The organism is Actinomycetota bacterium, from assembly GCA_018334075.1.
Classification (GTDB): domain Bacteria; phylum Actinomycetota; class Coriobacteriia; order Anaerosomatales; family UBA912; genus JAGXSC01.
The window spans coordinates 1-48,624 of the sequence record JAGXSC010000055.1 but is presented as its reverse complement, the minus strand read 5'-3'; the positions used below and the strand labels follow the sequence as shown (position 1 = coordinate 48,624).

At 58.7% G+C, this 48,624-nt stretch carries 52 protein-coding genes and 1 tRNA gene; 9 read left to right on the top strand and 44 right to left on the bottom strand.

Annotated elements, in window-relative coordinates; genetic code table 11:
* The 9 genes from KGZ89_07665 to KGZ89_07625 all read right to left on the bottom strand — a co-directional run.
* Positions 1–662 (bottom strand): phosphoribosylformylglycinamidine synthase II (locus KGZ89_07665; protein MBS3974724.1); only part of this gene is annotated, 662 nt, incomplete at its 3' end.
* A 47-nt stretch (positions 663–709) separates the two neighbouring features.
* Positions 710–1,414 (bottom strand): phosphoribosylformylglycinamidine synthase subunit PurQ, encoded by a 705-nt coding sequence (gene purQ / locus KGZ89_07660; GenBank protein ID MBS3974723.1) that lies wholly within the window; start codon positions 1,412–1,414, stop codon positions 710–712.
* 3 nt (positions 1,415–1,417) lie between these two features.
* Positions 1,418–1,651, bottom strand: coding sequence for a phosphoribosylformylglycinamidine synthase subunit PurS (gene purS, locus KGZ89_07655; GenBank protein ID MBS3974722.1), 234 nt, complete (start codon positions 1,649–1,651; stop codon positions 1,418–1,420).
* A 2-nt stretch (positions 1,652–1,653) separates the two neighbouring features.
* Positions 1,654–2,070, bottom strand: a complete 417-nt coding sequence (locus KGZ89_07650; protein MBS3974721.1) for a hypothetical protein — start codon at positions 2,068–2,070, stop codon at positions 1,654–1,656.
* A 5-nt stretch (positions 2,071–2,075) separates the two neighbouring features.
* Complete coding sequence (locus KGZ89_07645) at positions 2,076–2,969, bottom strand: phosphoribosylaminoimidazolesuccinocarboxamide synthase (protein ID MBS3974720.1); 894 nt, start codon at positions 2,967–2,969, stop codon at positions 2,076–2,078.
* 31 nt (positions 2,970–3,000) lie between these two features.
* Entirely contained in the window at positions 3,001–3,210 is a 210-nt protein-coding gene (locus KGZ89_07640) for a hypothetical protein (GenBank protein ID MBS3974719.1), read from the bottom strand.
* A gap of 68 nt (positions 3,211–3,278) precedes the next feature.
* Positions 3,279–4,691: a HAMP domain-containing histidine kinase gene (locus KGZ89_07635; protein MBS3974718.1), complete on the bottom strand. Its 1,413-nt coding sequence runs from the start codon at positions 4,689–4,691 to the stop codon at positions 3,279–3,281.
* A gap of 4 nt (positions 4,692–4,695) precedes the next feature.
* Positions 4,696–5,403 (bottom strand): response regulator transcription factor, encoded by a 708-nt coding sequence (locus KGZ89_07630; protein ID MBS3974717.1) that lies wholly within the window; start codon positions 5,401–5,403, stop codon positions 4,696–4,698.
* Positions 5,404–5,525: 122 nt separating this feature from the next.
* Positions 5,526–6,098, bottom strand: coding sequence for a rubrerythrin family protein (locus KGZ89_07625; GenBank protein MBS3974716.1), 573 nt, complete (start codon positions 6,096–6,098; stop codon positions 5,526–5,528).
* 177 nt (positions 6,099–6,275) lie between these two features.
* On the opposite strand from KGZ89_07625, the gene KGZ89_07620 reads away from it, so the two are divergent.
* Positions 6,276–6,788, top strand: coding sequence for a transcriptional regulator (locus KGZ89_07620; protein ID MBS3974715.1), 513 nt, complete (start codon positions 6,276–6,278; stop codon positions 6,786–6,788).
* A gap of 6 nt (positions 6,789–6,794) precedes the next feature.
* On the opposite strand, the gene hisF is transcribed toward KGZ89_07620, so the two are convergent.
* Entirely contained in the window at positions 6,795–7,574 is a 780-nt protein-coding gene (gene hisF, locus KGZ89_07615) for an imidazole glycerol phosphate synthase subunit HisF (GenBank protein MBS3974714.1), read from the bottom strand.
* A 37-nt stretch (positions 7,575–7,611) separates the two neighbouring features.
* A complete protein-coding gene (locus KGZ89_07610) occupies positions 7,612–8,955 on the bottom strand; it encodes an adenylosuccinate lyase (protein MBS3974713.1) in 1,344 nt (447 codons plus the stop codon).
* 165 nt (positions 8,956–9,120) lie between these two features.
* Between KGZ89_07610 and nikR the strand changes: the two genes are divergently transcribed.
* The 3 genes from nikR to KGZ89_07595 all read left to right on the top strand — a co-directional run bounded on the left by nikR (position 9,121) and on the right by KGZ89_07595 (position 11,318).
* Entirely contained in the window at positions 9,121–9,540 is a 420-nt protein-coding gene (gene nikR / locus KGZ89_07605) for a nickel-responsive transcriptional regulator NikR (protein MBS3974712.1), read from the top strand.
* Between the two features lie 99 nt (positions 9,541–9,639).
* A complete protein-coding gene (locus tag KGZ89_07600; GenBank protein ID MBS3974711.1) occupies positions 9,640–10,623 on the top strand; it encodes a 4Fe-4S dicluster domain-containing protein in 984 nt (327 codons plus the stop codon).
* A gap of 56 nt (positions 10,624–10,679) precedes the next feature.
* Positions 10,680–11,318 (top strand): cytochrome b/b6 domain-containing protein, encoded by a 639-nt coding sequence (locus KGZ89_07595; protein ID MBS3974710.1) that lies wholly within the window; start codon positions 10,680–10,682, stop codon positions 11,316–11,318.
* Between the two features lie 66 nt (positions 11,319–11,384).
* Here the strand turns inward: KGZ89_07595 and gdhA are convergent, their stop codons facing one another.
* Positions 11,385–12,746, bottom strand: coding sequence for an NADP-specific glutamate dehydrogenase (gdhA, locus tag KGZ89_07590; protein MBS3974709.1), 1,362 nt, complete (start codon positions 12,744–12,746; stop codon positions 11,385–11,387).
* Positions 12,747–12,924: 178 nt separating this feature from the next.
* Here gdhA and KGZ89_07585 point away from each other — a divergent pair.
* A tRNA-Arg gene (locus KGZ89_07585) sits at positions 12,925–12,999 on the top strand.
* A 56-nt stretch (positions 13,000–13,055) separates the two neighbouring features.
* On the opposite strand, the gene KGZ89_07580 is transcribed toward KGZ89_07585, so the two are convergent.
* Positions 13,056–13,682 (bottom strand): phosphoribosyltransferase, encoded by a 627-nt coding sequence (locus KGZ89_07580; GenBank protein ID MBS3974708.1) that lies wholly within the window; start codon positions 13,680–13,682, stop codon positions 13,056–13,058.
* A gap of 51 nt (positions 13,683–13,733) precedes the next feature.
* Positions 13,734–14,342, bottom strand: a complete 609-nt coding sequence (locus KGZ89_07575) for a GNAT family N-acetyltransferase (protein MBS3974707.1) — start codon at positions 14,340–14,342, stop codon at positions 13,734–13,736.
* 103 nt (positions 14,343–14,445) lie between these two features.
* Between KGZ89_07575 and KGZ89_07570 the strand changes: the two genes are divergently transcribed.
* Both KGZ89_07570 and KGZ89_07565 read left to right on the top strand, forming a co-directional pair.
* Positions 14,446–15,378: an HAD hydrolase family protein gene (locus KGZ89_07570; GenBank protein MBS3974706.1), complete on the top strand. Its 933-nt coding sequence runs from the start codon at positions 14,446–14,448 to the stop codon at positions 15,376–15,378.
* Positions 15,371–15,952: a 5-formyltetrahydrofolate cyclo-ligase gene (locus tag KGZ89_07565; GenBank protein ID MBS3974705.1), complete on the top strand. Its 582-nt coding sequence runs from the start codon at positions 15,371–15,373 to the stop codon at positions 15,950–15,952. Before KGZ89_07570 ends, KGZ89_07565 begins: the two co-directional genes overlap by 8 nt.
* A 140-nt stretch (positions 15,953–16,092) precedes the next feature.
* On the opposite strand, the gene KGZ89_07560 is transcribed toward KGZ89_07565, so the two are convergent.
* The 20 genes from KGZ89_07560 to uvrA form a co-directional block, all read right to left on the bottom strand.
* Positions 16,093–16,593 carry a YbaK/EbsC family protein gene (locus KGZ89_07560; protein MBS3974704.1) on the bottom strand — a complete coding sequence of 167 codons (501 nt, stop codon included), beginning with the start codon at positions 16,591–16,593 and terminating at the stop codon, positions 16,093–16,095.
* Positions 16,590–17,243 (bottom strand): GNAT family N-acetyltransferase, encoded by a 654-nt coding sequence (locus tag KGZ89_07555; protein MBS3974703.1) that lies wholly within the window; start codon positions 17,241–17,243, stop codon positions 16,590–16,592. Before KGZ89_07555 ends, KGZ89_07560 begins: the two co-directional genes overlap by 4 nt.
* A 6-nt stretch (positions 17,244–17,249) precedes the next feature.
* Positions 17,250–17,966: a PRC-barrel domain-containing protein gene (locus KGZ89_07550; protein ID MBS3974702.1), complete on the bottom strand. Its 717-nt coding sequence runs from the start codon at positions 17,964–17,966 to the stop codon at positions 17,250–17,252.
* Positions 17,967–17,996: 30 nt separating this feature from the next.
* Entirely contained in the window at positions 17,997–18,494 is a 498-nt protein-coding gene (locus KGZ89_07545) for a YtxH domain-containing protein (protein ID MBS3974701.1), read from the bottom strand.
* 104 nt (positions 18,495–18,598) lie between these two features.
* Positions 18,599–19,564: a D-alanine--D-alanine ligase gene (locus KGZ89_07540; protein ID MBS3974700.1), complete on the bottom strand. Its 966-nt coding sequence runs from the start codon at positions 19,562–19,564 to the stop codon at positions 18,599–18,601.
* Positions 19,561–20,829: a PLP-dependent aminotransferase family protein gene (locus KGZ89_07535; protein ID MBS3974699.1), complete on the bottom strand. Its 1,269-nt coding sequence runs from the start codon at positions 20,827–20,829 to the stop codon at positions 19,561–19,563. The genes KGZ89_07540 and KGZ89_07535 overlap by 4 nt, the downstream gene beginning before the upstream one ends.
* A gap of 134 nt (positions 20,830–20,963) precedes the next feature.
* Positions 20,964–21,416, bottom strand: a complete 453-nt coding sequence (locus tag KGZ89_07530; GenBank protein ID MBS3974698.1) for a hypothetical protein — start codon at positions 21,414–21,416, stop codon at positions 20,964–20,966.
* Complete coding sequence (locus KGZ89_07525) at positions 21,413–21,751, bottom strand: hypothetical protein (protein MBS3974697.1); 339 nt, start codon at positions 21,749–21,751, stop codon at positions 21,413–21,415. The genes KGZ89_07530 and KGZ89_07525 overlap by 4 nt, the downstream gene beginning before the upstream one ends.
* Before the next feature lie 54 nt (positions 21,752–21,805).
* On the bottom strand, positions 21,806–22,453 hold the full coding sequence (locus tag KGZ89_07520; GenBank protein ID MBS3974696.1) for a hypothetical protein: 648 nt from the start codon (positions 22,451–22,453) through the stop codon (positions 21,806–21,808).
* A gap of 344 nt (positions 22,454–22,797) precedes the next feature.
* Complete coding sequence (secG, locus tag KGZ89_07515) at positions 22,798–23,043, bottom strand: preprotein translocase subunit SecG (protein ID MBS3974695.1); 246 nt, start codon at positions 23,041–23,043, stop codon at positions 22,798–22,800.
* A 58-nt stretch (positions 23,044–23,101) separates the two neighbouring features.
* Positions 23,102–24,640: a 2,3-bisphosphoglycerate-independent phosphoglycerate mutase gene (gpmI, locus tag KGZ89_07510; protein ID MBS3974694.1), complete on the bottom strand. Its 1,539-nt coding sequence runs from the start codon at positions 24,638–24,640 to the stop codon at positions 23,102–23,104.
* On the bottom strand, positions 24,637–25,413 hold the full coding sequence (gene tpiA / locus KGZ89_07505) for a triose-phosphate isomerase (protein ID MBS3974693.1): 777 nt from the start codon (positions 25,411–25,413) through the stop codon (positions 24,637–24,639). The genes gpmI and tpiA overlap by 4 nt, the downstream gene beginning before the upstream one ends.
* 27 nt (positions 25,414–25,440) lie before the next feature.
* The gene (locus tag KGZ89_07500; GenBank protein MBS3974692.1) at positions 25,441–26,634 is read right to left on the bottom strand and encodes a phosphoglycerate kinase; all 1,194 of its coding nucleotides are present in this window, start codon (positions 26,632–26,634) and stop codon (positions 25,441–25,443) included.
* A gap of 15 nt (positions 26,635–26,649) precedes the next feature.
* Positions 26,650–27,654, bottom strand: coding sequence for a type I glyceraldehyde-3-phosphate dehydrogenase (gap, locus tag KGZ89_07495; GenBank protein ID MBS3974691.1), 1,005 nt, complete (start codon positions 27,652–27,654; stop codon positions 26,650–26,652).
* Positions 27,655–27,734: 80 nt separating this feature from the next.
* A complete protein-coding gene (gene whiA, locus KGZ89_07490) occupies positions 27,735–28,676 on the bottom strand; it encodes a DNA-binding protein WhiA (GenBank protein MBS3974690.1) in 942 nt (313 codons plus the stop codon).
* Positions 28,677–29,630 (bottom strand): YvcK family protein, encoded by a 954-nt coding sequence (locus KGZ89_07485; GenBank protein ID MBS3974689.1) that lies wholly within the window; start codon positions 29,628–29,630, stop codon positions 28,677–28,679.
* A gap of 16 nt (positions 29,631–29,646) precedes the next feature.
* Positions 29,647–30,579: an RNase adapter RapZ gene (gene rapZ / locus KGZ89_07480; protein MBS3974688.1), complete on the bottom strand. Its 933-nt coding sequence runs from the start codon at positions 30,577–30,579 to the stop codon at positions 29,647–29,649.
* 102 nt (positions 30,580–30,681) lie between these two features.
* Entirely contained in the window at positions 30,682–32,562 is a 1,881-nt protein-coding gene (gene uvrC / locus KGZ89_07475) for an excinuclease ABC subunit UvrC (GenBank protein MBS3974687.1), read from the bottom strand.
* 2 nt (positions 32,563–32,564) lie between these two features.
* Positions 32,565–33,989: a hypothetical protein gene (locus tag KGZ89_07470; GenBank protein MBS3974686.1), complete on the bottom strand. Its 1,425-nt coding sequence runs from the start codon at positions 33,987–33,989 to the stop codon at positions 32,565–32,567.
* Entirely contained in the window at positions 33,986–36,820 is a 2,835-nt protein-coding gene (gene uvrA, locus KGZ89_07465; GenBank protein MBS3974685.1) for an excinuclease ABC subunit UvrA, read from the bottom strand. Before uvrA ends, KGZ89_07470 begins: the two co-directional genes overlap by 4 nt.
* Positions 36,821–36,908: 88 nt before the next feature.
* On the opposite strand from uvrA, the gene KGZ89_07460 reads away from it, so the two are divergent.
* Both KGZ89_07460 and larE read left to right on the top strand, forming a co-directional pair.
* Positions 36,909–37,463, top strand: a complete 555-nt coding sequence (locus tag KGZ89_07460) for a cob(I)yrinic acid a,c-diamide adenosyltransferase (protein ID MBS3974684.1) — start codon at positions 36,909–36,911, stop codon at positions 37,461–37,463.
* A gap of 119 nt (positions 37,464–37,582) precedes the next feature.
* Positions 37,583–38,473: an ATP-dependent sacrificial sulfur transferase LarE gene (gene larE / locus KGZ89_07455; GenBank protein MBS3974683.1), complete on the top strand. Its 891-nt coding sequence runs from the start codon at positions 37,583–37,585 to the stop codon at positions 38,471–38,473.
* On the opposite strand, the gene KGZ89_07450 is transcribed toward larE, so the two are convergent.
* From KGZ89_07450 to KGZ89_07405, 10 genes are all read right to left on the bottom strand, one after another.
* Entirely contained in the window at positions 38,417–39,745 is a 1,329-nt protein-coding gene (locus KGZ89_07450) for a glutamine synthetase (GenBank protein ID MBS3974682.1), read from the bottom strand. The genes larE and KGZ89_07450 overlap by 57 nt on opposite strands.
* Positions 39,746–39,869: 124 nt before the next feature.
* The gene (locus KGZ89_07445) at positions 39,870–41,228 is read right to left on the bottom strand and encodes an AarF/ABC1/UbiB kinase family protein (protein MBS3974681.1); all 1,359 of its coding nucleotides are present in this window, start codon (positions 41,226–41,228) and stop codon (positions 39,870–39,872) included.
* 6 nt (positions 41,229–41,234) lie between these two features.
* Positions 41,235–41,588, bottom strand: a complete 354-nt coding sequence (locus KGZ89_07440; protein ID MBS3974680.1) for a hypothetical protein — start codon at positions 41,586–41,588, stop codon at positions 41,235–41,237.
* A gap of 49 nt (positions 41,589–41,637) precedes the next feature.
* Positions 41,638–42,435 (bottom strand): ABC transporter permease subunit, encoded by a 798-nt coding sequence (locus KGZ89_07435; GenBank protein ID MBS3974679.1) that lies wholly within the window; start codon positions 42,433–42,435, stop codon positions 41,638–41,640.
* Entirely contained in the window at positions 42,432–43,385 is a 954-nt protein-coding gene (locus KGZ89_07430) for an ABC transporter ATP-binding protein (GenBank protein ID MBS3974678.1), read from the bottom strand. Before KGZ89_07430 ends, KGZ89_07435 begins: the two co-directional genes overlap by 4 nt.
* Positions 43,386–43,397: 12 nt before the next feature.
* The gene (gene uvrB / locus KGZ89_07425; protein MBS3974677.1) at positions 43,398–45,458 is read right to left on the bottom strand and encodes an excinuclease ABC subunit UvrB; all 2,061 of its coding nucleotides are present in this window, start codon (positions 45,456–45,458) and stop codon (positions 43,398–43,400) included.
* 90 nt (positions 45,459–45,548) lie between these two features.
* Entirely contained in the window at positions 45,549–46,136 is a 588-nt protein-coding gene (locus KGZ89_07420) for a lytic transglycosylase domain-containing protein (GenBank protein MBS3974676.1), read from the bottom strand.
* The gene (gene coaE, locus KGZ89_07415) at positions 46,126–46,734 is read right to left on the bottom strand and encodes a dephospho-CoA kinase (protein MBS3974675.1); all 609 of its coding nucleotides are present in this window, start codon (positions 46,732–46,734) and stop codon (positions 46,126–46,128) included. The genes KGZ89_07420 and coaE overlap by 11 nt, the downstream gene beginning before the upstream one ends.
* Before the next feature lie 85 nt (positions 46,735–46,819).
* Entirely contained in the window at positions 46,820–48,136 is a 1,317-nt protein-coding gene (rpsA, locus tag KGZ89_07410; protein MBS3974674.1) for a 30S ribosomal protein S1, read from the bottom strand.
* A gap of 210 nt (positions 48,137–48,346) precedes the next feature.
* Positions 48,347–48,624 (bottom strand): DNA polymerase I (locus KGZ89_07405; GenBank protein ID MBS3974673.1); only part of this gene is annotated, 278 nt, incomplete at its 5' end.

The following is a 48,624-nucleotide window of genomic DNA, read 5'->3' as shown; positions in this document are numbered from 1 at the left end:
CCGCCGATCCCGTCTCGGCCGGTCGTCGAGCCGATAAGCAGCAGCAGGTTACCCGCTCCCGCCGCTGCCGCCCGCGTCAGCCGCTCCTCGCGCATCAGGCCGATGCCCATCGCGTTGATCAGGCAGTTACCCTCATACGCCTCCTCGAAGTAGACCTCTCCACCCACTGTAGGCACTCCGAGGCAGTTCCCGTAACCGCCGATACCCGCGACCGCTCCCTCAAAAAGATAGCGCTGCCTGGGTTTATCCAGCGTGCCGAATCGCAAGGAGTTCAAGATGGCGATCGGCCGCGCGCCCATCGTGAAGATGTCGCGGATGATGCCTCCGACTCCCGTGGCCGCTCCCTGGTAGGGCTCGATGGCGCTGGGGTGATTGTGTGATTCCATCTTGAAGGCGACAGCCCAGCCGTCACCAACGCTGATGACTCCGGCGTTTTCGCCGGGTCCCTGCAGCACATGCGGCCCCTGCGAAGAGAACATCCTGAGCGCGGTGCGCGAATGCTTGTAACTGCAATGCTCCGACCACATCAGCGAGTACATGTATAACTCGGTAACACTCGGAGTGCGGCCGAGCAAGTCCACAATCCGCTCGAACTCGTGGGATTTCAAGCCGAGCTCCTCGGCAAGTCTTGCTGCAAGATCGTTTGAGATGTCCTCGTGCATAGATTATGGCTCCTGTAAACAAAAACGGGTTGTCAACTCCGGCGCTGTCACACCGATTCCTGAATCCGGGCCATCCGCCCTACGATCGCCGAGAAGAAGCTCGCGCCGTCCCCGGTGCCGGATAGCGGGTCTACCGCTCGCTCGGGATGCGGCATGAGTCCGAAGACGTTGCCGCGCTCGTTGCAGATCCCCGCGATATCGTCGATCGCGCCGTTTGGGGCCGAGCCCGGCGAAAGCCGGGAGCCGTCCGGCTCGCAGTAGCGTAGTACCACCTGCTCGCCATCTTGCAGGCGCGCAAGAGTCTGCGGATCGCAGATGAAGTTGCCTTCGTTGTGGTTCACCGGAATCCGCAAGACCGTGCCCTCGGGCACGTCAACCCATTGGCAGACGCTTTTCTCGGCTCGCAGATGAACTGTCTTGCAGATGAACTTGAGTCCTGTGTTGCGTAGCAGTGCGCCGGGCAACAAGTGGGCCTCGGCGAGTATCTGGAATCCGTTGCAGATGCCCAAAACGGGACCGCCCCGGGCGGCAAAGCGCGCTACCTCGTCCATCACCGGACTGAATCGTGCTATGGCACCGCAACGCAAGTAATCGCCGTAGGAAAAACCGCCCGGAAGAATGATCGCGTCGAAGCCGGAGATATCAGTGTCCTTGTGCCAGAGGTAGCCCGCGTCAAAGCCCAGGTGCCGAACGGCATGCGCTACATCCTGTTCGCAGTTGGAGCCCGGAAACACCACAACGCCGAAGCGCATCACCTATGCCTCCTCGACGCTCTCGATACGGAAATCCTCGATCACTGGATTGGCAAGGAGCTTCTCGCACATCTCGGTCACTCCTTCGAGATCAGCATCGCTTTCGATCTGGATGAACTTGCCGATACGAACCTCTTTCACGGGATACCCAAGGTTTTCCAGCGCCCGCTTGGCGGCGGCGCCGGCCGGATCGAAGATGCCGTCTTTGTAAGTCACGAAAATATCATGACGCGCCATATTCACCCCTTGCCTTTCGAGGTCTTGCTGTCGCTTTCCTTTTTTTGAGCGGTTCGCCACTCCTTGCGGATCTTGCGGATCTTCACCATGTCGACGAAAAACGCCCCGAACAAACATGCGTATGCTATGACCAGCGAGATGTTACCCCAAGGCGGAGACTCCCTAAGCGCAAAAGCGCCAATCGACGTCACAACCGCCGAGAGAAGCAGTCCCATCCATATCTTGCGCCAGTACTTGAACTCCGGAGTGTCGGGATTCAGCTGAAGCTTAGGCCGGTCCTTTCGGCGGGTCTTCTTCTTCGCCGCCGAGGCCACGGACTCACCGGCCCCGCGCTTGGGTTTGGCGCTAGCGGCGCTCTTGCGAGTGCTGCCGCCTGCGTCCTTTTGGTACCTTTGATTGGTTGCGCTCCTTCGAGCCATCTGCTCTATCGATCCCTTTCTTTGGCGAACTCGCGACCCGTTATGAGCTCGTACGCCTGAATGTACCGCTCCGAGGTGCCGAGGATGACTTCTTGCGGAAGCGGCGGCGGTTCTGATTGCCGATCCCAGCCTGCACTATCGAGCCAGTCCCTTACATACTGCTTGTCAAAGCTAGCCTGCATCCGGCCTGGCATGTACTCATCGGCAGGCCAAAACCTGCTCGAATCCGGCGTCAGCGCTTCATCGACCAAAACGATGTGACCGTCTACGACCCCAAATTCGAACTTTGTGTCAGCAATAATAACCCCTTTTCCAACGGCGTGTTCGTGCGCGGCCGCGTAGAGGGCAAGCGAGAGACGTCTGATCTCCTCGGCATTTTGATTGCCGATGATATCAACCATGCGATCATAGCTTATGTTTTCGTCGTGTTGACCGATTTTCGCCTTGGTAGTGGGAGTGAAGATCGGGGCCTCCAGGCGGGCCGACTCTTCAAGCCCCGGTTGCAGCTCGATGCCGCACACCGCGCCGGTGCGAACATACTCGCTCCAGCCCGAACCGGCCAGATAGCCGCGCACAATGCACTCTACGGGAAAGACGCTGGCCTTTTTCACCAACATGAAGCGACCGCGCAGGTAATCGGCGTATGGAGTAAACCGCGAGGGAAGATCGGCTACGTCCGCCGAGATGAAGTGATTGCCAACGACATCGCCCAAAACCTCGAACCAGTAGAGCGACAATCCCGTCAAAACCTGACCTTTATATGGGACGGCCTCCGGGAACACCACGTCAAAAACGCTGATTCGATCGCTTGCCACCATCAACAAGTGGTCCCCGACGTCGTAGATGTCCCTGACCTTACCCTGGAAATCCGGACGAATCTCCGAACGAAGGTCCCGCATGACCGACAAGTCCTCGCTTTCTGGCTTCTGCTCAGCCGACTCTGCTAATAATCGCAAGTGATCCGTGCGCGACGGCGCCGACGACCAGAAGATAACCAACCAAACGGTGAACCTTCATGTGCGCCTTGCCCTGAAACTTGATTACTCGCTTGCCAACAAGCACTTGAAACACAATGCCCACGAATAATACAGTACCGCCGATAATAAGCATGTTGTTTACCAACTGGAAATCGGTCGCCATAAGATTCCGTCCTAACTTCCGGAAAGCCCGTGGAGTAAGGCAAAGATACCACTACTTTGGCCTGTTTATCACGAAGCCAGTGGTATCTTGATGGTGAAAACCGAGCCTTCGCCAACTTTTGAAGTCACACTGACGTTACCGGAGTGGCGGTCGACTATCTCCTTGACGATGGCAAGACCGATTCCGAGTCCCCCGCTCTCGCGATCACGCGCTCCATCAGCCCTCCAGAAGCGGGAGAAAACCTGCCCCAGGTCTTTCTCGGCGATTCCGATCCCCGTGTCAGCGACTTCGATCACGACGCTTCCTCCCTCGGAGCGAAGCGTGACCGTGACCCGACTTCCGGCAGAAGCGTACCTCGCGGCGTTCGAGAGCAGATTGCCTACTGCCTGCACCAAGCGGTCCTTGTCGGCCTTGATGGCAAGTCCTTGCGCCATCAACACATCGACCCTTATATCGGCTACTTCGAAAAGTATCGAGTAGGTGTCTACCGCCTCTCTTACGACATCGGCGGGATCGAGTCTAACCAGGTTCATCTGCATGCTCCCGCACTCAAGCCTGGTCAGCTCGAGTATGCCACTGGCAAGCCGAGACAGCCTCACTGTCTCGTTGCGAACGATCTCCAGATGCTCGCAATCCACCGGATATACGCCATCTTGCATAGCCTCGACGGTCGCCTGTATCGCCTGAAGGGGAGTCCGCAGCTCGTGGGCGACATCAGCAGTAAGTCGTCGCTCCAGGTTCCTGTCGGCCTGAATCGCATCGGCCATGTCGTCGAGCGTCCTGCCGAGAACCCCGATAGTGTCATCCGCGTAGAGTCCGGTGCGCGCGGCCTCGTTGCCCGAGCGCAGGGCGTCAGCGGTCTCAATGATCCTGTCGATAGGGCGCACGAATGTCATGGCGAAGCCCATCCCCGCAAGCGATGCGGCGCCTACCGATATCAACGCAGCGATGCCCATCGCAATGATGCTCGACTCCCTAAAGCGAGTGTCGTTTTCGGTAATAAGCCCTTGGGGAGAGAGCGGCCAAACTCTAACGTAACCCACCATGGCTTGGCCTGCGACCACAGGAGCAATAACTACCCCGCCAGCAGGCTGGGTGACACCAGCGGGAGATCCAATGATGTGACTAGTAGCGCCGGTCGCAAAGGAGTCATCGTAGATGATGTTACCGTTAGAATCGATAACCTGAAGACCTAATCCTGAAAGTATCCCGTAGCGCGGAAGACGCATAAATGATTGCGCGGTCCAACCTCCATTTGCCTCGTAGCTATGCGAGAGCATAGTGGCGGCGCCGCTGGCAGTGTGCTGCAATCCTTCCCGGATATACGCATCGAACTGCTGCGCCCAGGTAAAGTACAGGATGGTAGCGGCAAGTGCCATCGTCAAAGCCGCAACAGCAGCAGCCGCAAATGCGAAACGCATAGTCAGACTGGTGTACCGCTTTCCGTTTTTTTGCATCTTATGCGCAAAAACCGCGCGCATACTGTCACTCCTCCGAAAGCGGCGATTCGAAGCGATAGCCCACACCGTGAACCGTGTAGATAAAGGTCGGAGACCTCGGGTCGTCCTTCAGCTTGGCTCGCAGGTTCTTGACGTGACTGTCAATTACGCGCTCGTATCTGTCGAAGTTCCAGCCGAGCACCTTCTCCACCAGCTCCAGGCGCGCATAGACCCTGCCCGGATATCTGGATAGCGTCAACAGCAGCTTGAACTCGGTGGCGGTCAGATCGATCTCTTCTCCCGAGAGAAACGCCTTGTGTCCCGCCACGTCGATCTCCAAGTGTCCGAATACCAGTCGATCGCGCTGTGGCTCGTCTGTCACATGCGCCCTGCGCAAAAGCGCCCGCACTCTGGCAACAAGCTCGCGAGGGGAAAACGGCTTGACGAGATAGTCATCGGCGCCGATCGCAAGCCCCGTGATGCGATCCTCTTCCTCGCCTTTAGCGGTCAACATGATGATGGGGGCGTCAGAGACGTCCCTGATCGCGCGACATACATCCTCGCCGCTGATCTTTGGCAACATCAGATCAAGAACCACCAGGTCAAAGCCACGCTTCAAAAAGGTTGCAATAGCTTCCTCTCCGTCAGCGACGGCCGTGACCCAATGGCCCTCCTTTTCGAGGTAGGCGGTTACCGCATCACGGATGACCTTCTCGTCTTCAACGACCAAAATGCGCCGACTAGCGTTCATCACCGACTCCTAACCGGCTCCCATCATCTGGGGCCTCAGTCACACACAAGCGAGAGTTATGCCAGCAAAGACGGTGCTTGAACAACGGCCACATCCCACAGCTCAGATCGATCGCGCCCTATCAATCAGTAGTTTTCCGCCAACAGCTCGTAGTACTTCCGGGGATGCACGCAGGCCGGACATATATCGGGAGCGGATTCTCCCTCGAAAACGTAGCCACAGTTTCTGCAGTGCCACTTCGAGGCAGACGGCCTATCGAACACCCTGTTTTCGGTCACGTTTTCGAGCAGTTTACGATAGCGTGCCTCGTGAAACGCCTCTACCTTGGCGATCTCGCGAAATGCCTCTGCGACCTTGGGGAACCCCTCAGCTTCCGCGATATCAGCGAAATCCGGGTACAGGGTGCCCCACTCCATAAGCTCGCCTTCTGCCGCGTGCAACAGGTTATCGGCGGTCGTCCCAAGTGTTCCCGCCGGGTATCCAGCGGTTATCTCGACTTCCCCGCCTTCGAGGAACTTGTAGAAGACCTTCGCATGCTCTTTTTCGTTCTCGGCAGTCTCGGTGAACAAGGTAGCGATCTGCTCGAAGCCCTCATTTTTGGCGATCGAGGCGTAGTAGGTGTAGCGGTTACGGGCCTGTGACTCTCCTGCGAAAGCTTTCAGCAGGTTTTGCTCGGTACGGGTACCCTTAATGCTCATGTGAATCCTCACTTTCATAGTCGGGGCAGGACTGGACACCTGCTTTGGCCGCAAGGCGTCAGGTGCCTAGTCTAACAAAAACACCGGGCAGCGATAAGGCCGAGCGTCTCGCCGCGAGCTTTTGTGCGATAATGGGCGTTGTCACAAACAGGGGGTATCGTAGTGCATAAGAGCTTTGTGTTGACGTTAACTGGCAAGGAGCGTGTTGGTGTAGTCGAAGAGACCACAGCCGCTCTATTGGAGCTGGGCGCAAACATCGAAACCTCAAAGATGACGCGCCTGGGTGGCGAGTTCGCGATGCTGATGTTGGTCAGCGTTCCCGAAAGAACTGTCGACGCACTGGCTTCAATCGTGGAGCGCCTCGCCAAAACGGGCTACCAGGTGACCGCGACGACAACCGAGCCGCTTCAGGATTCGGCTTCCGGGCTGAGGGTCCCGTACCAGGTCATCGTGCAAGGCGCGGACCACGAAGGCATCGTTCATGAGATCGCAGCTAATCTCGCCCACTTTGGGATAAACATAGAGACTATGGATACCTTTGTGTCTCCGGCCGCTGTAAGCGGCATGCCGCTTTTCAGCATGATAGCTACGGTGGAGGTACCGTGTGATCTGGAGGAAGGCGCCTGGACAGAGAAACTTCGCAAGGCGGCCACCGATACGAACGTGGATATAACGATCACAGCCTTGTGATGGCGACTACCGCCTTGCGGTAGCGATTATCGGAATGCCCCGCTCGGCCAGGTACTCTTTGACCTCTCCAACGGAAAAGGTCCTGAAATGAAAGACCGAGGCCGCCAAAAGCGCGCTCGCCTTGCCCTGAGTCACTCCCTCATAGAAGTGCTCGAGTGTGCCTGCGCCGCCCGAGGCGATCACGGGCGAGGACACCGCTTCGGCCATCGCGCGCGTAAAGGGGATGTCATAGCCTGCCAGAGTGCCATCACCGTCCATGCTTGTGGGAAGGATCTCGCCAGCGCCTAACTCCTCACATCGGCGCGCCCATTGCACGCAATCGATGCCGGTCGGCCTCTGACCTCCACTGACCACGACCTCGAAGCCCGAAGGCATCGCCGAGTTCCGCTTTCCGTCGATCGCAACTATCACCCGGGCGCTACCGAATTCCGCCGCCGCTTCACTGATAAGCTCAGGCCGTGCGACTGCGGCGCTGTTCATCGAAATCCTGGACACGCCCGCCGAGAAAAGCGCCTCCATGTCGGCGAGCTCATTAATGCCTCCGCCAACGATCAGGGGAGTGTCGCCTAACGCCTGCGCCACCTCGCGCGCCCACGCCAAACGTGTCTTGCGGCCTTCGACAGTAGCGGCGATATCCAGCATGGCAACCTCGTCGGCGCCCGCTTCGCGGTAGTGCGCGGCGTTTTCAACCGGATCGCCGGCGTCACGCAAATCGACGAAGTGAACCCCTTTCACCACACGGCCGTCCTTCATGTCCAGGCAAGGAACGATCTTGACAGGTTCCACTCGACAAACCTCCTGTTCTCCCGAGATAGAGGGTCTTCTAAAACTCACAACTTTCCAGCCGGTCGAACAGCTCGCCGGTGCGTGAAAGGAAAGCGTGCGGATCGAAGATCTCGTCCATCTCGGCGTCTGTGAAAACTCCCGGCAAATCCGCTTCGATCCTTTGCCGCAAACTTAGGCCGCCGCGCGCTTCCTGGATGTCCGCCCACACGCTCATCGCGTTTCGCTGCACCACCGCGTAGGCCTCTTCCCGCGTCATCCCGCTGTCGACAAGCCTCAGCAGCACCCGGCTGGAGTAGATCAGCCCGCGAGTCGCCTCGAGATTCGCCGACATACGCGCCGGATACAGCACGAGCCCATCGAGGATCCACTCCACCTTGGAGAGCAGGTAATCCAGCGCGATCGCGGAATCAGCGAGCACCACTCGCTCCGCGCTCGAATGCGAGATATCACGCTCGTGCCAAAGCGCGACGTTGTCAAAACCGACCTGGGCGTTGGCCTTCACGACGCGCGCAAGGCCGCATACTCTCTCGGCGGTAATAGGGTTGCGCTTATGCGGCATCGCCGAGGAGCCCTTCTGGCCTGTCGTAAACGGCTCTTCGACCTCAAGGGTGTCTGTGCGCTGAAGGGCGCGTACCTCCGTGGCGATATCCTCGACTACGGCAGCCACTGTAGCCATCACTGCGAGATACTGCGCGTGCCTGTCGCGTGGCACTACCTGAGTCGACAGCGGCTCCGGCTTCAGGCCGAGGTGCTCGCAGACGTACCGCTCGACGAAAGGATCGATGTTGCTGTAGCTGCCGACCGCTCCGGAGATCGCCCCATACGCAACGGCCTCCCGGGTGCGAAGCAGGCGCTCCTCGGAACGCTTCATCGCCCAGGCCCAACGCCCGAACTTCATCCCCATGGTCATCGGCTCGGCGTGAATGCCGTGTGTACGGCCAACGCAGAGCATGTCGCGAGTCTCTTCGGCCCGGCGTTTGCAAATCCGGCCGATAGCGCGCACATCTTCGATGAGAACATCCAAAGCCTGCGTCATCTGATAGCACAACGCCGTATCGCCCAGATCCGAAGAGGTCATGCCGTAATGCACCCATCGACTAGGCTTCGGTTGACCCTCTGGAACAGCGGCATCGATATTCTCGGCGAGGTTGGTGAGAAACGCGATGACATCGTGGTTGGTCTCGCGCTCAATCTCGTCGATACGCGAAATGTCGAAGGACGCCGTGGCCCGGATGTGAGCGGCCTCCTCGGCGGTAATACCGATTTGGCCGAGAACGACCTGCGCCTCGCAGGCGAGAATCTCGATCTCCCGCCAAATCTCAAACTTGTTCTCAGGCGACCAGATTCGGGCCATCTTGGGGCGCGAATACCGTGGAATCATCAGTCGGGACCTCCAGCTTGTTGGCACAATTGACAGGCGACATGAAGAGTCATCTCGCGCTCACATTATCACTCAAAGGAGCCCTCGGGGTCACGCATACATGCTGCAGGATGTAACATGCTTGTGTAGACTCATAAACTAAACGATCTTGGGGAGGTAAAAGCGTTGTCGCAAATCATCAGATTCGGAACCTCCATCGATGAACATCTGCTCGCCCGCTTCGACGCGCTGATCGCCGAGAAGGGCTACGTCAACCGCTCGGAGGCGATACGCGACCTTATCCGAAACGCGCTAGTGGAAGAGGAGTGGCGCAATGACGAGAGCTGGGCTGTGGGCACGGTCACGCTGGTCTACGACCATCATTCGACCGATCTTGCCGACAAGCTCACCGAGCAGCAGCACAATCACCACGATGCGATCGTCTCCTCGCTGCACGTGCACCTGGATGCCCACCACTGTCTTGAAGTCGTGGTTCTGCGCGGCCAGGTCCAGAAGCTCGGGCGAATCGCAAGCGAGCTTATCGGCACAAAGGGCGTGAAACATGGCAAGTTTGTCGCCACCACCGCTGGTGAAGGGATTTCGTAATCCCTGATTGACATACCCCCAGGGGTATTCTAGAATGCTTCCCATAACGGTTTACCGCTGCTACGCACAAAGCGCGGGCGTACGAGGAAGCAGGCAACAATGGATGATCAAATGAGCAGACGGGAGTTTCTGGCCCGCTTTGCCGCAGCTGGAGCGGCCGGCGCAACAACGCTGGCGCTACCCAAAGAGGCGCTCGCGTATGACAGCGCTGATGTCGAGCAGATCGGTACCTTCATCGATATCAGCAAGTGCATCGGATGCGGCGTATGCACCGATGCGTGCAGGAGCAAAAACGCGGCTCGCTTCCCTGAGCCGGTCGACAACATACCCGATAACTGGCCCACCGGCACTCACGAAGACTGGTCGGACAAGCGTGATCTGACCGACCGGCTCACACCCTACAACTGGTCATTCATCGAGACCGTAGAGGTCGATGGGAACGCGCTCCACATACCTCGCAGGTGTATGCATTGCGACAATCCGCCCTGCGCCAACTTGTGCCCGTTCAGCGTGAAGGAAAAGCAGGCCAACGGCGCAGTGGTCATCAACGAAGACGGCTGTATGGGCGGCGCGAAGTGTCGCGATGTCTGTGCCTGGTCCATTCCGCAGCGCCAGGCAGGGGTCGGACTTTACATGAAATTGGTGCCGGGTCTCATGGGTGGCGGCGTGATGTACAAGTGCGACCTTTGCGCCGACTTGCTCGAAGAGGGCCAACCGCCGGCATGCGTGTCGGCTTGTCCGACGGGCGCCTTGCAATCAGGTCCCAAAACGGAGATGAGCAAGCTCGCCGAGGAGCGCGCCGCCGAGATCGGCGGATACACCTACGGCATCACGGAAAACGGAGGCACCTCCACCTTCTATGTTTCCCCTGTGCCCTTCGAGCGCATCGACGAAGCGATCTCTAAGCGCAAGGAAGAGCTTCCCGAGCCGATGCGTAAAACCGTACCCGGAATGAAGCCTGGGGTGGAGAACTTCCTCGACACGGCTAACGGCATAGCGGCCGGTTACATCATCGCTCCGATCGCAGGCGTGGCCGCAGCCGCGTGGGCGGCTTCCAAGGCATGGAAAGGCGGCACGAAATGACCTCGCGCGCAGATTCGAGCTCAAGCAGGAAGATCCGCTCACGACCAGACCGCATCATGCGGCAGTCGATGGAAAATCGGCTGGTTCACTGGCTTGTGGCGCTCTCAACCTTCGCGCTGATCTTCTCCGGCTTCGGTCAAATGCCGATGTACGCGAGGTACGGCTTGGCCGCTCTGCCCTACATGGCCTGGACCGCGGATTACCACCTGACACTCACCATGCACTATCTAGCGGGCACGGCCCTTGTCTTCGCCATCATCTTGCACCTCGTCTCCACCATCGCCACACGCAGGTTCACCATTCTTCCCAGGCGAGGCGACTTCCGAGAGTCCGCGAAGATCATCGCTGCGATGCTCGGCAGGGGCAAGGAGCCCGTCTCGCACAAATATCTTGCCGAGCAGCGCCTCGCTTATGCGTTTATCGGCGGTAACCTGCTCATGGTCACGATCACCGGCCTGGTGAAGGTCGTGAAAAACCTGCCCGGAATCGATATGGATCCCACGCTTATATTTGTGGCCACAACACTTCACAACGCCTCGGCGATGCTCATCGTACTTGGCGTGCTGGGACACTTCGCGGCGTTTGCGATAAAAGCGAACCGCAATCTGCTACCGGCGATGCTCGACGGCACGGTGGATCGCAAGTACGCCGAGGAGCGCCATGGACTGTGGTATCGCGAGATCGAAAAAAGGTAGCGGCCCCATAACAGGACCGCTACCTAAACCTCAAATCACACTCTGGTCTGATGCGTCAGGCGCGCGTCAGACCAGACCCTGGTCATTCATCGCATCGGCTACCTTCAGGAAGCCCGCTATGTTCGCGCCATTGACATAGTTACCGGGAGTTCCGTACTCGTTGGCAGCGGCCACGCAAGAGGAGTGGATGCTCTGCATGATGCCCTTGAGGCGGCTGTCGACCTCCTCGCGCGACCAGGCGACCCTGACGCTGTTCTGGCTCATCTCGAGCCCGGAGGTGGCAACTCCTCCAGCGTTGGCGGCCTTGCCTGGGCCGTACAAGATACCGGCCTCGACAAAGTTGGCTACCGCTTCGGGATCGGAGGGCATGTTCGCGCCCTCGGCCACCACAAACACGCCGTTGGCGATCAGGTTTGCAGCGTCTTTGGCGTTGATCTCGTTTTGAGTGGCGCACGGGAATGCGCAGTCGGCCTTCACATTCCAAAGCGGATTGTAGTCCAGGCTCGAATCGAGCGGGGTGTAGGTCGCCTCGGGATACTTCTCGGCGTACTCACTGATACGCCCGCGACGCACCTCCTTGAGTTCGGTGATGAACGCCAGTTTCGCGCGATCAATACCGGTCTCATCGTAGATGAACCCGCCGGAGTCCGAGACGGTCACGGCTTTGCCTCCAAGGTCGAGGATCTTTTCGATCGCGTACTGCGCGACGTTGCCGCTGCCGGACACAAGGCAGGTCTTGCCCTCCAAGGTGTCGTTGCGAGTGGCGAGCATCTCCGCCGTGAAGTAGATCAAGCCGTATCCTGTCGCCTCAGGCCGAATCAGCGAGCCGCCCCAACCAAGCTTCTTGCCGGTGAGCACACCCGTGAATTCGTTGCGGAGGCGCTTGTACTGACCGAACATGTAACCGATCTCTCGTCCGCCCACCCCGATATCGCCAGCAGGCACGTCCGTGTCGGGCCCGATATGACGAGCGAGCTCACTCATAAAGCTCTGACAAAAGCGCATGACCTCGCCGTCGCTTTTGCCCTTCGGGTCAAAGTTTGCGCCGCCCTTGCCACCGCCCATCGGCAGTGTCGTCAATGCGTTCTTGAAGATCTGCTCAAAGCCGAGGAACTTCAGTACTGAAAGGTTGACGGAAGGATGAAAGCGCAAGCCGCCCTTGTAAGGACCGATAGCACTGTTGAACTGAACCCGGTATCCGCGGTTGACCTGAAACTCGCCGTTGTCGTCTTGCCAGGGAACCCTGAAGATAATGACTCTCTCCGGCTCTGCCATTCGCTCAATCATGCGTGTTTTGCGATACTCGGGATGCCGCTCAAGAACCATCGCGCAAGAATCCACAACCTCTGCCACAGCCTGAATGAACTCCGGTTCGCCCGGATTCTTGCTACTGATCTCTTCGATGATCTCGTTTGCGATACCAGACATGCGCGCCGCCTCCTTCTCCATTCGCCTGCCCATTGGCGAACTGTTCATGACCTGGAAATGTGCCCGCTATGGTACCGTATAAGCTCAAAGCATTGCCATATTGAATATTTATTCGTTGGCATCTGCACTTCCGATGGTAAAATCTCCAAAGTCAACTCGGCCGATTGCCGGCTTGAATGCCCCCGTAGCACAATGGATAGTGCACGCGCCTCCTAAGCGTGGGATATAGGTTCGATTCCTGTCGGGGGCACCAGAGTCTGACTTCTGGGGAGCAGTCCGTCAGGGAAAGCTCCACCGGCCGCGCGCTGGTTAACCCGCTGCCAGCACTTTTTGCACCTCGTCATCGCTTACCTGATCGAAGCTTTGATAAAACTGGCTGACCGAATAAAAAACCGGCGGTTCCGCAAGGGTCACGAGGCGGCAACCCTTAGTGCGTATCACTTGCGCCGCGTCCGCCGCTATCACCGGAACCGCAACAACGATGTTCCTTGCCCATTTTCGCTTTAGGTAATCGATGGCTGCAAACGCCGTAAGTCCCGTGGCGATACCATCGTCTACGAGCACAATATCCTTGCCCTGAGGATCGATTTCGGCATCGCGGCTCATGCTGTATTTGTCTCGGCGGTTCTGCACTTTGGCGCGAACAGGAGTTGCGAGTCTCTCGACTTCTTCCATGGTAAACCCGGAGTTGAGGTTGAGTGTCACCACTCCGTCCGGGCCGACAGCGCCTATGGCGTACTCGGGATTGCCCGGAGCTGGAATCTTGTTAGTGACGACCACCCCCAGTAACAGGCCCAGCTTTCGCGCTATCTCCGCAGCCACGATAACGCCTCCTCGAGGGATTCCGAGCACCACGGCGTTATCCCGATCGGGCATCACATCAACGAGTGACTCTGCCAGAAGGTTCCCGGCCTCGACCCTGTCCCTAAACACCATTACGCCCCCTTGGCCTTGTGTCATTTCTTTGCGGAAAGACTTTGTTTAGCTCTAGCGTTTATCGCAAACCGGCCTACGCAGATGTATCTCGTCGCGCGAAAGAATTCCCGAAAACCCTGCAACCGAGGTGCCTGACTCGTCAATGAGACGTCCTACAGCGATATCGTAGATGGTAAAACCGTTGCGCTGGTAAAAGTAGAGCAGGGGAATGTCGTCGTTGGAAACGGCCACGCGAACGATGGGTAGACTCCGCGCGCTCGCAAATGAAATAGCCGCGTTCAGCAACGCGGAGCCCAAGGAGCGGCCCTGGTGCTCCGGATAAACCGACAGCAGCACGATCACTAGCTCTCCCCGATCGATCGCCATCGAAAGCAGTCCACCAAGCTTGCCATCCACCTCGGCGATGAGATTGGCTCCCTGGGTCACATCGTAAGTCCGCCCGAAGGCATCTACCTCGACCTCGCCAAGCGCCCGATCGCAAATCTCCTCTATCGCGGCACGATCCGCAGGGAGTGCCTCGCGAACCGCAAAATCCAGCTTGTCACCGAAGAAGTGCTCCGCGCACATTACCGTCATGCGCGCCTCGCCCAAAGGAAGATCCTTGCCACAGGATGGGCAATGATACTGCGGATACGGCATGTCAAAATCTGCGACTGTCATGATTTCCTCGCTCGGGTCCCGTCAACGCAACACAGCAACTACCCCTATAGTTTATACCGTTTCCGCGCGAATCACGCATCATCGAAGCGCTTCGATATAATAGGTGCACGATAAAGATATTCCCAATGCTTACAGCCGAGGAACCATGTCCCGAAACTTCCTTCACCTTGACGAACACCCGCTCTTTTCAGAGAGGCTTCCCGAGATCAGATTGCTCTACACCGATCTGGATGGAACTCTTCTCGGAAAAGGTGGTTCGCTGCTTGTGGGCGCGGACTCTCGCCCGTCGCTTACGGCCGCCGAAGCCATCGTCCGCATCAACAGCGCGAATCTCGAAGTTGTGGTGTGCTCCGGCCGCAATCGCATCCAGATCGCAGAGATAGCGCGTCTGTGCGGCTGGCGAGGGTTTATCGCCGAGCTAGGATGCGTCATCGTTGCTGACAGGGGCGCTGAGCCGGTCTACTGCACGGGCTCCTGGGAGCAAGGCGATTTACGCGAGGACGAAACTCCGTTTCAGGCAATCGAGCGGGCGGGCGCGCTTGAGGCGCTCTTCTCGGCGTTTCCAGGCAAGATAGAAAACCACGCTCCTTATCATCTGAACCGTGAGGCGACGCACGTCCTCAGGGGGTCGATAGATGTGTTCGAGGCCGCCGAGGTGCTGGCGGAGATAGACTTGCCTATCGACATCGTCGACAACGGCATTATCCACCCGATCGCGACGACCCTGGTTGACGTCGAGGAGGTACACGCCTACCACCTAATTCCGTCAGGCGTCACCAAGGCCCTGGCGATAGAGCTTGATTCGGCGCGCCGAGAACTCGACCCAATGACCGCCATGTCCGTGGGAGATTCGGTGACAGACGCTGAGATGGCGGATGTGCTCGGCCTGGGCGTGATTGTGGCCAACGGCCTGCGGGACACATCTGTGCGAGAGGCGACCGCTAAACGCGACAACATCGCGGTGACGCGCAAGGAAAGAGGCGACGGCTGGGCGGAAATGGCGCTAGAGTGGCTGAAGGCCGCCGGCCGTGGATGACGCTCTCGAGAAAACTCGCCTGCGGCAGCTTATGCGGGCCGCAAGGGCGAAGGTGACGAGCGAGGAGCGTCAGCTTCTCGCCGAGCAAATAGTCGAGCGTGCGCTTGACCTGCCGGAAGTCGCAAACGCCACCCACGTGCTGGGCTATGCTGCTTTACCGGAGGAGTTCGATCCGAAGCCTCTGCTTGATGCATTGCGCTTGCAAGGGGCCGTGATCTGCCTGCCGAGAGTCCAGGACAAAACGTTCCTCACGCTTCACATGTGCGAGGCCGACGTTTCACTCGAAAGCGGCCCTTTCGGCCTTCGCCAGCCAGAAGCCGACGCTCTCCGGATGGATCCGGACTCACTCGACCTGATCATCGTTCCCGGCACAGCCTTCGATGCGCGCGGCGCGAGAATCGGGATGGGCGGCGGATACTATGACCGGCTGCTCGCGGCCACTCCATTGGCGCATCGTATCGCGTTGGCGTTTGACTTCCAGATCACCGAGAAGGTGCCGGAGCTTGCCCACGACCAGCGCGTCGATGTCGTGATCACTCCGAGCGTGATACTGCGGGGCCCCCTCCGGCGTTAGCGCGAATGGTCTAGGCGCGGTAAAAGGGCGCCATCGCTATCGCCGCCAGAGCGCCAATCAGCACAACCGCGGTTATGATGACGAGTGGGGCTGGCCGCTGATCATCAGGGCGCGCCACAGGAACGATCTTCATCGGCAAATCAACTCGCGACTCTCGCTATCCGACCCTTTACGACCTGCAGGAGCAAGTCTCTCGTCAAACAGACTATCGACTGCGGAGTGCCCGCAGCGGGATACAGCAGATCGAACCTGGCAAGCGAATCGTCGACAAGAACCTGCAAGTCTTCCGGCAAATCGAACGGCGAGACGCCGCCGATAGCGTAACCTGTCGCCGCGCGTACCGTATCGGCGTCGGCCATCTTGATCCTTTCGGCGCCGAGTTCGGCAGCTATCGCGTCGGTATCCCCTCGGCGGTCTCCAGCCACAAGTACAACAACCGGCGAGGCGTCGGCCACGAAAACTATCGTCTTTACTATCTGGCCAAGCTCGCAACCGATTGCGTCGGCGGCCATCTGCGCGGTTTTGGTCGATTGCTCGAAAGTGACTATCTCATCGGCCAAGCCGAGCGACTCAAGCACATCCCTTACGCGACGCGCCGAGTTTTTCTTGTTGACGCGCGTCACAACGCCTTCACCTGTCATTCTTGTATTCCTCTGCTCTCAATTGACGGAGATGGCATCCGCATCCTTTGCCGCAACGGAATTCTCAAGGAGCTCAACACCGATTCGAAGTTTTCGGTAAGAAGCGCCAATGATTTTAGCTCCAACCGCAACAGCGGATAGTGCGGGTGCGGATGCATGATCGTAAAGCCATTATGGAGCAAAAAATTGGCACTTATCATCGGTTGCTTCTCCAGATGCCTCGTATCGGTTGTGGCGTACGCATAAACTGCCCGCTCGCCGCGAGAGGCTATGTCTTTCAAGGCCGCGCGAAGTAGCAGCGTGCCAAGGCCGAGATTTCGCGCTTCGCTACGGATGTGCATGCATGCCAGCAACACATCATCATCTTTCGGCGAGGCGCCGGGCAGATTCGCTGACTGCGGCAAAAACCTGAAAGGCGCATACTTGATAAAGCCGAGAGCCTCGTCTCCCTCTAGCGCTATACGTCCGCACTCGCCCCACTCACTTGAAACGTCAAGATACCAGCGGCGCGCCGCTTCCGGATCGCACGATGAGCCGCATAAAACCTCCAACGGCTCGGCACTCTCCCAAAAAACGCATCCCTGACAAAACTCGGGCAGCTTGGATATGTTGGCGGCCGACAAAGGTCTCAGCCTGCGATTGAGTCCCACGCCACCTCAGTCCTTCTCCCGCATGCCTTCCGAGAACCCGTCCCGGAAGGCCTTCCATCCTGACGATCCCCGCTTGACCGTCTCTTTGACGAGATCATGCTTAGAGGCCTTGTCGGTGAGGTCAACAGCGGTCTTTGCCGCCTTTCTCGCGACTTTTCCGGCAGTCACCTTGGCCACAGCCGCGGCTCTGCCCGACTTTGCGGCAACCCCGCCAGAGAGTTCTACGGACAACGCCACATCTCTAGCGACAATCGCCTCTTTTCCGCGATCAAATCCGATAACCATCTCTCCAGACAACCGCTGCGTACCTACCGCTATATCTGCCGCGAGCCCTCCGGTAAGAAAGACCTCTTGAACCTTGCCTTCACTCGCCGAGAACAAGACATCCTTGACCAGGCCCAGTGCTTGTCCGGATTCGCTCACTACAGGCATCATGCGCCAAACCACACTGTCGTCCCAGGTAAACCCTTGCTTTTTCTCGGCCTGGAGCCTTGTATCCGGTTTCGCCGAAGTGTACCTGAGCCTACCCTCCAGGATCTGCACCTGCCCAAGGGGAACAAACCGTGGTTTCCTGGCGATAAGGTGCGCCAACCTAGGCGGTCGTATCTGAAAACCGACGACCGTTGGAGCTTGGGGGTGGAACAACACGTGCTCCACCATCCCGGCATCTCGGTCGCGAGCATCCACGACCGGGAGTTCGATTATGTCATGAGCCGAAAGCATGTGGGTTGCACGCGAAGTCGCACTCATGCGCTACAGAGAGGGAAGGCCTCCTGCTCCGGCGGAAGGCTTGGGCTTATCGCGATCAGCGGCCGCTTTCTCAGCGACCAGGTCAAGAGTCTCCTGCGCCCTCTTCTCCGCGATATCGGCACCTGACTTAACCGCCTCGGCGGCCTTGTGAGCAGCCTCTTTGGCCGCAGGAACAACCTCGACCATCTTCTCCCGCGCTGTATCGGAAACACTCTCGACCTGCTCACGGAGACGATCGCGCGCCTGCTCGATCTTGATCCTGATCTCGTCGGACCTTTCTTCGACTACCTCACGGCCAGTCTCATACACCGAGGCCACTTTGTCCTTACCGGTCTCGCAAAGCCTCTTGCCTTCGTCCAGGTACTTCTCGGCGGCATCAGTAAGCATCTCTCTGCTTTCTTTGCCGGGTCGCGGAGCAAAAAGTACCCCTAGCACGGCTCCGCAAAGCCCGCCGAGCAAAAATGCCCCTACTACGCTACCGCCACGTCTGTAATCATACATTTCCACGCACCTCCGTCATTGAGGTCTGACCGACTATTACCACAGCGCCCTAAGCCTTAAGAGTGCTGCCACAGCAATTGGAGCTGTCTTTAGGATATATACCCCTATTGATTTTTACCAGCACTTCGCGCCAGCGCCGAGCTAACCAGTTTTTCGACTACATCCGCCAGCGACAGCCCCACCGCCTGTGCGGCCATAGGCAGCAAGGATGTCTCCGTCATCCCCGGCGAAGTATTGCACTCCAAAACATGCAGCCCTCCGGCCGAATCCACTATCATGTCCACGCGCGAAACATCTCGGCACTCCAGCAAAGTGTGAACCGCGATGGCGCACTTCTTCACCTCTGACATGACCGCTTCGTCCAGCCTGGCGGGCACGAAATAATCCGTCTCGCCCGCAGTGTACATCGAAGCGAAGTCGAAGACACCGCTTTTAGGCGATATCTCAACCGGCGGCAGCGGCTGTGGGCCTTCGGGGCCGTCGAACACAGAAACAGCGACCATGCGGCCTTCTACCCACTTCTCTATCATCGCCGCGTCGTCGTAGCTCAGCGCCGTCAACAGTGCCTCCGCCAATCGATCCGCGGAATCGACGCGGGTCAGCCCAAGCGCCGAGCCTTGTTTAGCCGGCTTGACGGCCAGAGGGAAGGGCCCTGTGCTTTCAACCACGAGATCAAGCGCCGAGGCCGCGCCCATCTGCTTGAATGCATCGGCCGTCAAATTCACCCAGGCAGGCGTCGGAATGCCATGCTCGGCGAAGAGCCGTTTTGCCAGCGGCTTGTCCCACGCCAGAACACTCGATACTACTCCCGGTCCGGTGTACGGAACGCCGAGAAACTCGAGCAGCTCCTGGATGGCTCCGTCCTCGCCGTACCTGCCATGCAGCGCGATGTAGCACGCGTCTGGCCGCTCGGAGCGCAAAGTCTGCACGAGAGTCGGGGACAGGTCCAAAGGCAGGACCTTGTAGCCCAGGTCCTCCAGCGCCTGACAAACGCGCTCGCCGCTTTTCAGCGAGACTTCGCGCTCAAGAGAGCGACCGCCCATCAATACCGCTATCTTCTCTTTGTTCATGCGGCTCCTTCCTCGGCAGGCAAAGCTCCAGCGGCCATGAAGGCGCGGTACAGCTCGAGGCGGTCCTCGAGCACCTCGGCAAGACGCCTTATTCCTTCTTCGATCCGCTCAGGCTCAGCGTAACAAAACGCCAGACGCATGCAGTTCCGTCCTCGCCCGTCGGGGAAGAAAGAATCGCCGGGCACGAAAGTCACGCCTCTTTCGACCGCCTCGGCAAGCATCACTCCTGTGTCCAGGAACGCCGGAAGTTCGACCCAGACGAAAAATCCGCCTTCCGGGCATGTCCATCTCGCCTCTTTTGGGAAGTGCTCACTGAGCGCGGCGAGCATGGCGTCGCGTCGCTCGGCATAAACGCGTGTCAGGGCCTGAACCACCTTTCGCCATCGCGTGCCGCGGAAATACACTTCCGCAGTTGTTTGAGCGAAAGCGCTCCCACATAGATCCGCAGCTTGCTTCGCGATAAGAAGCTTCGCGAGAACGGGATGTGGCGCGACCACCCATCCCAACCTTAGGCCGGGAGCGAATATCTTCGAAAAAGTGCCGAGGTAGATGACCTCGGGATCGAGCGCTCGCAGCGGCTTTATGTGCCCGCCTTCGAAGCGAAGCCTGCCGTATGGATCGTCTTCGATTATCGGGATATCGTACTCGCGCGACAGCTCAAGCAGGCGGCGGCGGCGATCGGCGGCAAGCGTGACCCCGCCGGGATTTTGAAAGTTAGGAATCGTATAGATAAACTTCGCCCCGCGCGGACCGAGCGCTCGCAACTCCGCTTCGAGCAGGTCCATGCGCATGCCGCAATCGTCCATCGGCACACACCGGATCTCGGGCTCATATGCCGAAAACGCCTGAAGAGCGCCGAGATAAGTCGGGCCCTCGGCAATAACAACATCCCCGGGATCCAGAAATATCTTGCCGAGAAGATCGAGTGCCTGCTGCGCGCCGGCGGTAACGACGATATCATCGGTTTTGAGGCGCACGCCGGTTTCGGCCATCAGCTCGATGATGATGCTTCTCAGCTCGATGCTGCCCTCGCTGCCGCCGTATTGAAGCGCGCGGGCGCCCTGATGCGCCACAGCCTTGTAGGCCGCGTCGGCAGCGGTATGCGCTGGCACCCGACTGACTTCGGGCATGCCGCCGGAAAGGCTGATCACATCGGGCCTGCTAGCTGCGGCGAACAGGTCCCGTACAGCGCTACTGCGCATCTCGTCCATGCGCCGGGCATAACGCCCTTGCAGCTTGTCGAACACAACCCTTGAGGTACCCATCGCTCTCACTCCAATGTAAGAAACAAAAAGACCCCTTCCGCCGATAGGGCGAGGGGTCGAGGTGGCCGGGCTTATGATGCCCTCTTCCCTCACATCCTTTGTGCGGATTATGAGTCCTTCATTAACGCGAAAGGTTAGGCGGTAGAGTAGCACTCGGCCCGCTCACGGGTCAACCGCGCAAAGAGAGCGCATGCCTCATGCAGGGCATCGGAGGCCGCTTCGGTTTTTTCGCAGCCGAGAAACACCCGGTACACTAGCCTGCCGTCACGCCTGAAGTCCCAATCTGTACGCCCCGCCATAGTCCGCGGGAAGCCGTCGCGCGCAAGGAGCTCCAGCGCAATGTGCTCGACCAGATGAGCGCTTTCTGTATCAGCGATCTCGGCGATTACTCCACGCGGCCGCCCAGACTCACACCGATGGCGCGTGATCCCCGGCAGCGCCTCCAAAAGCCGATTGGCTATCCCGGGCAGTGCGCTTGTCCGCCGAAGAGACGGCTCCGTCAGACGCAACCGGACTTCAACGCCACCTGGCACCTCACGAATAGCTTCGACGAGAAAAGGGTGGTCTTTCGGCTCCCTGCCCGTCATTTCACCATGTTCTTTTTCTTCACGATCAGAAACACCACAGAGCCTATCAGCAGCACAGCACCGATCAAAAGCAACGCATACGCGTATCCTATCGCCTGACCCAGAAGCATGAACGCCCCAACGGCGATAGCTGTCGCGCCTAGAGCCGCCAGGCAAGACGCGGCCGATGCGGCAAAAAGAGTGATCCCAAGCCGCTGAAGCGGAAGCACCACCTTCTCACGAACGATTGTCTCGACTTCATAGCGGAGCCAATCGACGAGGGCTTCCAGTAGTTCGATGACCAAATCCATGATCGGTTTTTTGTTCGAGCCATTATCGGGCGCGGGGCTAGACATGGTCGCACCTCCACCAAGCCGCAGGCATGAACCTTCTCAAGATGAGGATACAGTCTACCTGCCCAAGATGCGATACCTGACAGTCTGCACTCCGCCAAACCCAAGCGCCTTGGCGGTGCCCGGGCCAAGATCGAAGACTCTGCCAGGAGTAAACGGCCCGCGGTCATTTACAACAGCTACAGCCTTGCGGCCCTCAAACTCGAATTCTATGCGTGTGCCAAAAGGCAGCGTTCTGTGAGCGACGTTCATCATGTCTTTAGTGAGCACGGTGCCGTTGGCTGTCCTGCGACCGTAAAAGCCAGGGCCATACCAGGTGGCTCTTGCCGAACGCCAGCCCCCTGTGTTCTGCGCCGAGGAGGCGCTCTGCGCGGAAGGCGAGGTGCTTGCGCGAGGCTTGGGTGGAGCCACGGGAATCGGCACCGCCCGCCTTTTCACAGGGGTCACGATTGCGGCAGATCTTTCATCTGTCCGGGCCACCTTCTCAGACGCCGGAGCGTGAGCAGTGGGCTCGACCGATATCTCGGCAATCCCTAGCGTGCCCTCGGGTCGAATCGCAGGCGAAGCAATTGCGAAAGGCTCGGCATAATCAAAGCCGAGCATGATGCTTGATACCGACGCCAGGACTCCTCCTAGCGTCACTGTGACCAAAGCGATACTTATTACTTTTCTCAAACTCACATAGACCTCCCGGTCCGGGTACATTACTGACGGCACGCCATCAGGCCGGGGCACAAAAGTGCCAGGGAGACAGTGAAAATTTGGGGTGTTAAGCTGCTCCGCATCCGGCGAAATCGGCGGCAGATGCCGTCGTTTCAAGCCAACTGAAGCGAATATGCTTTTCGGCTACGAACCTTGGTTTTTCCTAGTACACGGGCGCCCGCTTGTGCGGACGTAGACCGAGCCAATCGGATTCGCTTTTCGTACCCTTTGCGCCGGTTCGAACGACTGCTCCGATCGTCTAGGCAGCCGAAGCGCTAAAGGTACCTCTTATATCAACAGCTTCGTAGTATAACACAAGGAAAAGCTTTGTCATCCTGCTTTGGCAACTAGCCGCCCGGCGTGTAAAGAACCATCAGTAATAGCAGGTTTACGACGAAGGTCACCGCCAGAACTACTGTGATCTTGTTGAGGTTCTTTTCGATGATGCTCGTCCCCACCGAGGTGGTCGGCAGTGCGCCGCTGAACATCGAGGACATCCCGGTACCTTTTCCGGAATGCAGCAACACAAAGACTATAAGCGCAAATGACACGACGACGTGCAGTACCAGCAATATCACAACAAGCCCATTCATTTCCGGCATTCCTTCCCTTTCGCGCACCTGGCGCGATGAGTTTCATAATTGCAGAGGCTCAGTATATCAGCAGGGAGCGTCCCGTCCACTCGGCGGGCGTCTCTATCGAAATAAGCTCAAGCAAAGTTGGAGCCACATCGGACAAAACCCCGCCGGCCGTCAAGGCCTGAACATCTTCGGCCACCACGCACATCGGAACTTCTCCGCTGGTATGAGCTGTAAAGGGCGAGGACCCATCGCTTTCGAGCATGCGCTCGGCATTCCCGTGATCGGCTGTCACAATCGCGACTCCTCCCTTTTCGCGAATAGCCCGAACAACTCTACCCACGCAAGTATCGACCACTTCGACCGCCGACACAGCCGCCTTCAGCACTCCGGTATGACCCACCATATCGCAATTGGCATAGTTGACGATGTAAACATCGGCTGATCCCGCCTCGATCTCAGCTACCAGACGATCCGTGACCTCGAAGGCGCTCATTTCGGGCCTGAGATCGTAGGTCGAAACCTTGGGGCTGGGGATCAAAATGCGCCGCTCACCCTCTCTGGGCACCTCCGAGCCGCCATTGAAGAAAAATGTCACGTGAGCGTACTTCTCCGTCTCCGCGATTCTTAGCTGCCTTAAGCCAGCATCGGAGAGCACATCCGCTAAAACACCGCACTGGCTGGCCTTTGGGAAAGCGACTGGAGCGTTGATCGTTGGATCATACTCGGTCAGGCATACAAAGTGCGTCTTTGGGAATACCGAGCGAGCAAAACCCGAAAAGCCCGAATCCACAAACGCCCGGGTGATCTCACGCGCTCGGTCGGGCCGGAAGTTGAAGAACACGAGCGCGTCACCATCACGCACGATCGCGCGGGGCTTGCCATGCTCATCGCAGATGACCGTCGGCGTGACAAACTCGTCCGTCACATCAGAGCTGTATGAGGCTTGCACCGCCTGGATCGGATCGAGTGCGCAGGCTCCCTCGCCAAGAGCGATCGCGCGCCACGCGCTCTCTACCCGCTCCCATCGATTGTCGCGATCCATGGCCCAATACCGACCGGCCACGCTCGCAATTTGGCCGACACCAATTGCTTGAAGTTTGTCGACAAGCTTCTGGAGATAGCCCGCTCCGGAACGCGGCGGCACATCTCTTCCGTCGAGAAACGCGTGAACGAATATGTCGCTCGCCCCTCTGGCCGCCGCCATTTCGAGCAACGCGAACAGGTGCTCTTGGTGGCTGTGAACTCCTCCATCGGAGAGAAGCCCCATAAAGTGAATAGCGTTTCCGCTCTCTATCGCTCTATCCATAGTCTCGACAAGAACCTGGTTGGCACGAAGTGAGCCATCCTCGATAGCAAGATTCACGCGAGTGAACTCCTGATATACCACACGGCCAGCCCCGATGTTCAGATGCCCGACTTCCGAGTTACCCATTTGGCCCTCCGGCAGTCCGACCGACAGACCTGAGCAGCGCAAAGTCGTGTACGGATAACCGCCGAAAAGCGCATCCAGATTCGGCGTCCGCGCAAGAGAGACCGCATTGCCAGGACCATCTTCGGCGATTCCGAATCCATCCATCACGATCAGCGCCGCAGGAAGGCGCTTGGTCATTCCGGCTGCCTCGCCAAAGCCACGATGCCCGCGAAGGAATCGACATCGAGTGATGCGCCGCCCACCAAGGCTCCGTCGATGTCGGGCTCGGCGAAGAACATCGCGGCGTTTTCGGGCGCGACCGAGCCACCATAGAGGACCCGGCAGGACAAGGCCACCGGTGGTCCGAAGATCGCTCCTACGGTGGCGCGTATTGAGCGCGCGACGTCGTTGGCCGCTTCCGGCGTGGGTGTTCGCCCGGTTCCTATAGCCCAGATCGGCTCGTACGCGATCACCACCTTGGCGGCGTCTTGAGGCGATACTCCTTCCAGGGCGGCACGAAGCTGTGCCCGCACGAAAGGCTCGGTCTCGCCGCTCTCACGAGTCTCCAGGGTCTCGCCGACACACACAATCGGGACGATGCCAGCGGCCAGCAGCGCCTTGACCTTCTTGTTTACCTTCTCGTCGCTCTCATCGAACATCTCTCGACGCTCGGAGTGCCCGACGATGCAATACCCGCACCTGAGATCTTTCAGCATCACCGAGGATATCTCCCCTGTATAGGCTCCGCCGCTCTCCCAGTGCACGTTTTGAGCGCCCAGGCCGATCTTTAGCCGATCCAGTTCAATAACGACCGAAACGCTCTTTAAGGCGATGAATGGCGGGCAGACCACCACATCGATATCGCCCCAGTATTTCGCTACCATCTCTTCTAGATTTTGAAGAAAGATAGCGCCTTCTCCGGCGGTTTTATTCATCTTCCAGTTTCCGGCGATCATTTTCCGGCGCTTCATCGATTCTCCATTCATAAGGTGGCCTCCCTACTGCTCACGGTCGCGCAAGGCTTCCACTCCTGGAAGCTTCGAACCCTCGAGCAACTTTATCGAAGCCCCCCCGCCCGTCGAAACGAAAGTCACCCGCCCCTCAAGGTCGAACTTTCTCAAGGCCGCGACCGAATCGCCGCCGCCTACCACAGAAACGGCTCTGTTGTTCCGCGTCACCGCCGTGGCAATTTTTCGGGTTCCGCCCTCAAACGGCGTGAGCTCAAAAACGCCCATGGGGCCGTTCCAAAACACGGTCTTGGCGTCGCCGATGGCGCCGGCAAACAATTCGATGGTCGCCGGGCCGATATCGAGCCCCATCATGTCAGCCGGAATCTCTTCTCGGCCGACTATCTTTGTCTCGGCGTCTTCGGCAATCGCATCGGATACCACAAAATCTATGGGAAGCAGCAGCTCAACGCCGTTGTTGGCCACTTTATCCAGCATGGCTTTGGCGGGCTCTACCCACTCAGGCTCAACCAGCGACTTTCCCACATCAATCCCTTTAGCGACCAGAAGGGTAAAGCACATTCCTCCGCCGACCACCAGAGTGTCAACGCTTTCAAGCAGCCGATCTATAACGCCGAACTTGTCCGAAACCTTCGAGCCGCCGAGAATAGCCACGAACGGGCGGTCCGGACTCGCCAGCATCTCGGTGAGGGTCTCTGTTTCGCGTGCGAGCAAAAGACCCGCGACCGCAGGCAGAAACCCGGTGACCCCAACAGTGGACGCGTGCGCTCTATGCGCTGCGCCGAAGGCGTCGTTCACGTAGATGTCCGCGAGATCGGCAAGGGCACGCGAAAACTCCGGGTCGTTGCTACTCTCGCCGGAATGAAAGCGGACGTTTTCGAGCATCAAAATCTCTCCGTCCACCATCCGCGAAACAGCCTCAGTGGCTTCTTTCCCCACGATGTCGTCGACGAATACGACGTTGCGCCCCATCAGGCGCTGCAATACCCGCCGCACCGGTCTCAGTGAATATTGGGGATCGGGTTGTCCTTTTGGACGGCCAAGGTGGCTCATCACGATGACCCGCGCTCCATGATCGACAAGGTAGCGCAGGGTGGGCAGCGCGGCCCTCACACGAGTGTCATCGGTAACCGCACCTTCGTGCAAAGGAACGTTGAAGTCGACTCTGACAAGCACTTTCTTGCCCCGTACATCCACATCCTTGATAGTCTTCTTGTCAAACATGGCGCTTTCGACCCCTTAGGCCATCATGTACTTGACGAGGTCATTGACGCGGTTGCTGTAGCCCCACTCGTTGTCGTACCACGCGATGCACTTCACGAAGTTTCCTTCGCCGCCCATAACCATAGTCTGCAGCGAATCGAAAACGGATGAGGCGGGGTTGCCAACAACATCCACCGAAACAATAGGATCCTCGCAGTACTCAAGGATGTTCTTCATCGGCCCTTCCGCCGCCGCCCTCATCGCGGCGTTGATCTCCTCGGCGGTTACATCCCGTCCAAGCTCGGCGACGAGGTCAACCACGGAACCATCGGGGGTAGGAACGCGCATGGACATGCCGTCTACCTTGCCCTTGAGGTCGGGCACGACTAGACCTATCGCCTTGGCGGCACCGGTCGAGGTCGGAATGATCGACATTGCGGCAGCGCGCGCGCGGCGCAGGTCCTTGTGGGGCAGGTCGAGGATGTTCTGGTCGTTTGTGTAGCTGTGGATCGTGTTCATGAAGCCCCTTTTGACGCCGAAGGAGTCCCGCAGAACTTTGACGACGGGCGCTAGGCAGTTCGTCGTGCAAGAGGCGTTGGAGACCACATGGTGCCGGGCCGCATCGTACTCCTCATGGTTCACACCCATGACGATCGTAATGTCCTCGTTCGAGGCGGGCGCCGAGATAAGCACCTTCGAGGCGCCTGCGTCGATGTGCGCTTTCGCTTTTAGCGCGTCGGTGAAAAACCCGGTCGCCTCGACTACGACATCGACTCCGAGAGCTCCCCATCCAAGGTTGCCCGGATCACGATCGGACATGACCTTGACGAAGCGGCCTTCCACCAGGATTCCGTCGTCTGCGGCCTCAACCTTTTTGGCGAAGCGTCCATGGATCGAATCGTACTTCAGCAGATGTGCAAGCGTCTTGGCGCTCGTCAGATCGTTGACCGCCACAACCTCGACAGCCGGATCAAACTCCATCGCCCGAAACACCAGACGTCCTATACGACCGAACCCGTTGATACCAACCTTGATCGTCACTGTTACCTCCTTCTGCAGCCTGGGCTGCCCTCAGCCTTCACCTGCGGCGACCCGCTCTCCGGGATCCCGCGTGCTAGCGCTTACGCTTCCCCTCCCGAGACTCGCCGAGCCAAATCGGTGATCCTCCGAACCCTATGATATACCGCTGACTTCGACAGCGGCGGCTCGGCAAGCTCTCCGAGCTCTCTCAAACTCACCTCGGGATTCTCCAGACGCAAGTATCCCAAATCTCGCAGCGCCGGTGGAAGATTTTCCAGACCGATGAGTTTGTCCAGCAGCTCAATCGCCTCGATCTGCTCGAGTGAGGCGTCCGCCGATTTTGACAAGTTCGCGGTTTCCGCATTTACGAGTCTGTTTATCTCGTTACGCATGGACTTTACCACTCTTACGTTTTCAGTGCGCAGCAGTGCCGAGTGCGCACCGGCCAGAGCGAGAAACATCACTATGGGCTCGGCTCCTTTGAGATAGGCAGTGTGAAGTTCCCGTCGCTGCGATACCTTCGCTTGTATTTCGAATCGCCGCATCAACATCGAAAGATCCTCGGCCACCTGCCTGGAATCCGCCGTCAGCTCAAAGTGAAAATCGCCGTGCGGATCAGCGACAAATCCTCCGCCGAGAAAAGCGCCCCGCAGGCAAGAGATGGCGCAACAGTTTCTGCGCACTACTCGCGGAAGGATTCCGCGCGTCAGATTCATCGAATCATCGAGTATGCCGAGTTCGTTTAGCGCCTGCGGCAGGCGGGGTTGATCAATCACGGCTATCAGGTAGTTATTCGTCTTGTGTAGGATGCTCCGCCTCACCGTGATCTCGGTCTTGAGCTCATATAGGCGATGCAGGAGCTTGACCATCTTGCGTGCAACCGGCGCCGTCTCGGTAGCCAGCTCCAGCTGAAAGCGCTCGGGTCCTGCGATATGAAGCGTGCCCTCTATGCGGACCAGGGCGGCCAACTCGGCCTTCTGACAGCACAGTTTGCCGGGCTCTACCCGCGAAAGCTCATCTTTTACTTCGGCGGTAAACGACATTTAGCCTATGGCCTCCGCGAGTCCGCGCTCCAGCCGCTCGTATGAGTGCCTGTACGGGTTTCGGGCATCGGTCATCTCCATCGCGAGAACGGTTGGCGTCAGCTCGGCGATCCGCGCCTCGACGTCCTTGTCGGCGGTCACTGCTTCGATGACGCCCGTGAGCCTTCTTTGCTCTCCGGGTACCGTCGACGCCAAGGTTCTGTGAACAAGCACAGCGTCAAGCGCGCCTTCGAGTCCATAATCCACAAGCACCTTGACGTGGTCGTATGCGTCCATGCCGCTTGTCTCGCCCCGTTGATTTGCCACATTGCAAACGTATACGCGCCGTGCGCCGGATTCGCGGATCGCCTGTGCCACACCCGCTACAAGCAGATTTGGCAGGATGCTCGTGAACAAGCTGCCCGGGCCGATCACGAGGATATCCGCCGAGGATATCGCCTCGATTGCGGGCGCATAGGCTGGCGGGAGCTCCGGGTCGAGCCGGATGTCAGCAAACGGCCCGGCGGAGCGAGCCAGCCGAGCCTGCCCGGAGATGGTCGTTCCTTCGGCGTCGGTGGCAAGCAGCCTGACATCCGTAAGGGTGCATGGAAGCACCCTGCCTCGCGATCCAAGCAGGCCGGAAGCCGCTTCGATGGCCTCCGGGAATCCTCGGGTGATATCAGCCAGCGCTGCGATGATGAGATTGCCCAGGGCGTGGCCGGCGAGTCCCTCCCCGTGCGGAAACCGGTACTGGAACAGCCGAGAAGGCAGGCTTTCAGGGTCGGAGAGCGCAACGAGGCAGTTGCGCACGTCTCCGGGCGGAAGCATGCCGAGCTGCTCTCTCAAAAGCCCGCTGGAGCCTCCATCATCAGCCATGGTAACGATCGCGGTGGCCTCGTGCCCGAGATTGAGAAGGCAGCGCAAGACCATCGGCAATCCCGTTCCGCCGCCAATCGCCACCGCTCGCCGCGTCAAACTCTCACCTCCGCGCTCATCGCCCGTGACGCTCCTTGTCGATATCCCTGTGGCTGACAGCAACCGAGTACCCCTCGTCAGTGAGAAACTTCGCGGTCTTTTCGGCGAGAGCCACACTTCGATGAACTCCTCCCGTGCAGCCCAAAGCGATAACAAGGTGCGCCTTGCCCTCCATCACATAGCCCGGTAGCAACATCTCAAGAAGAGAGAACCAGCGCGAAAGGAACTCGGCGGTCTCCTCGCGCTCGAGCACGAACTTCCGCACCTCGTCGTCGAGACCGGTCAGATCACGGAGGGTTGGTAAATAGTAAGGATTTGGTAAGAAGCGCACATCCATCACGATGTCCGCATCGACGGAGACGCCGTGCTTGAAGCCGAACGACGCGACAGTGACCGTAAGGTAAGGCTTGCGGGTGGCCGAGAAAAACCTGTCCTTGAGCGCCTTTCGCAACTGCGACGGCCTGAGCGTGCTGGAGTCTATGATGACATCCGCGCGCGCGCGTATCTCGGCGAGTATTTCGCGTTCGGCCGAAATGCCTTCGAGAACAGAGCCACCCGTTGTGCACAGCGGATGCCGTCGGCGTGTCTCCTTGAAGCGCCGCACGAGAGTTTCGTCATCAGCTTCGAGAAAGAGCAGGCTGTACGCCATGCCGCTGTTTTCCAGATGGCTCAACTCGCCTGAGAGCTCATCGAAGAAGTCCAACGACCGCGCGTCGCAGACCACGGCGATCCGGCGGACCCTGCTGCCGGGCAGCGCCATTAGTCCTACTACCTGCCGGATGAAGCTGGGGGGCAGGTTGTCTATGCAAAAGTAGCCGAGGTCCTCGAACGTGTGTATCGCCTCGGTGCGTCCCGCTCCCGACATGCCGGTGATGACCACGAACTCCGGCGAGGGCACGGTAGGTCCGATTTCCTGATCATCCTCGGGAAGGTCGCATCTTTCGTCCATGGCTCACTCCACCTGTCAACTGCCGAGAACACAAGCCCTGCACCTGAAAGCGGTAGGGCAATCGCCGAAAAACTTCGGCGACAACTCGAAGTATACCCAAGCTCATCCGTTGTCGGAGGCGATATCTTGCACCTGCGCAAGAACAGCGAAAACGTCCTCGGCGACCTCACGAGAGATCCCGGGCACAGCCGCTATCTGCTCGACGTCCGCCGAGCGCAAACGCTTGACGGAGCCAAACGCTTTCACCAGCGCTTTCTTGCGCTTCGGGCCAACTCCGGGGATGTCATCGAGCACGCTCGCTGTCATCGCCTTGCCGCGAAGCTCCCGATGGTAGGTCACCGCGAACCTGTGCGCCTCATCACGAATCCGCTTCACCAGGTAAAGCGACGCCGAGCCGGCAGGCAGCCTCACGGACTCGTCAAATCCGGGGACGAACAGCTCCTCCTCGCGCTTGGCGAGAGCGACCACGGGCACTTCGGACACGCCCGCCTCGGCCAACGCTTTTAACGCCGAGGAAAGCTGTGGCTTCCCGCCGTCAACGATAACGAGATCCGGAACGCGGCCAAAGCGCTCGTCGGCAAGGCGTTCGGGGGCGAATCGCCTTCGGAGCACCTCGGCCATCATACCCACGTCATCAGAGCCCTCGCTTTGGGACCGGACCCTGAAGCGGCGATAGGCGGACACATCCGACCTGCCCTCGGCGAACACCACCATAGATCCCACCGAGTGCCGACCATGCAGTGTAGAGATGTCGTAGCACTCGATCCGCATTGGCGGCTTCTCGAGGGCCAGCGCGCTTTCGAGCTGTATGAGGGCGAGATTGAGTCGCTCGTCGTCGTAGCGGGTGCGCATCTTGTGGCGCAGCAAGGTGTGCCGCGCGTTGATGGAGGCCATCTGGAGCAAGGCGAGCTTCTCGCCCTTCCTGGGAACGCTTATCCGGACGCGCCGACCTCTTAGCCCGGAAAGCCACTCTTCGAAAAGCTCCCTGTCCTCGGGCGCGTGCTCCAGCAGCACCTCGCGCGGAACGTAAGCGGTCCCGTCGTAGTAGCGCAGCAAGAAGCCCTCGACGAGCTCCTCGGCGGTTATATCCATACCCTTGTCGAGAACGAACTCGTTGCCGACAAGGACCCTGCCTTCCCGCACGACGAAAACCTGGACTCCGGCGATAGTCTCCTCCCGATGGATGCCGATGACATCGACATCGAGCGCCCTGGACGAGACGACCTTTTGCTGCTGCTGCAACACCTTTAGCGCCTCGAGCCTGTTGCGGAATCGCGCGGCGCGCTCGTAATCGAGCTCCTCGGCGGCGTTGCGCATCCGGGATTCAAGCTCATCAGCCACCTCGCTATGGCGGCCACGCATAAAGCCGATGACTCTTTGCACCGTCGCCGAGTACTCCGCCGAGGAAACCGCGCCCACACAGGCTCCCGGCCCCTTGCCGACGCTGTAATCGAAGCAGGCACGGTCGGTCGGATTCCCGCCTCGCGCTATCAACCGCTTCCACTCCACACACGACGCGCTGCATATCGGGTAGACCCTCCGGACCGCCTCGATCGTTGCGCGCGCCGCGCGGGAGTCGGTGTAAGGCCCGAAGTATGTGGTCCCTTCGCGATGCTTCTCGCGCGTGAACTTGATCGCCGGAAACGCATCCGTGGTGGTCAGCGCGATATACGGATAACTCTTGTCGTCCTTGTAGTCTACGTTGAACGTCGGCGAGAACTGCCGGATGAGGTTCTTCTCGAGGATCAGTGACTCGATCTCCGTGTCGGTGACGACATAATCGAACGCGGTCACCTGGCTCATGAGCAGCGGAGTCATCTCCCGATCGTCCTGCCCGGCCACGTACTGCCGCATGCGCTTGCGAAGTGACTTCGCCTTCCCGACGTAGATAACGGTACCCGCCGAGTCCTTCCAAAGGTAGACGCCGGGAGAGTCCGGGACGCCTGATAGCTGCTCGGCCAATGATGTGTGCGTCTCGGCCATCTTCACCTCACCGGAACATGAGCGATGACTCTGCCGAGATGCCGAGCGTCCACGACATAGGCGCGCTGCTTGACCCAGCCCCATCCATGCAGAGAGCCATCGACAAGCGCCGCATCGCCTTCTTCTCCGGCAAGCCAGTAGATCTTGCCGTCGGAGTGCGAGTAGGCAAGCCACCTTTGGGGAGCAAGGGTCTCGAGTGCCCCGTCGTGTGCATAGCTGATGCCGTCCTTGCCGGCGGCGCTGACAACTTTATGCACCGCCGAGCCACGTCCGGCTGGACCCGCCAACTCGAAATCCAGCTCCTGCGTCCGCTTCAAGTCTGTGATTTCACGAGCGGGCAACTCTCCGTTTGCGGCCGGAACCATCTGCCGCAAGACTGGCAGATCGGAGTCCTGTGCTGGACGGGACTCCCGTATGTAGAGCGCCAGTTCATGCGCCGGCCGCAACAGAGTGCCGAGGCCCTCTCCTTCCAGGGCCATGGCGGCAAGCGCGATACCCCTGACCCGCTCGACCTGCCCGGCTCCTTGCGGCGAGGGGGCGTCGCTTAGCTCGGCACGCACTTCGCGCACGGCTATCGCACCTACCGACGGGGTAGCGGCAAGTCGCCTCAGCGTCTCGCTCGCACGCTGGGTCCATACTCGGCCTGCCTCGCCTCCCGGCTGCATCGCGGGAATTCCGGGTGCCGCTCTTCGCATCGACTCGACTTCATTGGCCAGGGCCGCGATGTTTTCTCGCGCAGGGCTTTCATCATCAAGCACGCCAAACATCCGGTTCTTTTCATCGAGGTAGTGTCCGGGCGCCTCTACCGACACGCTGGTGACCGGGCCGAAAAAACCCGGCCCGTTTTGCGGTCTTGTCTCCCGCAGCAAAATAGCGAAGCGCGCCGATCCTTCAGGCTCTAAAACGACCGCCTGTAGTTCTTGAGCCGCTGTTAGCTCTTGTTCCGTCGGCGCCTCGGCCGACGCGGTCAGGAAGGTGAAGTTCGCGGCCCTGCGCAAGGCCGAGGCATCATCGGCGCTGATCGCCGAGCGCACGTCAGCGCCGCTCCACTCGACCTGCAGCAGCGGCTGATCGACCTGAAAGAGCTGCACCATGTAGGTCTCGGAGTCCGGAAACCCGGCCGCAACGGCTGCAACGGCGGCTTGCATCGCGATCTCGATGTCCGCCGAGGTATCGATCGCCGGCACCGACACCCTCACGAGCGTCGCATCGCGCCACAGCCCCACCGAGGCATGCTCGATCCCGGCGATACGCAAGGCGCGCAGGGTGGTCTCGGCAGGCGCAGAGGGCGCAAGCGGCCTCACCTCGAAGTCGCCGTGCGGAGAGCGGAGCTGCCCCATGTAGATCGCGAGCACCAGGGCCGCCGAGGCAACCAGGGCGACCAGAGCGCCTATGGACCGCGTCAACATGTGCGGGCCGCGCTTCACTTTTGACGCCCCCTTCTTTCCAGTGCCGCCGAGAGAAACCGCCCCGTGTGGGAGCTTTCGCACTTTGCGACCTCCAACGGTGTGCCGGTTGCGACTATCTGCCCGCCTCGATTCCCGCCCTCAGGACCTAGATCTATGATGTGATCAGCGCTTTTTATCACGTCCAGATTGTGCTCAATGACGAGCACAGTGTTACCGGCATCCACCAGCCGCTGCAGTACGGCAAGCAGTTGGCGTACATCGTCGAAGTGAAGTCCCGTGGTCGGCTCGTCGAGTATGTAGAAGGTTCTTCCCGTACTGCGCCGCTGCAATTCGCTCGCCAGCTTGACCCTTTGGGCCTCGCCCCCGGAAAGGGTGGTGGCCGGCTGTCCCATACGCAGGTATCCAAGCCCGACGTCGTGAAGCGTCTGAAGCTTCCGCCTAACCTGCGGGATGTTCTCGAAGAAGTGAAGCGCCTCCTCGACCGTCATCTCCAGCATGTCGTAAACGTTCTTGCCGCGATAGGTCACCTGCAGAGTTTCTCGGCTGTATCTTGCGCCCTTGCATACCTCGCACTTGATATAAACGTCGGGGAGAAAGTGCATCTCTATCTTTATCTGGCCATCGCCCTTACAGGCCTCGCATCGACCGCCTCTGACATTGAAGGAGAAGCGGCCGGGAGCATAACCACGGGCGCGAGACTCCGGAGTACTGGCGAGAAGCGAGCGGACGTCGTCCCACACCCCGGTGTATGTGGCGGGATTGGAGCGAGGCGTGCGACCTATCGGTGACTGGTCGATGTCGATGACCTTGTCGATCGCCTCGCAACCGAGCAGAGAGCGAAACTTACCGGTCCGGCGCCGTGCCCTGTGGATCCTGTTTGCGAGCGCGGGCGAAAGAGTATCCGAGACAAGCGAGCTCTTTCCGCTTCCACTTACGCCCGTGACGACGGTCAGCGTACCGAGGGGAAGCTCGACATCGATGTCTTTGAGGTTGTTCTCCGATGCGCCAATCACCGAGATTGCGCCCTTATTCGGCTGACGCACACTCTCCGGAGTCGGAATGGCTCGTGCCCCGCTAAGGTAGGCGCCTGTCAGCGAATCCTCGCAGCGCAACATCTCCTCCGGCGGCCCCGCGCATACGATCTTTCCGCCATGCTCACCAGCTCCCGGGCCCATATCCACAACAAAGTCTGATGCGCGGATCGTCTCCTCATCATGCTCTACAACAATTACAGTGTTGCCGAGGTCGCGCAAACGCTCCATCGTCGATATCAATCGCGCATTGTCGCGCTGGTGCAGGCCTATCGACGGCTCATCTAGGATGTAGAGCACTCCCATCAGGCCCGACCCGATCTGGGTAGCCAGCCTTATTCGCTGGGCTTCACCGCCGGAAAGCGTCGCGGTGGCACGCTCGAGGGTAAGGTAGTCCAACCCCACGTCGACAAGAAAGCGCAGCCGCTCCACGATCTCCTTGATAACTCTGGAGGCGATGTGCGCGTGCCGCTCAGAGATTGTCGCCGTCTCAAAGAAGTTCAGTGACTCCTTGGCGCTCATCGTAGTGACCTCGAAGATGTTCTTATCGGCGAAGGTCACCGCAAGTATCTCGGGCTTGAGGCGCGCGCCCTTGCAAGACTTGCAGGGAATCACCGCCATGTACTCTTCGAGCTTGTCCCTGACCGCGTCTGACTCCGACTCTGAGTGGCGGCGAATAACGCTCGCGAGCGCGCCCTCGTAGCGCGAATACCAGTGAGTGTCCCTTCCGTCGCGCGTGACGTAGTCCACCCTTATGCGTGTGTCGCCGAGCCCCTCAAGAAAGGCAGCTTGCGCCTTTTTCGGTAGTTCATCCCAGGGCGTGCTCACAGATACCCCGAGGTGCTTTGCGACCGCCGCCACAAGCTGCGGGTAGTAGGTCATGCCTCCCGAGAAGGGCTTGATCGCCCCCCTTTCCAACGACAGGGATCCATCCGGCACGATCAGCGATGGATCCGCCTCGAGCCGGGAGCCGAGTCCCGCGCAGTCGGGGCACGCCCCGTAGGGGCTGTTGAACGAGAAATCCCTCGGCGCAAGTTCGTCCATCGAGACTCCATGCTCCGGGCACGCGAGCGCCTGGGAGTAGGTCTGCTCTTCGCCATCGACGACGGCGATTACGGCGATTCCGCCGGCTAGTCGCAGCGCGGTTTCGATGCTATCCGTCAGGCGGGTGCGAAGAGAGTCCTTCATCACCAGCCGATCGACGACGACCTCAATGTCGTGCTTGTACTTCTTGTCCAAAACAATCGTCTCATCGAGCGAACGGCTCTCCCGGTCCACGCGCACCCGCGTGAAGCCTTCGCGCTTCAGGTCCTCCAAAAGCTTGCTGTGCTCACCCTTTCGGCCCCTGACGACAGGTGCCAGTACCAAAAAGCGCGTACCCTCGGGCAGCTCCATCACACGATCGACAATCTGATCGCTGGTCTGGCGCTCAATCGGCAGCATGCACACCGGGCAGTGCGGGATTCCAACGCGCGCGAACAGCAAGCGCAGGTAGTCGTAGATCTCTGTAACCGTACCGACCGTGGAGCGGGGATTACGACTTGTGGTCTTCTGGTCGATAGAAACCGCGGGGGAGAGCCCTTCGATATGATCGACATCGGGCTTGTCCATCTGGCCGAGGAACTGCCGGGCATACGCAGAAAGCGACTCCACATATCGTCGCTGGCCCTCGGCATAGATCGTGTCGAACGCCAACGAAGACTTGCCGGAGCCGGAAAGCCCTGTGATGACTACCAGCTTGTCGCGGGGAATATCTAGGTCGAAGCCTTTAAGATTGTGTTCGCGCGCACCGCGGATGGATATAAAATCCAGTGGCATGATAAAACCTGTCTCCAAACTTTTTGCCGATTTCTGACAACATCCCATTGTACCTCGTAAGCTGAAATAACAGCGAAATGGAGGCCAGATGACTAATCGAGTCTATACCCGCCGAGGAGACCAGGGCGAGACTTCACTTCTCGGCCAGGGGTCCGTTCCAAAGAGCGATCCAAGGATCCACGCACTGGGCGAGATCGACGAAGCCGCCTCGGCGATTGGACTTGCGCGCGCGGCGCTATGCGCTTCGACCGCCACCGATATTAGACTGGACGAGGCGCTTCAAAACGCTCAGCGCTGCCTTTCCGAGTGTGCCGCGCTTATCGCTGCGCCTGACAACAGCGATGCGGGTAGCACTGGAATCGACCCGGAAAAGATCGCCTCACTGGAGTGCTTCATCGACGACTTTTCGCGGATCACCGGCGGTATGCCGCAAGAGTTTGTCCTGCCGGGCGAGTGCGAGAGATCCGCACGCCTGCATCTGGCCAGATCAGTCGTAAGGAGGGCTGAGCGCAGTGTCGTCGCGCTGTTCGAAGATAAGTCCGCTGCCGCAGGCGTGCTTGCGTACATGAACAGGCTCTCAGACGCCCTCTTCACGATGGCGGTTTACGTGAGCACGGCGCGAGAGGTCAATCCCGCCGATTGAGCGGCGAGTAACCGAATGGCTCACCGCTTATCGCGTCTTAGCGGGTGCTCGGCTCGGCAAAGCCGCCGTCTATCTTAATGGGCTATTATTGCTGGCTTCAAATTATCCGATGATAGTATATGCTGAAACTCACTCAGATTTGGGGAGCGCGTCGCGTGGATTTTATCCAAAAGTATGATCTCCTACTTGGACGCCTAGCGGAGTACGAAAGCGTTCTGGTCGCCTATTCTGGCGGCATAGATTCTACGCTTCTGGCCGTGGCTGCCCACGTCGTGCACGGGCATCGTTGTCTTGCCGTGCTCGCCTCAAGCGACACCTATCCCGCACACGAAGTCGAGTACGCAAGCGCTTTAGCGTCCGATCTTGGATTGCGCTTGTTTCAGGTAGAGACCCATGAGCTTGTCGATCCGAAGTTCCGCAGAAACGACATTGATCGCTGCTATTACTGCAAATCCGAACTGTTCAGCCTGCTTCGAACCGTGGCGGACCACAAAGGCCTGCGTCACGTGGTAGATGGATCGAACCTGGATGACCTTGCCGACTTTCGTCCCGGCACCCGCGCGGCAAAAGAATACGGGGTATTGAGTCCGATGGCGGATGCCGGCCTGACGAAAGACGATATCCGCAACATAGCCTCCTCTCTCGGATTGCCGAACTGGGACAAGCCATCGATGGCGTGTCTGGCTTCCCGCTTTCCTTACGGCGAAGAGATCACCGAAGGCAAGCTCAATCGCGTGGCCGCCGCCGAGGCTGCGATCCGAGCACTGGGCTTTCGCCAACTCCGGGTGCGCGCCCACAGCGATCTGGCCCGACTGGAGGTGGGGCCAGATGAGTTTGAGCGCGCATGGGAGACGAGAGCTGAAATTGCGTCAGCCCTCAAATCGGCGGGTTTCACTTTTGCGGCGGTGGACCTGGAAGGGTACCGCTCTGGAAGCCTGAACGAAGGCCTCGACTCAGAGCAGCGGGAGATACTCCTCCAGCTCCCAGGAGGTCACTCTGCTGCGATATGAGTCCCACTCAATGCGCTTGTTACGCACGTACCAGCTGAAGAGCGGCTCGCCGAGAGTCTCCCTCAGCAGCTCGCTATTCTCCAGCGCCTTAACCGCATTGATGAGATCCCCGGGCAGTCGCCCGATACCGCGCTCAGAACGCTCGGCGTCGCTCATCTCATAAACATCTTCGACCACGTCAGGCTCGAGAACCATGCCCTTTTTAATTCCGTCGAGGCCGGCCGCAAGCATTACGGCAAAAGCCAGATAGGGGTTGCAGGCGGGATCCGGAGACCTCAACTCAATACGAGTGGCCTTCTCCTTCCCCGGCTTATACATCGGAACCCGCACCAGCGCAGAGCGGTTCCTGTGAGCCCAACAAACATGTACCGGGGCCTCGAAGCCGGAAACGAGACGCTTGTAAGAGTTGACCCACTGGTTGGTGATAGCGGTAATCGCGGGCGCGTGATGTAAGATGCCCGCAATATACCCTTTCGCTTCCGCCGAAAGGTGGTGCTGGTCGCTTGCATCAAAAAACGCATTCTTGTCGCCGCGAAAGAGTGACTGATGCACGTGCATTCCACTGCCGGCCTCACCATACATGGGCTTGGGCATAAACGTCGCATAGACGCCGTTTTGCTGCGCGACCTCCTTGACGACAAGTCGATAGGTCATAACGATATCGGCCATACGCAAAGCCTCGCTGTAGCGCAGGTCTATCTCGTGCTGACTCGGGCCAACCTCGTGATGACTGTACTCGACCTGGATGTCGAAGCTCTTTAGGGAGCGGACCGTCTGCTTGCGTAAGTCCACGCCGATATCCCGCGTAGTCATGTCGAAGTATGAGGCCTTGTCCAGCAACTTCGTCGAAGTGTCGTCCTCGAAGTAGTAGTACTCGAGCTCGGGACCGGCATAAAACGTGTAGCCTTCTTCGGCGGCCTTACGCAGCGTGCGCTTCAGTACATACCTGGGATCACCCTCGTAAGGCGAGCCATCAGGCTTGTTGATGTCGCAAAACATGGTGGCCACAAGTTGCCCCTCGTCTCTCCAGGGCATGATCTTGAGTGTGGAGGGGTCCGGCATCGCGATCATGTCGGATTCCTGGATACGCGCAAATCCCTGGATCGACGAGCCGTCGAAACCCATTCCTTCATTCATGGCCACATCGATTTCGTCAACCGATATGACAAACGTCTTGAGAAAGCCCAGAACATCAGTGAACCACAGGTGAATAAACTCTATTTCGCTATCCTTTATTGCCGCAATCGCTTCTGCCCGTTGCGTATCTGACACGTTAGCCCCTTTCGCATGGCTTACGATGATGAAGTCGCTGATTTTGCGCCGTCCACCGAACAAACATGACTTTACGTAGGATATTCCCAAGCGCCAACAAAATAAAGGGCAAGACGCACAATCGTTACTCGGAGATGACCCGTATCGCGCTTCTGAGCACCTCCGGTATCTTAGACCAGACGCGCTGCGGCTGCAGCATCTGCCTTGCTATCAGGCGAGTAGCGTACGGCCTCGCGGCTTTGGCAATGTCGATGTCCGGGTATATCGATCTGCAAACGCCGTCAACGGTGACCAGTGCCTTGATGAGAAGCCCGTAGCCAGCCGGGATCTTTACCCTGAAGTCAGCGAGTATCGAGAGAAATCCTATCGCGAAACCGCGAACGTCGGAGCCGCCGGGATTTGCGATCGTTCGCTGCATGAGCGCAGCGACACTACTTCGGACCTGTGCCTCCCTGTCTTCCGGGATAAGCAAGCCTAGCTCGGCGCTGTAACGAACCGCCCTATCGGCGTCGCCGTAGACAGTAGCGGCGAGCACCTGCGCAATGGCTATCCTTTGAGCCGGCTCGGTCTTACCGACTATCCCGAAGTCCAGGTAGCAGATGCGCGAATCCGGCGTGACAAACAGATTGGCGGGATGAAGATCGGCGTGAAATCTGCCGAGGACAAGAACTTGTCGCATGAAGACTTCCGCTCCATGAAGAGCCAGCCCGTAAGCATCCACGCCCGCGCGCTCGGCATCGGTGATATCGGTAAGCCGCCAGCCTTCCACATACTCCATCGTCAGAACCCGGCTCGTCGAACGCGACCACACCACTCCGGGTACCGCGACAAGCGCGTCTTGCCGGAAATCGAAGCCGAACCTGTCCGCGACACGGCCCTCGTTCCGCAGGTCGACCTCGTTCCGCAACGATTGCGCGAACTCGTCAATCGTGCCGACAATATCCATCCTTCGATCGAGCCCGGCTTTACCGATGGCCATAGCCAGCCTGCGGACAATCGCAAGATCGTTTTCTATCGTCTCCTCAATGCCCGGTTTTACCACCTTCACAACCACCTCGGCACCGGCACACAGGCTCCGGCCGCAGGTCATGCGATAATCTTGCGCAAGACGCGCCCGGTGGACCTGCGCTATCGACGCCGAGGCAAGCGGCTGCGGGTCGATCGACTCGAACAACTCGCTCGGCGGACACCCGAATTCGCTTTCTATGATATCGAAGACCGACTGCGTCGAAACAGGCGGAACCGAGTCCTGCAATCGTTCGAGCTCAAAGACGGTTTCCGCCCGGAAGATATCGGGGCGCACGGAAGCAAGCTGCCCAAGCTTGATAAAGGTCGGGCCGAGCTCCTCGCAAGCGAGTCTCATCTGCCGAGCGATCACGGCCCGGCGCTGAGGCGGCGGCGCAAGGCCAAACCACGAGCCCACGGCGGCCACAAGTGCCCTGCGGGAAAAAACAGTGAGGATCTGTAGCCCTCGACCCGGCATAGAAACCTACTCTCCGGACGAAGTTGTGCGCTTCGCGATCATATCCAAAGTCGCGCTCATCGATTCGATGCGACCTTTGAGCTCTGCCACTTCGAAGCGCAGCTCATCGATTTTGTCGCCCTCCGAGGCGGTGCGCCCATCCGGGTCTGATCCACCTGCCGCGAGTTCGTTTTTGAGGCGATCCTTCTCTTCCGCGATTATCGCCGAGAGTCCATCCACGAAGGCCTCCGGGCCGGTTTTCATCGCCTCAGGGGTCACACTACTCCCGCGCTCAACCGCTGCCTTCCATCCTTCATCCGCAGTCTCGTGAACAAGCGCCCAGGCTGCAAGAAAACGCATAAACTGTTCGTTTGTAACCATTATCAATCCTCCTGATCGTGCTAAGGCCGCACAGCCCCTACAGATTCGTCTATGTCAGATCTCTTCGCAAGAACACAACCACGGCAATGGCCAGCGACACAATAGTCGCACCGCCATAGACCCACCATATCTCCGGCGAAACCACGCCGTCGTTTATTAATACCCCAGGCTGCCAATATTCGAAGATATTCACCGGCCGCAAGTTATCGGCGAGCTCCGCGAATTGCGATATGGCTTGCAAAATCCACATAACCACCAAAAGCGAGCCGGTAATCGCTCCGGGAAGACCACCGCTGCTCATCGCCGATGACAGCATAAAAGCGAAGCTGCCGACGGTGAGCACGAACAGGAACCCTGTGGCATAGAGCAGTGCGATAGTGCGGCCGGGAAGCTCGATGTTGTACTGTTCTCCGAAAATCTGAATAGGCGCGAACGAAGCCACCGTTAGCACCGCCGCGTATATCACCAATCCTACTATGCGCGTGAGCACAAACTTTATACGAGCGATCGGCTGGACGATCAAAAGCTCCATGGTGCCCGCCGCGATTTCGCTGGCGACAGCCTTGGCCGCATAAACGATCATCGCGGCAGCAACGATAATGATCCACCCGGAACCAAGGTATTCGACTTGAAAGTATGACCCCAACGTGCCGAACTCGATATCAGCTGAACCCGCAAATGCGACAAGCATCTCTGGGGGCATCGCTTCGATCATTTCGAAATACTCTTCACCGAGAATCGACCAGTACCATATCATCACCCAGGAGTAGGCCAGTAGCCCGAAGCTGAACCAAAACAGACCAATTCGGCGTTGCCGCAACGTGCCCAATAGCAGATTCAGGTTCATGTTCGATCGACTTCCTTCCGGCGGTCGGGCAGATCCGCTTCGCTTTCGCCTACAACCGCCTCCTTACGGTAGTAGTCGACAAACGCCTCTTCGAGCGACTCGTGTTCGATCACGAGATCGTCCACTTCGTAAGCGGAAAGCCGCTTCAGTAATCGATCGATACCTTCTCCTTCAACTTTGGCGGCGACCTTTCTGGGGCTAAGAATCGTGATGTCCTTCACCCCAGGCACATCGGAAAGCGCCTCTGCCCCGACGGGTTCGTGAAAGGTGACCTCGAGCTTGCGCAGACGTTTTCTAAGCAGCGACTCAACATGATCCTCGGCGACCAGACGCCCCTCCTTGATGATCCCGACCGTTGTACAAACACGCTCGACTTCAGAGAGTATGTGGCTTGAGAGAAACACGGTGGCGCCCGCGGCGACGCGCTCGGAAACGATGTCGAAGACCACTTCCTGGTTCAAAGGATCCAATCCGCTTGTCGGCTCGTCGAGCATCAGCAGCTCAGGGTCGTGCATCAACCCCAGCACAAGCGCCAACTTCTGACGGTTTCCCTTCGAAAGCTCACGAACGCGGCGACCCTGATCAAACGCCAGCCGCTCGATCAGCTCACCAGTCAGCGAGCCCGGCCCTCCTCGGAAACGCGAGATGTAATCGATATGCCACCGGCCGGTCTCCTTCTCGTACAACTTGACCTCGCCAGGCACGTAGCCGATGCGCCGCCGAAGTCCGGCTCCGTCCAGCTTCACTCGTTCCCCAAGCACAAATGCTTCTCCAGAGGTGGCTTGCAGCATGCCGAGAAGGCACCGGATCGTTGTGGTCTTCCCGGCGCCATTTGGACCTAGGAATCCATAGGTGGAGCCGCGCTCAACGGTAAGGCTCAGGCCATCGATACCACGCGACTTGCCGTAGTACTTGGTGAGATTCTTGCACTCAATCGCGGCCGAGCCCATGGCATCTCCCTCTCACTTGCGGTGGCGCTTGCTCTTTCCATGTCCCGAACCCCGTCTGGCTCCCTGCTTGAGGCGACCGATGACCTCGTCCTCGGTCAGTCGCTCAATCTCCACTTTAAGCTTTACTATCTGGTCGCGCAATCTTGCCGCGCTCTCAAAATCCAGCGCCTCTGCCGCTGCTAACATCTCTTCCTCCAGTGTGGAGAGTATTCTCATGACCTCAGATCGTGGAAGAGCCGAGAGCTCTTTGGCTGCCTGAGCCGCGGTCGTGTACTCGGCCTGTCCTTCTCGGACATACTGCACGATGTCCGAGATCGCTTTGCGCACCGACTTCGGCTCAATACCATGCTTCGCGTTGTACTCGAGCTGTATCTCCCTGCGTCGGTCGGTCTCCTCGATTGCCAGCCGCATCGATTCGGTCATCCTGTCCGCGTAGAGTATGACCTGCCCTGACACGTTGCGCGCCGCACGGCCGATAGTCTGTATAAGCGACCGGTGGTTGCGCAGAAACCCCTCCTTGTCGGCGTCCAAGATCGCCACCAGGGAAACTTCGGGCAGATCAAGTCCTTCACGCAATAGATTGATACCCACAAGGCAATCAAATTCGCCGAGGCGCAAATCCCTCAAGATATCGATTCTGTCGAGCGTGCCGATGTCGGAGTGCAAATACCTCGTGGCTACGCCCTGCTCTATCAGATACTCCGTCAGATCCTCGGCCATCTTCTTGGTAAGGGTTGTCACCAAGGTGCGCTCATCGCGCTCTACACGCTCTTTGACTTCCCCGATCAGGTCGTCGATCTGCTCCTTGACGGGACGCACAACGACCTGCGGATCGACAAGCCCGGTGGGGCGAATAATCTGCTCCACGACCTGCTGGGTTACTTTCGCCTCCCAATCGCCAGGGGTCGCCGAGACATGGACGATCTGATGCGCCCTCGCGCCAAACTCGTCGAAGCGCAATGGCCGGTTGTCGAGCGCGCTTGGAAGCCTGAACCCGTGTCCCACCAAGGTAAGCTTCCTGGACCTGTCGCCTTCGTGCATCCCCCGGATCTGGGGCACCGTAACATGACTCTCGTCGATAAAGCACACGAAGTCCTCGGGAAAATAATCTATGAGCGTGTTGGGTGGCTCACCCGTGCGCCTTCCGTCAAGGTGGCGGGAGTAGTTTTCGATCCCTGAGCAAAATCCCATCGTCTCAAGCATCTCAAGGTCGTATCCAACCCGCATCTCCAGCCTCTGGGCCTCAAGCAGCTTGCCGTCTGCCTTCAATTCTTTCAGCCGTCCCGACAACTCCTCCTTGATAGTCTTCAGCGCCGAGGCGAGCTTTTCCGGCGCGGTGACATAGTGCGTCGCGGGCCAAATCGGTAACCACTTGAAGGTGACCATCACTTCGCCGGTAACAGGTTCGAACTCGGCGATGCTTTCTATTTCATCACCGAAAAACTCCACTCTGACAGGGCGGTCCGCGTAAGGCGGAAAAACATCGACGACATCCCCGCGCACACGAAAGGCTCCGCGGGCCAGCTCGTAATCGTTTCGGTCATACTGGATGTCGATGAGATTTCGGATCAGGTCTTCCCTGTCAAGCCTTTCGCCGGCGGTGAGAAAAGCGGCCATTCCGGCGTAATCCTCAGGGGAGCCGATTCCGTAGATGCAGCTCACGCTGGCCACCACCACCACATCACGCCGAGAAAGCAAGGTGGCCGTGGCGGCATGGCGCAACTTTTCGACCTCGGCGTTTATCGACGCGTCCTTTTCGATAAACGTGTCAGTGGTCGGTACGTAGGCTTCCGGCTGATAGTAGTCGTAGTAAGAAACGAAGTAGACGACCGCGTTGTCCGGCATTAGCTCCTTTAGCTCAGCCGCGAGCTGTGCGGCAAGGGTCTTGTTCGGCGCCATAATGAGCGTAGGCCGCTGGGTCGCCTCGATCGTCTTGGCCATCGTGTACGTCTTGCCTGAGCCGGTCACGCCGAGAAGCGTCTGATACTTCAACCCTCTCTCGATGCCCTCCGTCAGTTCCCGGATAGCTTTGGGCTGATCCCCTGCGGGCTGATACTCGGAGACAACGCGGATAGCTCGGCTTTCTCGGCTCTTCAGGCTCTCTTCGCCAAGCACACCTGCCTGGTCAAGTCGTGTCGAGTCGCTCAAGGACGATATCGCCTTTCACTCATTCTCGAAAGCGTCAGGATACAATCGCTCGTACGCATTTTTTGCCCGCATGACACGCAAAACGTAGTGGCGGGTTTCCGGAAACTCGATCGCATCCCTTATGTCGCCGCCTTTGGCGACCCACTCATCGGCGTTTCGCATGCCCGCATTGTACGCAGCCAGCGCGGGTTCGATCTCATTGTACCTTTCCACCAAAAACCGGAAATAGGCACTCCCGAACTCGATGTTCGTCGCAGGGTCAGTGAGTTTTCCTGCCGAGGAGGCAAAGTGCGCGGCCACCGCGTGGTCCATGTCCGCGGCCGTTGATGGTAATAGCTGCATCAGGCCAACAGCACCGGCGGGAGACACGGCATCCGAACGCCACCTTGACTCTCCCTGAATGATGGCGGCCACTAGATAAGGGCTTACTCTGTGCCGCTGCGCGGAATCGGCGATCATCGACCGATACTCCTCGGGCAGAGGATAATACAGGCGTTGCAAAAAATCCGGCCCGCGCAAAAACATAAAGGTCGTTCCCGCCATGAGCGCCAACGCTCCGATGATCACCAGTCGGTACCACACGAAAATGCCTCTACGCGCCACGCAATATCACCGCGTCCCAATACTCTTCCAGCTTGCCGAAAAACTCCTCCCTCGAACCGGTGTTCGATATCACGGTGCTGGCGAGTGCCGATCTCTCAGCATCGCTAGCCTGTGCCGCGATTCTGCGGAGCGTGTCTGAGCGATTCCGCCCTGAAGCCACCGCGCGTGCGATTCGAAGATCCTCGGGGGCCTCGATCGATAACACTGTGTCGGCAAGCTCCGCAAAGGCCGGAGCCTCCGCGAGTAGCGGTACCTCCAGCACAACCACATGTGGAGGGTCCTCCATGAGGCGAAGGCTCGCAATACCTTCGGCGAGCTCGCGCAGTACCGCAGGATGCACGAGGGCGTTCAGCCTCTTTCGCGCCTCTAGGTTGCGAAACACGATGTCCGCAAGTTTGGCGCGCTCAACTTTGCCCTGAGCGTCAAGGATTTCTACGCCAAAGGAATCCACGACCTGCCGATACACGCAGGTTCCCGGATCGAGAAGCTGATGAGCCAGCGCATCGAGTGAAATCCAAATAGCGCCTTTGGACTGGAAAAACTCGCACGCCGTCGACTTGCCGGAGCCTAGGCCACCTGTAACCGCTATGAGATACATCTTCGGCCTCCGGAACGATGATCGAAGGGCTCGGCCCGGCTACCGTGAGCCGTGCTTCAAGCCCTTCGCCAATCGCAAACTTCCATTACGCCCGGTCGGCGCCATCCTCGGTCTCAGAAGCATCCGCGTCGACAGCCTCGGTCTCAGCGACCTCCACGTCGTCAACCTCGACTTCGTCAGCGGCGTCCACGTCGTCGACCTCGGCCTCGGTCTCAACTTCTTCAGTGACTTCCACGTCGCCGGCATCGGCGTCGGTCTCGGTCTCGGTCTCCTCTTTCGGAGGAATCTCGATGACGGTTCCAAGCGCCTCACCGGCCGCCCGCATCGACAGCGAAATCCGTCGGCGGTCAAGATCGACTTCCTGCACCTTGACGTGAACCTGCTCGCCGACAGCAGTGACCTGCTCGGGTGTCTCGACATGTCCCCGCGCCATCTCGGAGATGTGCACTAGGCCCTCGATATCGTTCCCTAGCTCGACAAACACGCCAAACGGCACGATTTTCGTGACCTTGCCCTCCAGAATGGAGCCAATCGGGTACTTCTTGACAAGCTCCTGCCAGGGATCGGGCTGTGTCTGCTTCAGACCAAGCGAGATCCGCTCGCGATCCATATCAACTTCGAGAACCTTAACCTCCACCTTGTCCCCTACCTTGACGACCTCGGAGGGGTGGTTGACGTGGCTCCACGAAAGCTCAGAGATGTGAACGAGTCCGTCTATCCCACCTAGGTCAACGAACGCGCCGAAGTCAACGATGCTCGATACCACGCCCGGCAGTATCTGGCCCTTTGCAAGCTTGCCCAATACCTCGGAGCGCTCATTCTTGCGGCCGTCCTCCAGCACAACGCGACGCGAAAGCACAACGTTGTTGCGATTGCGATCCATCTCGATGACGCGCGCCTCAAGCCTGGTTCCCATATAAGCCAGCAAATCTTTCACGCGGCGTAGATCCACAAGTGAGGCAGGAAGAAATCCGCGTAGACCGATGTCAATGATCAGGCCGCCTTTGACGACCTCGATTACTTCGCCTTCAACATTCTCCCCAGACTCGAATTTCTCCTCGACACTGCTCCATGCACGCTCATACTCGGCGCGCTTCTTCGACAGGATCAGGCGACCATCCTTGTCCTCTTTCTGCAAAACCAGGGCTTCGATTTTGTCCCCTGTAGAGACTATATCGGAAGGATTGGCGTCCTTGCGGATGGAGAGCTCACGCGCCGGGATCACACCTTCGGACTTGTAGCCGATGTCGAGCAGCACTTCATCGCGCTCCACCTTCACTACAGTACCAAAGACCAGATCACCATCGTCGAAATCCGCCATGGTGCCGTCGATGAGGGCATGCATCTCCTCATCAGTGTACTCGGTCTGATCAATCACCGAGCCGTTTTCAAGCTCACTCATTTGGGTTGGACCCCTTCTAATCGGGGCCCCTTCGCATGCTTGGTCGCCTACAGGTTCGAATCGCCAACAGGTCACAATCTTCGCCCACTAAGCTGTCCACACATATCCAGGGCCTACATTACAAACAGACGCCCGTCAGCAAAGCCGAAGGCATCGTCGCACAAGTATACAACTCAATACTGGCTCTTTCCAGCTATGTCAATACTCTGTTTACTTGGCGATAGCCCAATTCTCGCCGCTTGCCACATTTACTTCCAGGGGTACTGAGAGTTCTACGACGCCCCCCATGGCATCGCAGGCAAGCCGAGAAAGCCTCTCGAGTTCATCGGCGGGGCACTCAAAGACCAGCTCATCGTGTACTTGCAGCAGCATCTTGGCATCCATGCCATGCTCGCGAAGACTTTTGTCGACCTCGATCATGGCAAGCTTCATGATGTCGGCGGCGGTTCCCTGCATGGGGTGGTTCATCGCGGTGCGCTCACCGAAGG

Coding starts and splice junctions, on each gene's coding strand:
- KGZ89_07540 (MBS3974700.1), bottom strand. CDS start 19,564: ATGAACAAAGAGAAGATAGCGGTATTGATGGGCGGTCGCTCTCTTGAG.
- KGZ89_07500 (MBS3974692.1), bottom strand. CDS start 26,634: ATGTTTGACAAGAAGACTATCAAGGATGTGGATGTACGGGGCAAGAAA.
- KGZ89_07580 (MBS3974708.1), bottom strand. CDS start 13,682: ATGGTGTTTAGGGACAGGGTCGAGGCCGGGAACCTTCTGGCAGAGTCA.
- uvrC (MBS3974687.1), bottom strand. CDS start 32,562: ATGGCCGAGACGCACACATCATTGGCCGAGCAGCTATCAGGCGTCCCG.
- KGZ89_07530 (MBS3974698.1), bottom strand. CDS start 21,416: ATGACGGGCAGGGAGCCGAAAGACCACCCTTTTCTCGTCGAAGCTATT.
- KGZ89_07595 (MBS3974710.1), top strand. CDS start 10,680: ATGCGGCAGTCGATGGAAAATCGGCTGGTTCACTGGCTTGTGGCGCTC.
- KGZ89_07550 (MBS3974702.1), bottom strand. CDS start 17,966: ATGCTTTCGGCTCATGACATAATCGAACTCCCGGTCGTGGATGCTCGC.
- KGZ89_07460 (MBS3974684.1), top strand. CDS start 36,909: ATGACTAATCGAGTCTATACCCGCCGAGGAGACCAGGGCGAGACTTCA.
- gpmI (MBS3974694.1), bottom strand. CDS start 24,640: ATGACCAAGCGCCTTCCTGCGGCGCTGATCGTGATGGATGGATTCGGA.
- KGZ89_07440 (MBS3974680.1), bottom strand. CDS start 41,588: ATGGTTACAAACGAACAGTTTATGCGTTTTCTTGCAGCCTGGGCGCTT.
- KGZ89_07575 (MBS3974707.1), bottom strand. CDS start 14,342: ATGACAGTCGCAGATTTTGACATGCCGTATCCGCAGTATCATTGCCCA.
- rpsA (MBS3974674.1), bottom strand. CDS start 48,136: ATGAGTGAGCTTGAAAACGGCTCGGTGATTGATCAGACCGAGTACACT.
- larE (MBS3974683.1), top strand. CDS start 37,583: ATGCTGAAACTCACTCAGATTTGGGGAGCGCGTCGCGTGGATTTTATC.
- KGZ89_07600 (MBS3974711.1), top strand. CDS start 9,640: ATGGATGATCAAATGAGCAGACGGGAGTTTCTGGCCCGCTTTGCCGCA.
- KGZ89_07650 (MBS3974721.1), bottom strand. CDS start 2,070: ATGGCTCGAAGGAGCGCAACCAATCAAAGGTACCAAAAGGACGCAGGC.
- KGZ89_07525 (MBS3974697.1), bottom strand. CDS start 21,751: ATGTCTAGCCCCGCGCCCGATAATGGCTCGAACAAAAAACCGATCATG.
- KGZ89_07545 (MBS3974701.1), bottom strand. CDS start 18,494: ATGTATGATTACAGACGTGGCGGTAGCGTAGTAGGGGCATTTTTGCTC.
- purS (MBS3974722.1), bottom strand. CDS start 1,651: ATGGCGCGTCATGATATTTTCGTGACTTACAAAGACGGCATCTTCGAT.
- KGZ89_07430 (MBS3974678.1), bottom strand. CDS start 43,385: ATGGGCTCGGCCGCGATTGAGTGCAAGAATCTCACCAAGTACTACGGC.
- gdhA (MBS3974709.1), bottom strand. CDS start 12,746: ATGTCTGGTATCGCAAACGAGATCATCGAAGAGATCAGTAGCAAGAAT.
- KGZ89_07560 (MBS3974704.1), bottom strand. CDS start 16,593: ATGACAGGTGAAGGCGTTGTGACGCGCGTCAACAAGAAAAACTCGGCG.
- rapZ (MBS3974688.1), bottom strand. CDS start 30,579: ATGGACGAAAGATGCGACCTTCCCGAGGATGATCAGGAAATCGGACCT.
- KGZ89_07645 (MBS3974720.1), bottom strand. CDS start 2,969: ATGCGGGACCTTCGTTCGGAGATTCGTCCGGATTTCCAGGGTAAGGTC.
- KGZ89_07640 (MBS3974719.1), bottom strand. CDS start 3,210: ATGGCGACCGATTTCCAGTTGGTAAACAACATGCTTATTATCGGCGGT.
- secG (MBS3974695.1), bottom strand. CDS start 23,043: ATGAATGGGCTTGTTGTGATATTGCTGGTACTGCACGTCGTCGTGTCA.
- KGZ89_07635 (MBS3974718.1), bottom strand. CDS start 4,691: ATGCGCGCGGTTTTTGCGCATAAGATGCAAAAAAACGGAAAGCGGTAC.
- tpiA (MBS3974693.1), bottom strand. CDS start 25,413: ATGAAGCGCCGGAAAATGATCGCCGGAAACTGGAAGATGAATAAAACC.
- KGZ89_07445 (MBS3974681.1), bottom strand. CDS start 41,228: ATGCCGGGTCGAGGGCTACAGATCCTCACTGTTTTTTCCCGCAGGGCA.
- KGZ89_07535 (MBS3974699.1), bottom strand. CDS start 20,829: ATGGGTACCTCAAGGGTTGTGTTCGACAAGCTGCAAGGGCGTTATGCC.
- uvrA (MBS3974685.1), bottom strand. CDS start 36,820: ATGCCACTGGATTTTATATCCATCCGCGGTGCGCGCGAACACAATCTT.
- KGZ89_07625 (MBS3974716.1), bottom strand. CDS start 6,098: ATGAGCATTAAGGGTACCCGTACCGAGCAAAACCTGCTGAAAGCTTTC.
- KGZ89_07610 (MBS3974713.1), bottom strand. CDS start 8,955: ATGATTCCACGGTATTCGCGCCCCAAGATGGCCCGAATCTGGTCGCCT.
- whiA (MBS3974690.1), bottom strand. CDS start 28,676: ATGTCGTTTACCGCCGAAGTAAAAGATGAGCTTTCGCGGGTAGAGCCC.
- KGZ89_07435 (MBS3974679.1), bottom strand. CDS start 42,435: ATGAACCTGAATCTGCTATTGGGCACGTTGCGGCAACGCCGAATTGGT.
- purQ (MBS3974723.1), bottom strand. CDS start 1,414: ATGCGCTTCGGCGTTGTGGTGTTTCCGGGCTCCAACTGCGAACAGGAT.
- coaE (MBS3974675.1), bottom strand. CDS start 46,734: ATGTATCTCATAGCGGTTACAGGTGGCCTAGGCTCCGGCAAGTCGACG.
- KGZ89_07520 (MBS3974696.1), bottom strand. CDS start 22,453: ATGTACCCGGACCGGGAGGTCTATGTGAGTTTGAGAAAAGTAATAAGT.